Origin of the sequence: Legionella tucsonensis (assembly GCF_001468035.1) — a bacterium.
Lineage (GTDB): Bacteria > Pseudomonadota > Gammaproteobacteria > Legionellales > Legionellaceae > Legionella > Legionella tucsonensis.
The window spans coordinates 2361602-2419272 of record NZ_LNZA01000001.1 but is presented as its reverse complement, the minus strand read 5'-3'; the positions used below and the strand labels follow the sequence as shown (position 1 = coordinate 2419272).

Here is a 57671-nt window from a genome sequence, read left to right as displayed (position 1 = left end):
CTCATGCATATCCAAAGATATATGGATAACACGAAGGATTGGTGATTTAATATTGCCAAAGTTGTCCTGTCCAATAAGTAAGGCAGGAATATTTAAAAGGAAGTTGGGCATGAATAAGTTCTATGTAGATCCCGATATAGCAAAAGCCTCCACTTTACCTGCACATTTTTATACGTCTTCGGAGTGTTTTGAACAAGCAAAAGAAAAAATATTTGCCAGGACTTGGCAGTTTTGTTGCAGTACAGAATGCTTGCGGTTGAATGGGCAATTAGTACCTTTTACGTTATTGCCAGGATTGTTGGATGAACCTTTATTATTTGTGTGTGATGAGCAAAACCACTTTCGTTGTCTCAGTAATGTATGCACCCATAGGGGTAATATTTTGATTGAGGTACCGTGTTCTTCTGAGAAAATTAAGTGCTCCTACCATGGACGTCGATTTAATCTTTGCGGCGAATTCCTGCATATGCCCGAATTTGAAAAGACCTGTAATTTCCCAACTGCAAAAGATAATTTACCGCAAATTCCATTTGATTGTCTTGAGTCATTTCTTTTCGCTTCATTAGCGCCGCAAGTGCCTTTTAAGGACGTGTTTGCTGATATTAAAGAACGCCTTTTCTGGTTGCCAATGGAAAAAATGCGTCTCGATATGAATCGCTCACGCGACTATTTAGTTAAAGCGCATTGGGCATTGTATTGCGAAAATTATCTTGAAGCATTGCATATCCCTTTTGTCCATCATTCATTAAGAAAAGTGATCGATTGCACCACCTATACTACAGAGCTTTATCGTTATTGTAATTTGCAATTGGCTTTAGCCAGTCATGGTGAAGAGAGCTTTGTTTTGCCTAAAGACTCGCCTGATTATGGAAAACAAGTGGCGGCTTATTATTATTGGATTTTTCCAAACACAATGCTTAATTTTTATCCGTGGGGTTGTTCTGTCAATGTAGTGAAACCATTAGGACCTGCATTAACAAAAGTTTCATTTTTAACTTATGTACTTGATGAAACCAAGTTAGGCAAAGGAGCAGGAGGTGACTTAGATAAAGTGGAACGTGAAGATGAAGAAGTTGTGGAGTCAGTTCAGCGGGGAGTTCGTTCTCGTTTTTATGAGGCAGGCCGTTTTTCTCCCACAAAAGAACAGGGAATCCATCATTTTCAACGACTACTTTGTGAGTTTCTTAATGATAAATAGATTAAATAATAGTGATATATTAGGGGACACCGCCATTAAGTAACAAACATCGAACCTACAGAATTAAAAAATACATACAAAGTCAATCCATTTAAATCCGTAAGAATTGATTCTTCCTCGACATAAAGATAAACAAATTTTGTGTCAAACTTTATCGAGATAAATCGTTAATAAAAACTGTGGTGCTACCAGCAAAAATCTACAATATGACTAGGAACTAATATTAGCTAAAAATCCGTAATAGCAAAGATAAAGTCCCAGCAAGAAATTAATTAAAATGGCGAAGTAGGTTATCGATTGTCTTTGTAGGAATGGCTTGGTCAAGTACTTTGCCAGGTTAGGAAAAGCAACATTCAATATACCCTTAATAAAAACAGCCCACGAAACAGTCGTTATGATTACCTGCCATGAAAAAGCCCAAATATTATGAGTTAAGATTAAAAGAAGGCCAACAATCAATAGGTTAAGTCCCATCAAGAACTGCATCGCTGGGTTTTTCATTAACTCAGAAATAACAGAAGGCATTCTATTTTTGTTAATCAAAACAGAAATACTGATAATCATAAAATATAATCCCATTGCTTTGGCAAGAAAAAGGGAAGTGTTCATTTTACATCCTTGTTTTCGTAAATGATATAAACCATATTATGGAGAACTGCTGCCCTATTCAACCAAAAATCAGATTAAATCTTTTAATAATTTATTATGTATTATCCTCTTGCATTAGATGAAATCACTATCACATGAATTTCTGGTAGATTTTGTATGAGAGCACAAAACTCCTGAGCATGAGAGGATTTACTTAAATTTAAATAAAAATTTAAGTAACCGATGATTTTCATATTTCGTTCTATTACTTTGATGAAGTATGAACCACTGTTCTACGCTTACTCAACTCTGTGAATGTTCGCAATTATGGGTGCAATTTCTCGGTATAAAAAAATGCTTTACTTGTCTGGAGTTATTATTAACAGTGTTTTTTTAGTGCATCGATACCCTCTTGCCTGACTACTGACTATATGTTTCTGATCAATTAAAAAACCACTCTTTTAACTTAGGGTTGCTTGAGTTAAAAGAGTGGTCAGAGTTTTTAATTGAGAACTCACCTACTTCTTAATAAAGAACGGATAATTGGTGATATTTTTGCTGCTGCAGATGCTTCGAATCCACCTGAGATAAAATCACCAGGAAGTGTAGGGGAGTCTCTATTAATGACATAAGTCCAGGTAGTTCCCCTATTTTTACTTACAGCTACCAAAGGATATATTGGTTCGTCAAGACTCCCATAATTACCAGCAGCAATACAATTTTGCTCATTACAACTTACGCTATTTAAAGAAGCAGCATCTATATATCCTGCGGGCAAGCCAGGTGTACTGCTAGTAATTCTGTAGGTCCAGGTAACCCCATTATCGCTACTTGCTGCTAATAAAGGATAAAAGTGATCAGGTAAAAAAGCAGCGCCAATATCGGTATAATTACCTGCTGCAATACAATTATTAGACAAGCAGGTTACCGATGAAAGTGATCCTGCTGCGAAATCAGCAGGTAAAGCTGGCGAACTACTGGAAATTCGAAAGGACCAAGTCACGCCATTGTTTGTACTTGAAGCCAATAAAGGTATAAAATTGCCTCCCGTATTGATATATCGCCCCGACGCCACACAAGTAGTTGCACTGCAGCTGGTGTCTGTAAATATACCGTTACTAGTAAAATCACTTGGTAAGGTGGGCGTACCATTAAAAACTCTATAAGTCCAGGTTAAACCTCCATTTGTACTTGAAGCAAGTAATGGGTATCCTACACCTTCTACACCATTAAAGTGTTGCCCTGCTGCAATGCACGTTGTTCCATAACAGCTCACACTATTAAAGAATGCTTCATCCGTGTTTTCAGGTAAAGTTGGGGTGCTGCTCGAAACTGTATAAGTCCAAGTCTGCCCACGGTTTATGCTTGTTGCTATTAAAGGAAATCTTATAAATACAGAGTTAGTATAACTTCCAGCTGCTATGCAAACATTATTGGTTGTACCCTCGCTGCAACTAACACTACTAAACTGACCATTACTAAAGTCACTCGGTAGGCTAGGAGTATTCTCTGAAAGCGTATATTGCCATGTTGCCCCATTATCAAGACTTGTTGCTAGAAGAGGATACTCTGCAGTACTCGAGTATCTTCCACCAGCAATACACACGCTATTGTTGCAGCTTACATCTGCAAAACTTCCTGAGAGAGTCCCTGCGGGTAAGGCAGGAGAAGAACTTGTTATCTTATAGGACCAAGTGACACCTTTATCAGTACTTAGAGCCAATAAAGGAAAACTTGTGACATCAGAAAAATAGAACCCTCCAGCAATACATGTATTGAGGTTACAACTTGCACTGGTCAATCGTGTAAATTGATTTATTGAATCTATTGGAGGCGTAGGGAATTGGCTTGTAATACGGTAAAACCAATTTAACCCATCAATACTCGCGGCTAAAAGCGGAAAAGCAGATTCCACATCAGTAAAGCGATAATACCCAGCTGCAATCAAAGGCAATACAGGAGGAGGGGGTGGTGGTGGAGGAGGTGGTGGTGGTGGTGGAGGTGGTGGCGGCGGTGTAACTACAACTACATTTAAAGGAACACAAGCAGTCGTACAGCTACTACCTTTGCAGAGGGCAAATCCACTTTGAGCTTGACCAAAGATATCTAATCTTAAAACACAACTTGCATGCGCAGCTAAATTAATTGGATTAGAGCAAAAGTTACTTCCTAAATTTTGCCGAACAGTATTGGGCAGTCCTCTTAATGTATAGCCTACTCGGGCTGAACTGGTATTATTAGTAATGGTATAATAAGCAGAAACCATAGATCCTGCAGGCACAGTAGTTGGAATCATAGTTCCGTGAGTTGGACTAATAGTGAAATTACCAGCAGCAAAAGTATAACTGCTAGTGAATAAAGATATGGCAGCACAAATGACCTTGGCTAAGGGTAAATTAAATTTATTATCCATAATAATGTCCTTTGACGACTCTTAAATTAAGTAAGAGAGTTGAGCAATGAATTGGTGCGCATATGTATCATGAGCTCTTAAGCTAAATGGTACAGAAGCAGTATAGCCATCAAAATTCACATTTCCCTCACCAAGTGATATTGTTCCAAAATCACTGAAGCGATACCCAAGACCAAATCGAAAATGCTGATTAAGATTAGCATCAACCCCTGCCCCTAAGGTGAAACTTAAGCGTTGATCAGAGTTATTTTTAAAAAGTGGAGTAAGATTTATATCGCAGGTTTCATGCGTCGACGCATCATAGTTGTATGCTCGATTAAAAGAAACACCTAGACCTGCGAACAAATAAGGGTGAAAGGAATCTTGTACCGTTGTTAATAATTTTGTAGCTGCTAATAACTGCTGCGGTTGAAATTTGTATTTATATTGGTATTGGGTTGATGTGCTTGGCTCTATACCTACGCTATGTATTCCTTGAATTCTAGTACTACCGAAGTAGGCATAATCAACGCCTAATTGCATTAAAAAGGAAGAAGTAAAAACATACTCGAGCCCCAAAAAAATACCACCAACACCCGTGTCATTATCATGACCAGAGTTTCTATATAGATAGATATTGTCATCATCACCGTAATAGGTTTCTATATTTCGGACATGCATATTGGCATATCCACCTAAAATTGAAATTACAGGATATAAATTAGTTTGGTAAATTTTTTGAATGTCTGATTCACCTGCTAATAATGTTGTAGAGCATAAGAAAGAGCTCAAGAAGCTTAGGCTTAATAATTGAAGGCGCATATTATATCCTTATTTGTAATGCACATCTTGAAAAAAGCCGTGGATTCTATCAATAAATTTGATACTTTTCAATGATTCTCTAGATATTATCAGGGCAAAATCAGCGTCAAATTGTAGAAAAAACTTATTGGATACAAGCTGATTATGTTTGGAGTGTTAAAGATAATCAAAAGGCATTACATGAAGAAATTAAAGATTACTTTATAGTAATTCTTATATTGGTGTGCCGTTTTTATAATGATCTGGGTTGGACATAAATGGATAAAAAAGACAAAGATTATACACTTTGCACGAGTGTAAGTTTGACTGTAAATAATTAGGATAGAATCTGATGATATTTCTCAAAATAATAATTTACAAATTATTTCGTTCAGCTTATATTTTGATTTATGTACACAAATCAAAAAATGACTGAAGCATGTATGCATTAATTGACTGCAATAATTTTTATGCATCTTGTGAGCGTCTTTTTCGCCCTGACTTACGAGGGAAGCCTATAATTGTGCTTTCAAGTAATGATGGTTGCGTTATTGCTCGCTCTAATGAGGCCAAAGCCTTAGGTATTGGTATGGGGGAGCCTTATTTTAAGGTTAAGGCTTTATGTACCCGGCATCAGATTCATGTATTTTCTTCTAATTTTACTTTATATGGTGATTTATCTCAGCGCGTCATGTCGACCATAGAGCAAGAATGGCCGCATGTAGAAATTTATTCCATTGATGAGGCTTTTCTTGATTTAAGCAGTATGCCTGTGCATTTGCAGGATTCATTTTGTATGGTTTTACAAAAAAAGATTCTAAAGAATATAGGTATTCCTACTTCTATAGGTATTGGTCAAACTAAAACACTAGCAAAGTTTGCGAATCATTTGTGTAAAAGAGTATTAAAAACGCCTGTTTTTAATATGAATGGCCAACAGGAATGGCTTAAAAAAATTGCTATTGGCGAAGTATGGGGTATTGGTAGAAAGTGGAGCCAGAAGCTGATTGATTATGGTATTGATACAGCGTTTGATTTGGCAACAATGAATATACATGTGCTAAAAAAGCAGTTTAATGTGGTTGTGATGCGTACGGCTTTGGAATTGCAGGGTATTCCTTGTCATGATTTGGAGGTACAGGAAGCCAAGCAAAGTATTTTATCTTCAAAAAGCTTTGGTACGATGCAAACCGAATATTCAGCAGTCGCAGAAGCTCTGAGTAGTCATTGTGCACGGGCAGTTGAAAAATTACGGACACAACACTCATTAACACGCTGCATGCATCTTTTTATCTACACCAATCGATTCCGAGAAGACTTGGCACAATATGTTCAATCCATTGAGATACGTTTTGCTCACCCCACTGATGACTTGAGAATAATTACTCATTTAGCAAAAAAAGGGTTATCTCAAATCTTCAAGCAAGGATCTTATTATAAAAAGACCGGGGTTTGTCTTGTCGATCTTACCCCTAAAGAATCACGTCAACTGGATTTATTTCATCATGTCAGTCATAAGGAGTTGCAGTCGACAGAAGATTTTATGTGCATTTTTGATAAAGTGAATCAAAAATTTGGTCGAAATACCTTATATCTTGCTGCAGAAGGATGCAACGGTAAGCCTTGGGATGCACGTTTACAAATGCGCTCACCACGCTACACTACAAGTTGGTCCGAATTACCCGTGGTACGTAACCGCACTTGAAGAGAGTCGCCTTATTTTACAGTAACTGACTCTAATTCTCATTACTATTAAAGAAATACATGTTTTTGCCTATATTCCGTCTGCGAGATTCTGTCAAAAAGTAATACAAACAACATCAAATTTCTTTATATGGTTGGTGGTGAGTTTTTTGCTTACTCTATCGAATTTATTAAGCTGTAGAGTAAAACCGAGACTCAAGCTACACTAAAGACGGGATAAAAGTCATGCCTGGGGTTATCCAGTGCTCCCCTCTCTTTGTTTCATGCGAAAAAATGATATAAAGTAAAATCGAAAAATTACCAGGCAGCAATAATGTGGGATCAGAATAAAAAAGAATATTTAAAACGTCTGTCCAAGATTAAACCTTACCTTAAGAATAATAAATTTGTTGAGACGAATGACATAATCACAGTGCTTTCACATCTCATTCACTCAGGTGATCGAGTATGTATTGAAGGAGATAATCAAAAGCAGGCCAATTTTCTGGCTGTCGCTATGACTCAATTAAATCCTGCTCAAATAAATCATTTACATATGATCCAATCAGCTATTGTTTTACCAGAACATCTTGATGTGTTTGAAAAGGGGATTGCAAGTCGAATTGATTTTTCTTATTCAGGCCCGCAATCAACCCGTCTTGCTGATATGGTGAAAAATAAAAAGATCGAGATAGGTAATATTCATACTTATAATGAACTTTTTGGACGATTGGTTGCAGATTTGACCCCCAATGTTTGTTTGTTGATGGCAGATAAGGCAGACAGGAATGGAAATTTATTTACCGGGGCAAACACAGAAGACACTCCTGCTATTATTGAAGCGACCAATTTTAAAGACGGTGTGGTCGTTGTACAAGTCAATGACGTAGTGGAGTACTTACCGCGAATTGATATTCCGGCAGGTTGGGTTGATGTCATTGTTCAAGGTCCGGAAGCATCTTATATCGAGCCGCTTTTTACCCGTGATCCCGCACACATTGATGAAGTGAAAATATTAATGGCCATGATGGTGATCAAAGGAATATACGCACCTTATCAAGTGAATATCTTAAATCATGGTGTGGGTTTTAATACATGCGCCATTGAGTTGCTGTTGCCTACCTATGCTGAATCATTAGGTCTAAAAGGAAAAATATGCCAACACTGGATTGTTAATCCTGTACCTACCTTAATTCCTGCGATTGAAGCAGGATTTGTAAAAACAATTTATCCGTTTGGGGGAGAGGTAGGAATGAATCGCTATGCAGCTTCTCGTCCCGATGTCTTTTTTACAGGTAAAGAGGGGCGTTTGCGTTCGAATCGTATGTTAGGCCAATTATCAGGGCATTATGCTTGCGATGTTTTTATTGGCGCAACATTGCAGATGGATCTTGAGGGGAATAGTTCTACCGCTGTTGAAGGGCGTATTGCGGGTTTTGGTGGTGCTCCTAATATGGGCTGCGATGCTCCTGGCCGACGTCACTCTTCTTATTCCTGGTTGAAAGCAGGTCAAGAACGCAGTGAGGCACTGGGGTTAAAAATGCCGCGAGGAAGAAAACTAGTGATTCAAATGGTAGAAACGTTCCAAAGTTCAGCACAACCCACATTTGTAGAAAAACTGGATGCCTGGGCTTTGCAAAAGTCGATGAATGCCGATTTGCCTGCAGTGATGATTTATGGAGATGATATAAGTCATGTCGTTACGGAAGAAGGTATTGCCAATCTTCTGATGTGTCGCAATCTTGATGAGCGTGAACAGGCCATTCGAGGTATCGCAGGATATACCGAAGTTGGAATAATGCGCAATAGAAAAAAGGTTGAGGAATTGCGTCACCGAGGAGTCATTAAACGCCCTGAAGATTTAGGAATCAAAGTTTCTGATGCAACCCGAGACTTATTGGCAGCTAAGTCAATTCGTGACCTTGTTAATTGTTCAACGGGCTTATATGAACCGCCTGTAAAATTTAGAAATTGGTAGGGCAAAGAATATGGAAAAGATGGAATTTCGATTTACACTTCCTGGTAAACGTTTGCAAGGAAGAAAAACTGTTTGTGGCGTTGTCGGCTCAGGTAATCTGGAAGTCATTATTGAAGAAAACACCACTTCTGAAACAATTTTTACGATTCAGACTGCAATTGATCATTATAAGCCAGTTTGGAAAATGGTTATTGAGGATTTTGTATGTAAATATCAACCTGTTGGCTTGCAATTTACCCTTAATGATAATGGAGCAATACCTGCAGTTGTTTTATTGCGTTTAAGCCAGACACTAGATGAGTTTCAAGGTAATTACAAAATAGGAAGTAATTATGAGGAGCTTGATGCACGTGAACGAATTCAGGTTATTTTTGATAAAGGTTCGTTCACTGAGTGGCTTGCTGATGAAAAGCTTTATAGCCCCCATTTAGCTGCTTTAAATTTGCCAGGTGAAGCAGATGATGGCATTGTCATTGGTTCAGCCTTGTTACAAAAAAGTAAAGTACTTGTTGCAGCCCAGCAAAAGGATTTTATGGGAGGTGCAGTGGGTGAAATTCATGGAGCAAAACTTACCGGTTTATTTAAAGCCGCGATCGAAACTCAAACTAAGGCGGTAATTCTTCTCATTGATAGTGGTGGAGTGCGGTTACATGAAGCCAATGCAGGAGAAATATCAATTTCAGAAACGATTCGTGCCGTTTTTGAAGCAAGGCGTCACGGAGTAACTACTGTAGGTGTTATTTGTGGGAAAAATGGTGCTTTTGGTGGTATGGGAATTATTTCTGCGTGTTTGGATTATCTTGTGATTAATGAAATAGGCCGTATAGGAGTATCCGGTCCTGAGGTGATCCAGGCAGTCGCTGGTGTCAAAGCATTTAATTCACAGGATAGAGCTCTAGTGTGGCGCGTATATGGAGGAAAAACTCGCTATTTACAGGATATCGCTCAAAGCTATGTAGGCTCTGATGTTGACACATTACGCGCCAAACTGATTGCTGCGCTTGATAAAGGTGTTTCTTTGGATCTTAATTCCATAAAGCAAAAGCATGCTTTGTTAAAAAAGCGTTTGCAAGAAACCCAGGGGTTTCAGGAGCAGGGGGCTTATCTTAATCAAATTGCTCCAAAGTATGCTGCGACTCTTTTTGATATGGACGAGCAGGAATTTTTAAAAGCAGCGAAACATATAAAAAATAAATCGTAAAAATTGTAGTCTGGCTACAAAGTATTCAGGATATATGATATAGACCCCAAATGTGGAGATATCATCAGATAGACCATAGATTTTATGCAGAAGGAATAAGAAAATGGTTGCATTAAAGGATCTTCTCAAACAAATCTTTTCTCAGGAAGTGGAGTTGGCAGAGAATCAATCGGTTGTTTATGGACAAGCAACGCTGAATAATCAACTGATTCATATCCTTGGGTTAAAAGAGTCAACATTCCTGGGAGTAGAACAAGCGCTGATTATGGCTCAGCACGTAATCGACATTCTTGAGAGTCGAACAAAAGAGCCTGTTCTTCTTTTAGTCGATGTTGCAGGACAAGAGTTAACAATGCGTGATGAATGGTTGGGCATGCAACAATATTTTGGTCATTTACTTGAATGTTTGGAGTGTCTGCGTCAACAGGGGACTTCCTTAATATCACTTGTTTATAACCAAGCATTAGGTGGGGCTTTTATTGCCTATGGTTTGATGGCAGATACAATTTTAGCTTTACCTGACGCAGCATTGGCGGTGATGTGGTTAGAGGGAGTTTCCAAGGTAACCAAAATAGAGTTGAGTACACTTCAGGAGCTCAGTAAGACATTCCCAGTTTTTGCCCCTGGCGTGCAAAATTTTTACGAACTTGGCGGATTGCATGAGATTGTAAATTCATCTGAACTTGCTGAAAAAATTGATTGGGCAATCCGCAAGAAAAATACCAAAGATGATCGAGCACTTTTAGGTAGCAAGCGAGGGGGTAGAAAGCTTGCTTACTCAATTATCAACAAAGTAGCCAATCATTTATGACGTTACAAAGACATCATTTAATTTATCTTCAGCCTGATGCAGATTTTGCTGTTGCTTCGATTCATGAAGATAAGAAAATGATTGAAGAACAAGTATACCTCTGGCTTGAAAAGGATTTGCCTTGTATTTATGCGAAACAATTAGCCCAAGAAACAATTACTCTGGGATTAACTCTTTTGCATGCCAAGAAAAAGCACCGGATTGGTTTACAGGTTGCCCCATCATTTGTGCAAAAACAAAAGCCGCTTCCTCAACTCCTAGAGATGCGGGATTTTTTTTCTTCTTGTTATGGGATAAAAAAGGTAGATACTCTTATTAAGCTATTGCCAATTTCTGATATTGCTGTTTATGGATCATTTTTATTTCATTATGTATCAGGATATTCTTTTGTTGATCGGGCCTCGGATCTTGATTTACTTATCTTGTACCAAGACTATTCTTTAGTCGATTTACGTGAATCAATTGCTGCTTTATCAAAAAAATTTAATCGAATTATTGATGGTGAGGTTCGTTTTCCTTATCTTGGTGATATTCCTATCAAGGAATTGCTTCATTTATCCGCAAAGAAACTGTTGTGTAAAAGTAAGGACAAGGTTACGTTATTATCAAGAGCAGAACTTTATGAACACTATCCTTTGCTGTGAAAGAACGCTTGCCAGAATAGCAGTTAGATCCCTTTATTTTGAAGTCAAAGCTTATCCTAAACCAGGCTTGGTCAGCTTTAAGGATGCGGGTGCGCATCATGATATGAACGGAACAACATTTTATCGTAGTCTTTTTTCATTGCGTCATTATTTTTATCAAATCACAAAAAAAGGATTAGTAAATGATTCTTTTGAAGAATTAAAACAAGCAGCCATTGAGGCAGAACAGCGCATGCTCGAAAAAACTCAGGGAGTCAATACCCATCGTGGTGCTATTTTTGCTTTAGGTATCGTTTGTGTTTCTGTCATGAGGCTGGCTCAGGAAAAAATGCAATTCACACCCGAGGACGTTCGCCGTCAAATATTGAAAGACTGGCCAAGGCATTTGACAAACCATCTTGGGCATCCGGAAAGCCATGGTGCTTTAGTACGTCAAAAATATAAAGTTGTTGATGCCAAGCAAATGGCAATGCATGGCTATGATCTGGTTTTTCAATTACTTCCTGCGTTTATATCACTTTTTCGCGAGACCCGATCACTTGATGCGGTCTGTTTATTTGCGTATGCAGAACTTTTACTGCATATGGATGATACCAATATTCTTTACAGGAAAGGTAAGCCAGCGCTGGATTATGCAAAAAATAGAGTAGCAGAATTATTGGCGATTTGCTGTTTACAAACTCGTCGAAAAAAGGCATTGGAATTACATCAATTTTTTTCTGAAACGGGGATTAGTCCAGGAGGAGTAGCTGATTTGCTCAGCGTCTTATTATTATTAGGCCAATTATTCTGTGAACCATTACGCGATTACCGCAGCCTTAAAAAATTTTAGAAAAAACAACTATACTTTAATTAATAAGGCATTTCATTTATAAGGTAATTCGTTTTGAATAGGGAGAAAGGATATGGAACCCAGTAATTATTTATCTCAATCTCAATTAGATTTAATACCTATACTTTCTCGTGCAACTATTTTTACAGGCATTGGTCACATTGAACAGAAAATGCTGGCTGATAAATGTGTTATTGAAAATTATAAGCCTGAAGAAATCGTTATTGAACAAGGTGAAATAGGGGACAAGCTTTATATTATTATTCGAGGTTCAGTGCAGGTCTCTATAAAAACACAGTCTATGGGCTGGAAACGCGTTAATATTTTGGGACCTGGTGATGTGTTCGGGGAAATCGCTATTTTACGCAATGTCCGCAGAACAGCACGTATTAGTACCATCACTGCTTGCCAGTTTCTGACTATTAGTGCAAGTGATTTTTTGGCAGTATATCAATATTTTCCTGCGCGAGCACGAGACAATATTCAGTTAGTTGTTGCCAAACGGTTGCAAGAAAGCGGTGCTCATGTGCGTTTGTAAAATACGGCTCTAATATTTTCGTTGCGAATTTATTTTTGTAACGCGCAATGAGTAGTTATCATTGCACAATAATTACATGAGTCATCGATAGAAGTTGAGTTGCGATTTCTGGAAATAAAATGGAAGCAAATTTTATTAATATTATATTGGGCTTTATCGAAGGGTTTGGCCTAATTGTTTCTCCTTGTATTTTACCTATTTTACCTATTTTTCTAGCAGGATCACTTATTGGATCCAAAAAACGACCGATGGGGATTATTGCGGGTTTTACTTTGTTTTTTTCTTTATTGGTGTTTTTTTCTCATCAATTAGTGCGTTACCTAAATGTAGATTTTAATTTAGTTCGAGAGATCGGTTATGCCATTTTACTCCTTTTGGGGAGTATCATGCTCTCGACTTATTTAACAGAGCAGTTTGGCAAAATAACCCAAGGACTCACTCGGATAAGTACCTTTTTTTCTTCAGTCAACAAACCAGAGGGAGGATTTTGGAATGGACTGTTTTTGGGGGGGATCATTGCAATTATTTGGACTCCTTGCGCTGGACCGATTTTGGCTGCAATTATTGTACAAACAACGTTACAGGAAACGACAATAATCAGTTTCTTTACTTTGGTGGCTTTTGCTCTGGGCGCTGCGATTCCCATGTTTATTATTTCTCTATACGGAAAAAAATTAATAAATACTTTCTCCTTTTTTAAAGCACACGCCACTCTTTTCCGTAAATTTTTAGGCGTGGTTATTATTGCAAGCGTGGTTTATATGGTTTACTTTGAAGGAAAGGTAGTTTCTTCTTCAGTGCATCCTCAAACAGGAATTAAAACGTCAAATTCACTGATTAATGGTTTATGGTTTACTTATCAAGCACCTCCGATACAAGGTGTCGATGCTTGGATTAATTCATCTCCTATACGCTTGATTGATTTACGTGGAAAAGTGGTCTTAATTGATTTTTGGACTTATTCATGTATCAATTGTTTACGTACCCTACCTTATCTTAATGATTGGTATAAGCGCTACCATAGTAAAGGACTTGTTATTATTGGCATCCATACGCCTGAGTTTGATTTTGAAAAAAATTTAGATAACGTCAAAGCAGCAGTGAAGCGATATGGAATTTTATATCCTGTAGCACTTGATAATCAATTTATTACCTGGAGGAACTATAAGAATCATTATTGGCCTGCTCATTATTTAATTAATAAAAAAGGTGATGTGGTCTATAGACGTTTTGGTGAAGGTGAATATGAGGTGATGGAGAATAATATTCGCTTTCTATTAGGAGTCAAAGACTTAAGCACTGTACGATCTTTAAAAGATACTTCGGTGAGTATCACACAAACACCAGAAACTTATTTGGGATATGCAAAGGCTGATTCCTATAACAGTCCCGAACTCATAAAAGATAAAACGGCACGCTACTATTTTTCTGATAAATTATCTACTAATGCCTGGGGCTTGGAGGGATTATGGCAAGTCAATGCGGAGTATATCGTTGCAGAAGAAGTAAATGCGGCGGTTAAAATACACTTTAATGCACGCAAAGTATATGCTGTCATGGGAAATAGTACTGCTAAACCCATTAAGGTTAAAGTGATTTTAACTGATGAACAATCAGGCAAAAAGCTGCAGGAAAGTAGCATTTTAGTTGATAAATATTCTATTTATGAGCTGATTTCGGAGCTGAAATTTATCAATGGATACCTGCAGATTATGGCGAGTGAGCCTGGAGTCAAAGTATATACTTTTACCTTTGGGGACTGACGTTGGATTTAAGACATATTAGTCGGGGTTACCTGGGATGTTAGCTCATCAAGAAGCGTCGTTTCTTTTTTTCCCTCATAAAAGAAAGAAGCGGGATTTGGGCTTGGGGCGGCACTAAGTTCTATAGGGTTTACAGACTCTTTTTGAATTGCTCCACTATTTTTGAGTGAATCAGGTTTGAATTCCGGATAGTTCTTTTTTAGTTCCAAAAACGTATCGACCTTAAATAGAAGCTTAAATAACCCAATAATCTCTTTATCTTTAAGTTGTTCTAAGAGCATTCCTAAATCAATAAAGATTTGTCCGTTGATAAAAACAGCAACCTCAGCATTAATTGCTTCCTCAATTTGTTTTTGAGTGTACCCAGAATCATTCATTCCTCCAATTGCTTTGATTGAAAAACGTTCTTTTAATGCAAATGAAAAACTATCAGCCAATGCATCGCGAAATTTTTCTGAATTTTCTATAGGGAGCTCAACAAGTAAGTTTTTACCATATGCATTCGATTTACTGGAAATTTTAATACCAAATTTTTTGTGGTGAATACTAAACTCCCTTAAAAACAAAAGAATATTATCTGCTTTGACGAGTTCTCTTTTTGGCTTTATGGGATATGGAATAGCAATGTCCATGTTACCCGGAATTTTTGTTAAGAGGCTTGCGAAGTTAAATGCACCAATATGAAAAAAATGACAATTTCCACCACCTAAAACATGCTCATATTTTATTGGATCAGTTGTGTCATTGGTGATACTGAAAAGGCTTACTTGCAGAAGTGGCCAACCTGAGTCGTAATTGCGGGAGAATAGATTATGCTGACTGAAAGTCTTGTTGAAGCAATTCAGAATAGTAGTCTGTTCTTCCTCTGAAAAAGGCTGTATTGGCATGGTATCCCTTTAAGTAAGTGTGCCTTTTAAAGCACTGCGATGTGCTGTTTTTATTTTTTGATAATAGAAAGAACCTTTTTTACTTCAGCAACGATTTTTCCCTCTTCATCAGTTATAGGGACAATAAATTCTGAGTCAATTTTTTTTGCCTCATTGACTTCAAGTCGAATTTTCTCAACGTGCACTGAGGATAGCTCAAATTGTGCGTAAAGCGTGCCTTTAGCGGGTATTTTATAACGAATGGAAGCTGATTTATCCCAAACAATATATCCTTTTCCTAATGAATGCATAAGCATTAACATATAAAATGGATCAGTCATTGAGTACATGGAACCACCAAAATGCGTTCCCACATAATTTTTATTCCAAAAACGCATCTTCATTTGGACGACAATATAAGTACCATCAGAATGAAATTTTTTTACGCTGATTCCGGCACCCCAAAAAGGTGGCCAAAACCGTATCATTCTTAATAGTGTTGAAAGTTTCATGCAAATAGTTCCAGTATAAAATAGAGGGGGTTCCAGACTCTATTTTTCATTTTATGTCAATTTCAGTCAATAAATATTATATATTCGATAAGAGAATTATTTTAAATAATACTTTGTGCTGATACAGCTCTTTCACAAAGCATGCGTAATGCAGCTGCGATTTGTTTTAATTCATCATTGTGTAAATGATATTTTTTACCTAATTGAGCGGGATCAGTGAAACTTAGCCACACTTGGCCGTTTTGGTCTTCAGTAGCCATTACCCGCAAAGGTAAATCAAGTGCGATTGCTGCATTTTCTTGCATTAATGAAGTTCCTTTTTCTGGGTTACCTATAATAAGGACTTCGGTAGGCGGAAGTGATTGATTTACCTTTTGAGCCTCATTACTATGATCAATGTGAGCAAAGATTTTTCCACCTTTTTGGGTAATTATATCAATTATTCGTTGAATTGTTTGGGAGACAGAGTAAGGACTTTGAAGGGTCTGTGAACCCGAGCCTTCTGGTGTCCCTAGCTTCATATCGAAAGCTGCTGCAATTTTACGGCCTAAGATATCTAAATCAGATAAATTCTCTTTATTTGCCAAAAGGGTGACACACAAAAGTTCATTTGGTGCTGTAAAACGGCTTAAAAAAGCTGAGAAACCAGGAGTATTTCCTTTTATTTCCATTAATCCTGGATGACCAGGGAATAACCACCCCGCATTGCCGGGTATGACTGTTTTATTTTCTAAAGTAATGCAATGATATAGAAAATCTCTGTTCTCACTTTCTTTGATTAGAATAGTTCCAGCTAGACTGATATCCCATAAGCTGATGTCTTCTGCTGATGCAATTACACCGCTGTGTGCAAAAGTAGTTGTCCAAGTGTTTCCTGAGGCTGCATTGTTATCCGCTGTATAACCAACAGCCACTTCCAAAGGGTCTATATAAGATGGATTATGTAAAAATTCGCTGTGCTTAAAAGGAAAGGTGCCATTGTGCACTTCATTGTCGATTGAGGAAATATTTCTGATAAAAAATGTACGTTTTAAACCCACACGTTCAATTTGATTTTTGGTGACAAATGATTCATAACTTACACCGCTGGTATTTTCAATAATAATCCCGAGTAGGTAATAATTTGAGGCACTGGGTTGCATTTTGGTGCCTGAAGGGAAGAGTAAATTTGGATCCTTGATTAAATTAAAAATCTCTTCAGGCTTATAATCTTTGTGATAAGAAAAACCTTCACATTCTGAATAATCCGGTATTCCTGAGCTATGGGTTAATAATTGTCGAATGGTAACACCTTGCCATTCTTGCGGAAGAGCCGATAGAGACGTAGAAATTAAGTCATCTAACTCCAGTTTTCCTTCTTCTATTAATTGCATCATAGCAACTGCAGTAAATGCATGAGTTAATTGACCTATGTGAAAGAGTGTGCGTGTCGAAACCAAAAGTTTTTTTTCTGTATCAGCGAACCCATAACCGACTACTCGTGTAATATATGGGGCTTGAACAATGGCTAGAGACATTCCCGGAATATTATTTTCTTCCATGTACTCTATTATGAGATCATCTACAGATTGTCCACGATAAAGAGTATGGAAATCGCCGCGACCATTACCAGAGATGGTGTTCATTTTGTTATTCCTTTCTATTATGGCTCAAACTATTTTTAGTATAGATGAGTATGGAGGTGCTGTAGCAGATAATGAGATGAAATGGAGTCTGGAGGCATTACAGAAAGAAATCAATGGAAAAGTGTTTTTACGGAGGGTGAAAAAGCAAAAAATATGGGACTTTATACTTTGAAGCGATATGGAAAATTCCCAACTTCAAAAAATTAGGATAATAGATCATTTATGAGATGAGTGGTAAAAAATTAATATAAGATGTATTCTGTGACCCTAAGAATGTACGAAAAAATTATAAGGTATTAATTATTAGGTTAAAAATGATAAGAATTGATCTTCTACAAAATAATCTTGATGCGATCCCTGAGCTTGCCCTCATTTGGCAAGAAGGTCTTGGAAAAATTTGGTTACCTGATGTGCCGCTAGATGTTGTAGAACAGCGTTTTCGTGATCATGCAAACCATGATCAGTTACCAATTACCTTTGTAGCATTTGATGAAGAAAAGCCAGTAGGAATGTGCAGCTTACGTGAAAATGATGGTATTCGTCCGGATTTAATGCCATGGCTGGGCTCTTTAGCCGTAAAGCCTGCATATCAACGGCAAGGACTCGGTAAACGTCTTATTGATGTAACTAAAGAGCAAGCAAAAAAAATGGGATATGAAGTGCTTTATCTTTTTGCATTTGATCAAACAATTCCGAATTACTACCAATCATTAGGATGGAAAATTATAGATACAGACCATTTTACAGGACATCCTGTTACAGTAATGAAAATTATAATGTAAACCCCAATTATCCAATTGTAGACCATTAGAAATCCTTTGAAGAACGCTGATTTGCTCGTTAAGATTTTGTAAACATCCTAAATCGCAGGGTTTGATTCTTTGCGTTTTTAAAAATTGTTGACTAGTCTTTATTGGGGCTAATAAGAAACCATTATTCAATTTTTATTAGCTAAAAAAAATTATTAGGGAGAATTAAAATGAATCAGAATATTTTTCAAGGAAAATGGATGGAAATAAAAGGTCAAATGAAACAATTTTGGGGCAAGCTCACAGACGATGACCTAAAACAAATTGAAGGAAATCAACAAGAAATTTTTGGAAGACTCAGAAAACATTACGGTTATACCGAAGAGCAAGCTAAAAAAGCGGTGCAAGATTTTCAAAAGAAAATGCATCATTAAAATTTAAGAAAGGATTTCACATTTTAAAAGGAGCTTTAACATGGAAAACAGAGGAGTTGTTAAATCGGGTGAGCTTACAGGTTCTAAAGTAATGAATCCTGCTCATGAAAATCTAGGTGAAATCGCTGAGGTTGTTATCGATAAACAATCTGGAAAAGTAAATTATCTTGTATTAGATTTCGGTGGTTTTATGGGATTTGGAAATAAATACTTTGCTGTACCCTGGAGTTTATTTTTGTATGACAACAAAGATGATTGTTTTATTCTCAATGTAGATAAACAGCATCTGAAAGATGCACCTGGATTTGATAAAGAGCATTGGCCCAATTTTTCTGCACCTGAATTTAAAACTCAAATAACCGGTTTCTATACAGGGAGGTAAGTTATGAAAACTCTATTAGGAACACTGCTGTGATTGTACACAAATCACATGTGATGTTAAGTAATCCATTCACCTGCATTTCTTTATTTAGAAATGCAGGTTGTAGGTCAACCCCCCCTCTAAAATCACTTTTTCAAATAATTAATTATTATCCTTAGTTCACCGTGATTCACAAATCAGTTATTTTTAAATTGGAAGAATTTAAAAATTCTTCCTATGCTAAAAAGAGTTTTTAGTAATTCATTTTATGCCAAGGAATGCGAATGAACATTTTAAAGACCCAAGTCTTGAAAGGACCTAATTATTGGTCGAACTACAGAAAAGAACTCATTGTTATTAAACTTGATTTAGGAAAATATGAGGAGCTTCCTACGAATCTTTTAGTTGGGTTTAAAGAGCGGCTGATAGAGTGTCTCCCAAGTTTACACAACCATCGTTGTTCCTTGGGAGTTGAGGGTGGATTTTTAAAACGGATAGAAGAGGGTACTTGGTTAGGGCATGTGATCGAACACATTGCTTTGGAGTTGCAGTGTCTCGCAGGGATGGATTGTGGTTTTGGCAGGACTTATGGAACTAAGGATTATGGTGTTTATCAAGTCATATTTGCATATCAAATTGAAGAGGCAGGCTTGTATGCAGGAGAGGTTGCGGTCAATTTCATAAACTCTATTGCAGAAGGCAAAGAATATCCTCTTGATGATGCCCTTAAACGTTTAAGGGAAATTTTTAAAGAACAGGGATTAGGACCCAGTACTCAGGCGCTTGTCGATGAAGCTAAAAAAAGAAAAATTCCTTGGAAACGCTGTGAAAACACTTCTTTAATTGCATTAGGGTATGGGCGAAATCAAAAAAAGATTTGGGCATCCATATCTTCGAAAACAAGCTCTATCGGTGTGGATATCGCCTCTAATAAAGAGCTTACCAAGAAGATTCTAAGCACAAATTTTATTCCAACTCCCAAGGGAATAGTTATTAGAGATGAAGAAGAACTCGAGAAAGCAATAAAACAATTGGGATTCCCATTAGTAATTAAGCCATGCAACGGAAATCATGGAAAGGGAGTGACTACAAATATTATGGATCGAGATAAAGCAATTTTTGGTTATGAACTTGCAAAAAAAAACTCCAATGAATTAATAGTTGAGCGCTTCGTCACTGGAAAAGATTATCGATTCTTAGTCGTAAATTATAAGGTGGTGGCTGTAGCTGAAAGAACCCCTGCACAGATTAGAGGAAATGGGGAGCTTACAATTAATCAATTAATTCAGCAGGCAAATGAAGAACCAAATCGAGGCGATTCTCATGAAAATATGCTGACAAAAATCAAGATTGATGAATCCACGTTCTCTATTTTAAAACAAAATAACCTGACTCTTGAGAGTATTTTACCCAAGGACTATATTTTACTCTTAAAAGAAACTGCAAATTTAAGCTCTGGTGGAACAGCTAAAGATGTAACTGATACGGTTCACCCATTTAACATTTTTCTTGCGGAACGTGTAGCGCGACTTGTAAATTTGGATATTTGTGGAATTGATGTGATTTCAAATGATATCGCTTGTCCTTTGAATGAAAATCATGGTTCCATTATCGAAGTAAATGCTGGGCCAGGATTAAGAATGCATTTATCACCTAATGAAGGTACGCCGCGTAATGTAGCAGAACCCATTTTGAATATGCTTTATCCACCTAATTTAGCGTCAAGGATTCCAATAGTCGCAGTTACTGGTACTAATGGAAAAACATCAGTTGTTCGATTGATTGCTCATCTCGCACGTTTTGCAAATCATCACACCGGTTACACTACTACAGATGGTATTTATATCAATAATAAATTGATTTATAACGGAGATTGCAGTGGTCCAGCCAGTGCGCAAGTAGTTTTATATGATCCTGAAGTGGATTATGCAGTATTAGAATGTGCGCGGGGTGGAATTTTGCGTTCGGGATTAGGATTTGATGAATGTGACATTAGTGTAATTACGAATATTACTGAGGATCATTTGGGATTAAATGAGATTGATACTCTTGATGAGTTGGTTGAGGTCAAAGCGGTTGTTGCGCGTAGCACTAAAGAAACGGGATATGCCATTTTAAATGCTGATGATAATTTAACCTATGATTTAAGAAATGATTTAACGTGTAACATTGCTTTATTTAGTATGTGTGAAAGTACTCGTATCAGAAAACACTGCGGTTTAGGTGGGCTAGCGGCTTATCTTGATGAAGGGCATATTATCGTGCAACGGGGTTCCGAACGAACTGTTTTGACTGATATAAAATCAATCCCGCTTAGTTTTCAAGGCACTGCAAGCAGTATGATTCTGAATATATTAGCTGCAACATTAGCGGGAGTTATCAGTCATTTCTCTTTAGAGAGTATTAAAGAAGCACTGCAAATTTTTTATCCCAATGTCGAAAATATTCCAGGCAGAATGAATCTTTTTAAATTTCCTCACTGCCAAGTCATGATCGATTATGCTCATAACGAAGGTGCATTTTGCGAGTTAAAAAATTATCTTGCTTCAATTCATTGCACTAAAAAAGTTGGGATTATAGGGGCGGTTGGTGATCGTCGTGATGAAGATATAGAAAAGCTGGGCTACCATGCTGCTTCCATGTTTGATGAAATCGTCATTCGCCATGATAAAGACGGAAGAGGGCGAACTCATCATGAAATAAATCGTCTTATTGTTGCAGGAATACTTCGCTCTAATTTTAAACCGTCTATAAATATTATTTCAAATGAACTTGAAGCCATTGATTATGTGATGGGAGTGGCAGAACTGAATACATTTATCTTTTGTGCAGTTGAAGATGTATTTGCAACAACTGGTTTTCTCAAGAAAATGGAAAAACAATTGATGATGGCGAATGAGGTTTATAATGATACCCAAAGCTAAATTATTAATTATCGGTGGTGCAGAAGATAAGGGCTATAATGAACCATTGGATATTACGGAACAAAATAAAGAATTTACCCGTTATGAAATTCTAAATGAATTATTGCCCCCATCGAATAAGAAAATAGAAATTATTACAACCGGCTCGGAAATTCAGGATGAAGTAAAACAAATTTATCAAAATGTTTTTCATAACATGGGTTATACCAACATAGGATTTATTCCTATAAAAAATAGAAGTGAAGCACGTCATGAAGAGTATTTAAAAAGAGCAAAGGATGCGGGGGCTATTTTCTTTACAGGAGGAGATCAGTTTCGTCTATCCACAATATTAGGTGGTACTCCTATAGTCGATATTATTAAAAAACGATATATGAAAGATAGTGATTTTATTATTGCTGGAACCAGTGCTGGAGCGATGGTTATGGGTACAGTTATGATTACAGGCGGTGGTTTATCAGAAGCTTTAAGATACCTCAATTTATTAACTTCTTCAGGATTAGGGATTTTACAATCTTGTGTTATTGATACTCATTTTATAAAAAGAGGACGATTTAGTCGCCTAGCACATGCCATTATCATGAATCCGGAGCAATTAGGTATTGGTTTAGGTGAAGATACTGCTTTGGTTATTCAAAATGGAACGGATGCGGAGTGTTATGGGTCGGGCATGGTTGTTATTATTGACGGCAGAAATATTAATCAAACAAATATCACCGATGTTGAAGAAGGAGAGCCTGTATTTGTTGAAAATTTAATCGTTCATCTTTTAGTGAAGGGATGTCAATTTTCAATTGCAGATCGCATTCTGGCGAATCCTGCGATCCCTATAAATAAATAATTTAAGTAATGGATTACGGTAATGAATAAAATTGCAATCGCGATACATGGTGGTGCTAGTGAAAGTTATTCTTTTTTGCACGATCATCAAAAGGAATTTGAACACGGTATGGCTCAGGCAGTTGAAATAGGTTATTCAGTTCTTGATAAAGGTGCTTCCGCTTTGGATGCAGTAGAGCAGGCAGTAGCGGCTCTTGAAGATAATCCTTTATTTAATGCGGGAAAAGGTTCGGCGCTAAATTGCCGCGGTGAAGTTGAGATGGATGCTTCCATTATGAGTGGCGCGGATCTGCAAGCTGGTGCCGTATCTATGGTCCGTACAGTAAAAAATCCAATTTGTCTTGCCCGGTTAGTGATGGAAAAAACACGTCATGTTTTTCTTTCAGGGTATGGTGCCTTAGAACTGGCAAAAAAATATGGTATGCAAATTGAACCTGAGTCTTCCTTTATAACGCCGCATCAATATGAGATGTATCAAAAGCTGAATAAAATAGAGAGCATGGAAGAAATTCAGAACAAGAAAATGAAAGGAACTGTAGGTGCTGTGGCTTTAGATTTACAAGGAAATCTTGCAGCAGCAACATCAACAGGTGGAATTAGCAATTGTCTTCCAGGAAGAATTGGAGACAGTTGTGTTATTGGTGCTGGATGTTATGCCAATAACACTACATGTGCGGTTTCTGGAACTGGAGAAGGTGAGTATTTAATTAGAGGGGTAACGGGACATACTATCTCCATGATGATGGAATTCAATATGTCATTGCAGGAAGCATGCGATTATGTAATTCATAAGCGTAATCAAAGATTAAACGGGGAGGTGGGTGTTATTGCCCTTAATAGAAATGGCGATTTTGGCATTTCTTTTAATACTGAAATTATGAAAAGAGCATGGAAGAGTTCATCTCAAGAAGTTCAAATTAAACTGTTCAATTAGTTTGGAATTGTAGAATTCGTAGCCTGGGGCGCGAAGCAGAACCGAAAGTTGGTTCTGCTTCCTTGTTACACTATGATTAAATTACTTATTTTATACTGGGGGAGGTGGCGGACGTCGACCCAGTAACCCCATTATCAGAAATACGACAAAGATAACAAGAAATATAAAGAATAAAATTTTCGCAATTCCTGCGGCAGCAGATGCAATGCCACCAAATCCAAATGCGGCTGCAATAATTGCAATAATGAAAAACATTAAGGCCCATCCTAGCATAATTACCTCCTTGTATTTATCTTAAATAAAAATATTTTGTTACGTTTAATTATAGACTATGTGTGTGCTTACTGGAGAATGCTGAAAACTTGAAATATTCTGGAAAGTCTCAGATTTTTCAGAGGTCAAACTGACTATAGGCGTCAATAAAGTTAAGTAGAAGGGGACGGAGCAGGCTTAAACTTGAGGGTATTAATGCATAATGGCGATAATAAGTAAACCTGTGGCTATAAAACCAATCAAAGCAAGACTGGAATTACCTCCAGGAACCAAGTGACTTTCTGTGGTGACCAAATGAGCTTTACGTCCTTTCCATGCCATGATTGAGGGTAGTAGCAACAATAAAATAACACAGCAAATGCCGGCATAGCTTAAAGCATGCAGATAAATTCCAGGATTTAATAAGACTACTGCTAGTGGGGGAAGAAAAGTTAAAGCTAAGGTATATTTTCCCTGGTTACCGTTTTTTTCTAGTTTTAATCCATCAGCCAGAAAGTCAAACAGTCCCAAGGAAACTCCTAAAAACGCTGTAAGCATGCAAATCGAAGTAAAAAAGCCAAAAAATCCACTGATCCATTGATTTTGTACTGATTGGCTTAAAGCATCAGTTAACCCGCTCGTAGCGTGTTCGGAATTCATGAGAGCGAGTAATCCATTCTCTCCCTCACGAGAGACAACCCCCATAATGACAGCATCCCAAACAATATAGCAGACAAGAGGGATAAGAGAACCTAATAAGATGACGCGTTTTAGAGTACGTACATCATCTCCAAAATAGTCTCGGAGACTCGGGATTATCGATGCATAGCCAAATGAAGTAATTAAGATCATTAAAGTACCAGTAAAAGCACGCGCTGAACCGCCAGTTAAACCTAACGTAGAGGTATGCGGGCTAATAATAGCAACTAACAAAATATAAATGCCCAATTTACCAAACATTAAACCGCGATTGACATAATCTACAGAACGAATGCCTTTATAAACGATCAAACCGAATAAAAAAGTAAACAAAATTGCAGTAGTACTGTTGGGTATATCAATATTCAGTTTATGTAATAAGCTATTGAATACATCGCTGCCCCCAGAAATATAAGCTGATAGTAGGGTATAGAGCAAAAAAAGGTACGTGATCCATGCAATAATTTGACCAGGAAGGCCTAATGTGGATTTAGCCATGGAAATCATGTTACTTCCTGCTGGAAGGCGTAGGTTGACCTCCAGGATTAATAAAGCACCTGCAGTCATGACCAGCCAACAAAAAAACAGGAAGAATATTGAATTGCTAAAGCCTACTTCTGCCGTGGAGACGGGAAGAGCAAGCATGCCACCACCTATAGATGTTCCTACTATAAGTAATATTCCACCTATTAGCTTTGAATTGATCATGAGATATAATCCAAAATAGTATAAAAATAATTCAATATGATACTTTGTTATCCATTCTAAGTCAATTTTATCATCGTCAATAATGATTATGGTCCAAGCGATCCTTTAAGATACCTCTGAGTTCTTTATTAAACAAGATCTCTTACCTCGGAGGTATATATAAAACTATAAATTACTTTTTGTGTCTATCTCTCAAAATGACGCGCTTCACACAGATTGTTTTATCAAATTCCAAAACTCATGGACCAGTAATCCGATAGAAACAGCAACTACAGCACCTTGAGTCCATTTACCGCCTGGAACGATAAAGACAGAATGATGGCTTCTTCTGCCAAAATAACACATTAACGCGGGTAAAAGTAGTAGTAGAATGATACAAAAGATACCCGCATAACCTAATGCATGGATGTAGGCACCAGGATAATAAATGACGATAAGAAGTGGAGGGGCAAATGTAAGTAAAAATAATCCAATACCATGGCTTCCTCGTTCACGCAATTTCAAGCCATCTGCAAGGAAGCTGTACAAGCATAAGGACACACCAAGAAATGCAGTAAGCATACAAATGGAAGTGAAGAAATGAAACAAAGCACTGATTAGTGTATTTTGTACTTTATTTGAGAGTAAGCTTGCTAAAGCACTAGTGGTATGTGGATTATGCATTAAACTTTCAAGGTTTTGACTTCCTTCTGATGGGAGAGCACCCATAATGACAGCATCCCATGCCAAATAACAAAATAAAGGAATTAACGAACCAATAAAAATCACTTTTTTCAGTTGCTTAATGTCATCATCAAAATAATCTCTTAGATTAGGAACAATAATGGCGAATCCAAAGGAAGTAATTAAAATCATAATGGCGCCGCCGATATAACGCATATCGCCATGATGCAGATGTTGTATTTCAATGTGAGGAGCAATAAGCACTACTAATAAAAAATAAACAGCTAATTTGCCAAACATCAATCCTCGATTGACATAATCTACATATCGAATTCCACCATAAACAACCATGCCAAAAATAAGCGTAAATAATAAACTTGCTTGCCAATCCGTCAGATGCAATCCAATTTTATAAAGAAGACTGTTCAATACGTCTGCCCCGCCAGAAATATAAGCAGACAGCAGAGTATAGAGTAAAAAAAGATAGCTTATCCAAGCAGCAAGTAGACCATAATTACCTAAAGTGGCTTGCGCCATTGAAACCATATGTTTTCCTCTGGGTAAATAAAGATTCGCTTCAAGGATAAAAAACGCTCCTAAGGTCATGAGTATCCAGCAAAGAAATAGAAAAATTGAAGATTGCCAGAAACCTGTAGCAGCATTGGCAACAGGCAAGGCGAGCATTCCCCCGCCTATAGAAGTTCCAACAATTAAGAGAATTCCCCCGATAAATCTCGAACGCATTGCCTGCCTTATTTTGATGCATAAACTACGGGTGATGGTACTGGAGCTGGACATGTTGCACAAGTCTTAATACCATAATTATTGAACCATTGGATCTCAATGCGTCGATTAAATGCACTGCCATGTATCAATTTATTGTCACCTACATCATTCTTATCACCATAACCCTCTGCTTTAAGAAGTTGTGCAGGAATATTATTAGCCCATAAGAAAGTAAGCATCGTTTCTGCTTGAGCTTGGGAGAGTAATCTTTTATGGCGACGTGTACCTACATTATCGGTGAATCCCGCAACATAAACGGGACTGTTTGGATAAAACTTCAACAACCTTATAATATTTTCCAGCCCAGGGTAACAAATTTCATTGAGACGGGGGCTACCAAACATAAAATATTTATCAACAGGTACAATTAAGGTCATGGTATCGCCGTATTGTACGTACTCAATATTTTCTTTATTCAATTCTTTAATAATGCTGCGCCTACTTGCTTTGTAAAAACCTACAATGGCGCCCGCAGTACCTCCTGCAACGGTACCTGCTAACGCACCCGCCACGCTTCCTGTTGTTGCAGCACCCACTGCAGTTCCTACCACAGCTCCAGTAACGACTCGTCTTGGCATTGGATGTACTGGTTTAAAATTATTATAAGGTGGATGAAAACAACTACTCAGTAAACATGAACTCAGTAAACATGCGATTAAACCACAACATAGGATTCGTACTCTAGCTAATTTGAGTGACATATTCACTCCCTTGTCTCATGATTTTATCATTATTAAACATCTGGTTAAATTTCGCAATTGTAACGTCTTCATAAATTTGGCTTAGACACTGGGGGGCAGAATCCAGCACTCTGATTGTAAAAAAAAGCCGCAGATAGCGAAGCGAAGCCCAGGTTTTGATATTGCTTCCCAAGCTTCTCTCATGCTATATAACCGCAAGGCTTTAAGGTGGATATTATTCATTAGCAACAATAACGATACTGTAACTCATCTTCCTCTTCACTTCGTTGAAGTTCTTCTTTTATGGGTTGCAGCATGGGTTTGAAGAATGAAACTAAACTTAACTCATTAGTATATTCTGTATCGTGACGACTGAATGACTTAAATTCTGTGAAACATGATAAGGCTTTATATGCTGCTGCAATCATTGCTCCGACAATCGTTATTCCTACGGCAACACCTAAAACAGGTTGAACAATAAGTACGGGCAGTGCAATACCAAAAATACCAGCATATAAAGAAAATGCTGTCGCTGCGTAGAACATCAGTTCGCATGCTTTGGCGAGATTATGAAATAAAACATTAATTTTTCTGGATTCACAGGAATTGCTAATTTTTTCCGATGCTTCCTTAGTATTCAGCTGTTTCTTTTTTACTTTGGTTAATTGGTCTATAAACAATTCATAACTGACAACAATTTGTTCCGCTTTTTTGGCTGAATTCGTTTTGGTATATGAAAGGTTGTAATAATTTTGTACACCTATTATTTGTTGTCTTATTTTTTCGCCGACTTCCTGATCAGCAAATAGAGCTCGTAGTGCTTCGTCACAGGTATTTAAACGTAATTCTAATTTTCTCTGATTCAAAGGCATGATTCATCTCTTTTTTATTATTAGTAGTAGGGAAACCATGGTATTAAAACCACTTCAAATTGATGAGTGGTCTAAATGTCTTATATCATAATTAACGTGAGTTCGACATAAAAAGTATAAAAATGGTTTTATACTTTACTCTTCTCCTTGAAAACGACATAAATTATGAAAATCACATTGTTGGCAAATAGTTAAATGAGTGGGTTGTGGGGCACAGTGTCCCTCTTGGAACTCTTTAGCCAAATCGGTGAGTTGTTTTTGCCAAAGGTTCCTGCACTCCATCCATGTTTCCTCTTTTTTTAAAGAACTTATCCCACTGATGCTGTACTTTTCCTCACTAAGTCCTGCACAGCTGATTTTTCCGGTTTTTAATTGTAAGAGCAAAAGAGTGTTAATTTGTTCATCTAACAATGCATAAAGCAAGAGTTGTGATTCTTTAGGTCGTTCCTCATTCCAGGGTTTGCTAGCTGGAAGAGTGCTTTTATAGTCAATAACCCATTTTTTATCTTCAACCTGATCCAAACGATCAACGCGCACTTGAAAATCAAGACCCGCTAAATTAATAGCATAGGATTGTTCTATCGCTGCTATGGTAAAAGGAGGCCGTTGTTTCTCCCATTCAAGACAGGTATGCACCACTCGTTTTAAGCGTGTGTATTCCACTTCCCGTATTGAATCAGGAAAAGAGGCACATTGTTGTTTTTTTAGTGAGGCAAAAGCTGTATGAATGGCGTCATCAATGTGTTGTTCCAGAATATCATCAGCCAATTGAAGCAGATTATGTTGATTTTCTAATTTTTTCCATAGCAGCTCCATTACCTTATGAATGATTTGTCCTCGTTCTTTATTATGTAAACCATCTGTTGTTTGTAATGAAGTTTTGGCTCGAAGTCTGTGTTCGGCAAATGCTTTAAAAGGGCACTTGGCTTGATTCGATAGAATTGCTGTACCTCCATAAATATGTTCCTCTGGCAATACAGGAATATGAAAGCACTCCTCTATAGTGATTAGCTCAGATGATTTTGTTGCTTCATAATCGGTTGGTAATGGTGTAAAGTTGGGAAACCCAGTGATTAGGGAGCAAGGTAAGTTAGGTGTGTCTGCTTGTAATTGGGCATAACTGAATACTATAGAATCAGCACTTCTTTGTAGTCGTTGCAAGATCTGGCGGGCAAACTGCAGTTCACGAGCAGGTAAGCTGTGTGGCATGCATAATTCACGTTGCAATTGAGGTGGAATAAAAGCTGATAATTGTACTTTTTGGGGCAAACATTGATCAGTTAAACCCATGATCCATAAACTCTCGAACTCACATCCTGATGCTTCCAGTAGACCAGAAATTTGAATCGGTGCATTGTTTTTTTGCGCTTGGAAAATGGTGTTATCAGCAAGATGTCGTACTGTCTCAAGAGCCTCTGATTTTGTGAAGCGAGAACTCAGTAAAGAAAATTGTCTCAGTTCATCAAAGAGAGCAATAAAACGATTAAGACACTGATAATTCTCTGAGCTAAGGGTATAGTCTCCGGGAAACTCCAAAGTATTTAAACGTTTTTGAAACAAGTGTATCCATTCTTCTACAGCAGCTTCTTGAGGGTAAGTAGTAAGATTATTTAATAGAGTAGTGAGTTTTGGGGCATAAGCATGTAGTTCTTCTTGAAAATGATTTAGCTGAATCGAATGATTTTCTAATAAGATTCCTTCTTGCAAGTACTCTGAGCGTGCTATGAATTCTTCTTTAGAACCGCCTAAATAGGGCGATTGCAGAAGCAATCCTGCTTGATGCGGGTTTAAGTAGGTATCATCTAAATTAAGCCAACATAAGGCATGGGCAACCAAAGGGAAATTACTCAGAGATTGGCCAAGGGATATATTAAATGAGGATGGCTCAAAATGATGTGCCAAGATTCTTTGTAATGAATTAGATTCTTGCTCTAAATTGGGTACAACGACACCAATACGCTGACTCCCTTCCTGTATTTTTAAATGCAACCATGCCATGAGTTGTTGATATTCTTCTTTGTTGTCTTGGGCTGCGAATACTTCGGTTTTCGATGATTTTTCCTTTAAATCATATAGATATTGAATGAAACCCTTTCTCGACAAGTGTTCCTGCAAGAGCATTTGCTGAGGAGTAAAGTCATCAAAACATACCCAAACAACGTCTTGAGAAAATAAAGAACTATTGGTATTGAGTAAATAGGGGATTAATTGATGCTCAGTGATTAAATGGTGTTGTTTTAATTGTTTATCAAATAATTGCCACCATTGTTGAAATTGTCGTGTTTGTGCTGTGTAGCAAAAAGCAGGATCTTCCATATTAATTTGCCAGAGTTGGGAACGCTCCCAAGCACTGATTATCGATTGGAGCAGGCCTTCACTATAAGTTATGTTCGCTTCACCTTGAATCATTTTGCGCCATAAATACTGATATTGAGACCTGTTTAATAAAGTAGGATGAGTAATATGAGGGTTAATAAAATTGAGTTGTTCGTAGGCTTTAATTAGAGCAGCGCCAAAGGGCATACATTTAGGCTTATCTATGGTTTGTTTTTTACATTTTATAAAATAGTTTTGAAGTATTGCTTCACTGAGCCGGTTATTCGGGGTGAGAACAGTGGTTTTTTGAGTTAATAGATGAAAAAGCTGCTCTTTATCAGTAATCGTGTGTATCGCCATAAAAATTCACAATTTTAATTGTAGTTTGGGTGTAGCGCAGCAGAACCCGGGAATGCTTTATACCTGGAAAAAACCAAAATCATGCTGTGCTGTAGATAGAAGATTTTACTCAAGTTTTTTTGCGCTGCAAAGTGCGGGGTTTTTTTGCTGGTTTAGGTTTTTCTCTATCTGCAGCACCAACATACCGGGGTAAGCGATGATCTCGTCGTCTATCTGTACGCAAGATTTGGTAAATAAATTTCCCACGTAAATAAATAGAGGCTAAACCTGATGCAATGGCAAGTAAGAAGCCAAAAAGAATATAACTGTAGCCCAGGACAATGAAGTATGCAGAAACAAAATCATTAAAATTGATTACTTTCAATGCTTGATTTTCTGATGTGTCCATAAATAGCAGCAGACCCAGATCAAAAAATGGTAGGGAAAGCAGAACCATAATAAAGCCCAACCCAAAAGTCTTGAGCTTATAAGGTCTAGGGCATCGAACGATGCTTTTTCCAAATAGCGCACCAGTTATAGAGGCTACAACCATCCCTAGAACAATTGCATAAAAGAGAGGAACAATCTCTTCAAAACCAATTGTTGTGAGAAATCCATTGATAAGTATCGTTCCGACAACAGAGAGTAATCCGTAATAAACAGCTGCCAGTAAACGTGGATTGGGAAAGTTAAGTGCAGGATCTTGTTTATTCATTTGGCACTCCATAGCTCCACCTATATATGTATCATTTTAGTATAAATATTTTACTGTGCTGTGTTTTTATTAATTTTTTTATTTGAACTTATCTAGATAAATTAACCTTCGAACAGTAAAGTAATATACCATTGTGGGTTGATTTGGCACTGAATTTCTGCGCAAATTATCACTCATTCTGAGCGAAGCAAAGTACCTTCGGCTGATAATATCTGATATTTGAGCGAGGAGGCCCTTCACTTTGATCGGGATGATGCCGTGTTGTTTATATTGTAGGCAAGGTATGATTTTGTCCTGTGCCTTTGAAGAGATAGAGCTGTATCGGCATCATAATTTGTATATAATAAAAGAAATAATTATTGATTTCGATTATGAAGAAACTTGGTTACTTTATTTTAAAACTGTTTGGATGGAAAGTTGTTGGTGAATTGCCGCAAGATAAAAAATATTTAGTTGTTGTAGCTCCCCATACCAGCAATTGGGATTTTGCTGTTGGCTTATTTGCTCGCTTTTCAATTGGAGTTAAAATTAACTTTTTAGCGAAAAATCAATTGTTCTTTTTTCCTCTAGGCTTGTTGTTAAAGGCTTTAGGCGGCGCTCCGGTTGATCGTTCTAAAAAAAATAAGACAGTAGAGCAAGTAGTAGAAATATTTCGTTCTCGTGATGAGTTTAAGCTTGCTATTACTCCTGAGGGAACTCGCAGTCCAGTGACTCGATGGAAAGAGGGCTTTTACCATATTGCTTGTCAAGCAGGACTGCCTATCGTTATGGTAGGTCCTGATTATTCAACGAAGGAAGTTCGAATTCATGAGAAATTCCAACCATCAGGAGATATTGATAAGGACTTTCCAAAAATTCTTGATTTCTTTAGAACTATAAAAGGCCGTTATCCTAAAGAAATTCCTGAATATCATTCCAATAAAAATAATTGATTTATGAATTGTAGGCTGGGGCAGCGTAGCACAGCGGAACCTGTGGGCAGGGAGAGATTTCCCGTGTTTCGTTTGCTGCCCCCGACTTCATGTTACCGGGCGTTATAAATGTTTTATCATTTTTAACATTTTAAATTTTTTCCCGTCGGGGAGAGCAAAGTATTCTGATTCAATGATTTGATAGCCACAAACCTGATACAGTTTTACGCCAGGTAAGGTTGCCATCATTTCTATTTTTGTAAATCCATGGAACAAAGCTTGTTGCTCACAATATTCCAGAAGCATTTTTCCAAGACCTTGCCGTGCATGGTTTGGATGGACAAAAAAAGCTCTGATCTTGGCATAATCTGTTTGTGGATTTAAAAAACCTTTCTTACGTGCTCTGCATTGCGCTCCACCAAACAGGGTTTTTCGTTTACTCCATCCACCACAAGCAATGACATCGCCTTCTTTTTCTATAACATAGTAGGTTTGATCCTTAATAAGTTCTTTATCCACACCAAAAATAAAATGAATTGCACCCTCAATTTCTTGATTTGTATAGTCTTCTTGGCTCAATTTACGTGCTGAATATTCAATGAGTTGGTTTAAAGTTTTAATTTCATTAATATGCGCGTTTCTTATCATAATTGTTTCCTTTTGGATCTGACTGATGGAGTATTGAATTTATCATGAAATAAAAATAAATAATTTTTTAATTTAATGATGTTTTATTTCATTTTATAATGATTAATTTTGAGTTTTGGGTAATGTATGAAAAAATATGGTGATAAAAGAATCTTGGAAAATAGGACTGATCCGGTAAATTTAGATAAAATTGACCGAAAAATTTTAAATTTATTACAGAAAGACAATCAAATTACCAATCTGGCTCTTGCTGAAAAAGTCGGAATTTCTGCTCCTCCTTGTTTTCGTCGTGTAAAACGGTTACGTGATGAAGGCATCATTGTGAAAGATGTTTCCTTGGTCGATCCTTTTAAGGCAGGTCGCGGACTCATTGTTTTTGCAAATATTACTTTGGAAAAGCAAAGAGAAGATTTATTAGCTCATTTTGAGCGCAAAATGGCGGAGGAAGAAGAGGTTAAACAATGTTATTTTGTTTCGGGAGAAACCGATTATTTATTAATAATACATGTAGCAGATATGAATCATTACAATGAATTTGCACGTAGGGTATTTGCTAATGAGCCAAATATTAAAGTATTTCGAAGCAGTTTTTGCCTCAATCGTACTAAATACAATACCAACATTCATTTTTCAGAGGATTAAAAAAGATAGGAATCTGCAGCTAAAACACTCGACCCCGCGGGTGAGCCGCGGAGCGTAGGCAGGAGTGTGAGCAAGAGATAGCTGCAGCAGCCAAGCTACTAATTAAAATTTATCTTTTTAATATGGATTTACCTGCATAAGGCAATGCCGCAATTTCATTAATACGCAACAATTGATTATACTTTGCAACACGATCAGTACGGCATAATGATCCTGTTTTAATTTGACCACAACCTGTTGCAACAGCAAGATCTGCAATAAACGTATCTTCTGTTTCACCTGAACGATGTGACATCACACAACGATACCCATTTTGATGGGCTAATTGAATTGTTTGTCGCGTTTCACTCAAAGTTCCAATTTGATTAACTTTAATTAAGATGGCATTAGCTACTTTTTGAGTAATACCTTCTTGCAGAATTTTGGGATTGGTAACAAATACATCATCACCTACTAATTGAATTTTTTCTCCTAATTGAGCAGTCAAATCTTGCCAGCCACTCCAATCTTTTTCATCCAAACCATCCTCAATACTTACTATAGGATAGTTTGCAACAAGATTAGTATAATAATCAATAAGTTGTGTGGAGGTAAGTTTTTGATTTTCAGAAGTTATATGATATATTCCTTGTTCATACAGCTCGGAAGCAGCAACATCTAAAGCAAGGACTATTTCATGACCTAACTTAAAACCTGCTTTTTCAATCGCTTCACAAAGTAGGTCTAGAGCTTGTCGGTTCGATTTAATATTGGGCGCAAAACCTCCTTCATCTCCTACCGCAGTATTTAAGCCTTGTTTTTTTAAAACGGATTTTAGTCCATGAAAAATCTCAGTGCCCATTTGTAATGCCGTGGGAAAATCAGCAGCTCCAACGGGCATAATCATGAACTCTTGAATATCCACATTATTATCTGCATGTGCACCTCCGTTTAAAATATTCATCATGGGCACGGGCATGCACATTTTTTCACCTTGGTTTAATGCTGCATACAGCGGCAACTTATGCTCATTTGCACGAGCTCTTGCGGCTGCAAGAGAAACGGCAAGCACGGCATTGGCTCCAAGACGCGATTTATTTTCTGTGCCGTCTAATTGACATAATTTATTATCTAAAGCGTCCTGATCCTCAACGGAAAAAAGGTGTAACGCTTGATTTATTTCATGATTCACATGAGAAACTGCCTGTTGTACACCCTTACCATTATAGCGTTTTGCATCATCATCGCGGAGTTCACAGGCCTCCCGACTTCCTGTTGATGCCCCAGAAGGAACACTAGCTCTTCCTTGAGTTCCAGTTTTTAAAATAACGTCTGCTTCAACAGTAGGGTTACCACGAGAGTCCAGAATTTCACGAGCTTGAATTTTTGTAATTTGCATGTTGAGTCCCAATTACGATTGAAATTTTTAAATCTGAAAAGCAATATGTTGCTAATGCTTTTTCAAATTAGATTTCTTCGGAAATTCGCTACGGGAGAGAAGAGTGAGGAGACACGAGTGCGGAACGGTATGTACACGAAGTCACATCAGAATCCGAGCACTGTATCAACGAAGCAATTCTCCCTCTATAGTAGAGTTTCCGAAGAAGTCTAGTGAAATATTGTTTTGATATGTGCTTGCTTTGTCAAGAGATAGATTGTTTTCCTATTGAGACTTGCTCAAGATATTCATATTCTTTTATGGTCTCTTCGGATTGAGCGTAACCAAAAAGATAACTTATTAATCGTTTAAACTGTTGAAGTAACGATTTATCATTTCTGTCTGCATATTTGATCTGAAGTGTATTTTGCATTTTGATTAATATATCACTCGCAGGAATTTTATCAAGTTGATCCAAATGTCCTTTTAATTCGTAAATACCATGCGGTACAGACACTTTTTTATTGCCTCTATCTAGTTGATGGCGTGATCCAAAATAACCCAAAGCCCAGGGATTATTATTTTCTTTCACAGCTTTCTCTATTTTTTTATCAAGATAATTATTAATTTTGAGTAACAAATCACGGATGGCCGCATTTTCTTTTTCTACAAGAAAGCCTTTGTCTGACTCAGTTTGCACTTGTTGTTTGAGTGCAGCAAAAATATTGTGTGTTGTAAATGTGTATTCACGTGTCGCTACAATAGAGGCTAGAGACTTAATGATCTCCGCGTCTTGATGAGTCATAAGTATCATTTGATCGTTGGAAATTTTGGCGATCAGCGTGGGATTTTTGATAATAAGTAATGCCGAGGATTTATTTTTTAGTGCTTCCTGAAATAATTCAAATAGGCTTAAAGAGAATAAAAATTTTAAAGATTTGATTTGAAGTAATTGTAATTGTAACTTTTCCAGGTATCTGTTTTGACTGGCAATTTCGTTAGTAATACGTTCCTGTAACGACTCTCGATTTTCTTCATAGCACTCAGCTTCTTTTAATTTTTCTTGATAAACAGCGATCTTCCCTCTAACTGTTACCATCATTTGTTCATATAGCTCAATAAGAGCATTATGATCATTGTTTAATTCTAACTCAGCAATTCTTTTTTCAGAGTTTAATTTAAAAATTGCACATACTTTCATATGGTCTGTGAATTTAGTTTTAAATTCAAACAAACTTAATGTAGGTGGTTTAACAAGATTTTCAATTTTGCCTTCCATTTTTCTCAATGCCCCAGCAAGTGATAAAGAATCATAGCAAAATGATCTTAATAAATACAATGATTCATTATGTTGATGATTTTTCCTATTTTTTGGGAAAGCACGTCGTGGAAACTGGGAAATAAAATATCCTTCATCCTGGGGCTACGTTGCTTTGCTTTCACTTGGCCTACAGCAATCAGAAACAGACTGCACCAAGTTTCATTAAGGCACTGGATAAAGGAAGTAAAGGTAAACCCAAAATGGTATCTTCATTGCCCTTAACCTCTTTAAATAACCATTTACCTAGGCTTTCATATTGATACCCACCACAACTGTGATAAGGTTTTTCACTTTGTAAGTAAGCTTCAATGGTTTTTTCGCTTAATTGGTGCAAGGTTAAGTAGGCTGTTTCATGATGTTGCCAGAGCAATTCATTATTTTTTGCAATACAAAGGCAGGCAATTTGTTGATGTTCTTTACCATTTAATAAATGCAGATGCTCCATAGTTGTTTGATGGTTCAAAGGCTTATTCAGTAGGGTTTGTCCAAACAGACAAAGTTGATCTGCTGCGATAATAAAATGTTCAGGATGGTGCTGGCTAACCTCCAAGGCTTTACTTGCTGCAAGCGCATAGCCTAATTCCAATGCGTTGTTTGACTTGAAGGATGTTTTAATTGAGTCTTCATCACACTGTGAAGGAATCACAGAAAATTCAATACCAAGAGACTGTAATAATTTTAATCTTATTGATGAGCCTGAAGCGAGAATAATAGGTTTTTGTTGGAGAAAATCAGACATACACTGCCACCAAAGCCATAAGTGTGAAACCTATAATCACGAAGCTGAAATCTTTAAGATTACAGCAGCGTTCTACCATAACACAGCGATCTAAACCATGCAGTGTTCCCAGATAGAGGAATGTCCCGGATGACGCGGCGATTAAAATGGGATCAAATAGAGAATTAGTTTCTACTCCATGACCAAAATACCAGCCCAAATAGATACCCAAAGGTGTCATCAAACTGAATAAAATAAAAAAGACCAAGCTGGTGTTCATGCTCATAGAACTTTTATTTAATTGAACTGCTACTGCAAAGCTCTCCGCCCATTTATGGGTGATAATTGCAAGAAAAATCATGATAATCATAGAGTTATATTGAGCCAATCCTAAAGCGGCACCCAGCATTATGGAATGAACTGAGAGCATTCCCCATGCCAAAAGGGCAAAAGCAGGATGTTTCGTATTATGATGATAGAGCTCTTTGCCTAAATGTTCAAACCAAAGAAAAATCAGGAATACTGCTCCAGTAATGATAAAGGCGAAAGGATAATTGTATCCCATTTTTTTAAATAAAGAATTTGCATCTGGAAGCATATGCAATAAACCTGCTCCCAAAAATACTCCAGTAGCCAGGGTTTCTCCCACAGGAAAATCAATATGCCGATCATCTTTAATACGTTTTTTAAAGGGATACCAGCCCGCGAGTAAGATGACTACAAAAATGGAGAATGCAAAAAAAATCTTTAAACTGGTAGCTGATACCATTGTTTATCCTGTTATTTATTCTGGAATTTTATCGCTAAAATTGTTGTTTTGATTAGTGTACCTAGGCTACACATAATCAATGTCTACAAATCAGACTTAATTAAAGTCACGTAGTTTAGTTGTGATACATGGCTTCATGCAAGCTAAATAAACGAATTTCTACAACATCAGACTGCAATTTTAATGCAAAAATTACTCGAGTGTACAATTCTTGCCACTGAGAAAATGCTTCATCACAGACTATATCTATCCCTATTTTGCCGTCCAGATAATGTAAATTCCAAAATAAAATTTGTGGGAAATCAATATGAACTTTGTTTAATAATTCGTCTAATACTTTTCTGCTGGGTAAATGCAATGAGGGACAAAAGCGCTCGTCATCTTCAGGATCAACATGGACTATTACATCTTTGACACTTTCTATTTTATCTGTGAGCTCATGGTGAACATGTTGTGCTATATAATGCCCTTCAGATACCGATATTTTAGGTGATACGAGAATATGTACATCAATTAATACATCTTCTCCCATAGAACGACTGCGTAATTGATGAATTTTTTCAACTCCATCTACGTTTTGGATCACCTCTTCAATTCGTGTTAATAGTTCCGGACTGACTGCGGTATCTACCAGTTCTTTGACACTGTTCCAAGCATATTCCCAACCCATTTTAACAATCATGAGGCCGACTATAATGGCAGCTATGGCATCAAGATAGCTGAACCCGGCGAGACTGCCAATTAAACCTATTAAAACAACCAGAGAGGAGGCTGCATCTGAACGATGATGCCATGCATTTGCTGTAATTAATTTGGAGTTAATACGCCTTCCAATATATAGAGTATAGTGAAACAAAGTTTCATTGCTCATGATGGAAATACAAATTATAGGAAGGGTTAACCAATTCGGTGCGAGATAGTTGAAATGAAGCAAGTCATATATCGAATCCCAGGCGATACCAATACCTGCGAAAATAAGTAAAAAAGAGAGCAATAAAGTCGCTGCAGTTTCGATACGTTGATGTCCATAAGGATGACTTGCATCTGCATCGAGACTGCCATATTTAGAAGCAAATAAAACCATCGCATCCGTTATGAGATCGGATAAGGAATGTACTCCATCTGCAACAAGTGCATGGGAATGGAAAAAATATCCACCAATGAGTTTAATGATGCCAAGTAGCGCATTTGAAATAGCTCCCAAAAGGGTTACTTTTTTTGCTTGCCAATATCTGTCGTGCTGGGCCATATTGTATTTTTAAATAATGTAACCTAAGTCAAAAGGAGTTCTTGATTTTCTCACAAATCCTAGGTTCAGTTTCATCTATAATTTTATTGGTCTATTTAAACATGGTTAAGAATTTTTTTATATTAAAAACTTACAGTAAATGAAATTGCCCTGGAATATTCTCTGCTGTGCTCTAAGAGGGAAGAAATTAAGCTGATTTTATAAGGTGTTTTACATCATGTTCACAGGATTATCCACAGATTTTGTGGATAAATAATTTAGATGTGATAAGAACTAAATAGGCGGTGATTCTTATAAGATAAGGATATTTTTGAAAATATTCGTATGTTTGGGCTTTTATTAAACGATATGGTAAGAGAAGTTATCCACAAGGTATGTTTTTGAAGGGAAGTAAACCTTCCTGGCCATCTTAACAAAGAAAAAAATAAAAAACAGTCTTGACTTTGGTATTTTTTAAAAAAATCTGTTGTAGATCCATGCATTTTTTTGTGTGCAAAATTTATCTATCTGTCGACTCATGAAAAACAAAATGGGCAAACTCCCAAATAATTTTAAGGGCGCTTTGTAAAGTTATAAAGCAATCACAAATGAGTCTGATTTTATAAGGTGTTCTACATCCTGTGCACAGAATTATCCACAGATTTTGTGGATAAACGATTTTTTGATATCACAAATTTGAACTGTAAAAAATCCTTGTAGAATAAGATTCTTTTAGTATATATGTGAAGAGTGTACTTGGAAATGTGAACTGAATTAGATAGAGTTATCCACAATGCATGGTTTTGAGAATTGAAAAACTACGTAATTATATTAACAAAGAAAAAAATAAAAAACAGTCTTGACTTGGTTATTTTAAAAAATATTTTTTATCCCTGTAAAAATTGTTCAAAATTTCCCAACCATCGCTGGGTAATATCGCGAGCAGTTTGCGGTGAGCTCTGTAAAAGTTCTTTTGCTGTAGAGGGCAAAAGATGGATTAGGCTACGATCACGCTGGATATCTGCGATTTTAAATTGCCGATATCCTGTTTGTCGAGTTCCGAGCACTTCTCCTGCACCCCTTAACTCCAGATCTTTCTCAGCAATAATGAATCCATCATTGGTTGCACGCATTATTTTTAATCGTTCAGAACCTTGTTGCGATAGTGGGGATTGATAAAGCAAAATACAATGTGATTGTGTGGTGCCTCTTCCTACTCGGCCGCGTAATTGATGAAGTTGAGATAAACCAAGACGTTCTGCATTTTCAATAATCATAAGACTGGCATTAGGGACATCCACCCCAACTTCAATCACTGTTGTGGCAACCAATAAATTTATTTCGCCGTTTTTAAATGCTGCCATAGTTACTTCTTTTTCTAAAGGTTTCATCCGTCCATGCACCAAACCTACACGAGCCCCGGGAAGTTGTTCTTGTAATGCATGTGCTGTTTCAGTTGCGGCCATACATTGTAGTTTTTCTGACTCTTCAATTAGCGTACAAACCCAGTAAATTTGACGACCACTGGCAATGGCAACTTGTAATCGATTAATAACGATTTCCCGTTTATTCTGGCTTAAAACAGCCGTAGTAATGGGCATACGCCCAGGAGGCAATTCATCGATAATTGAGATATCCAAATGGGCGAAGTGAGTCATGGATAGTGTTCTTGGGATAGGTGTGGCGGTCATTAATAATTGATGAGGAATAAGTTGATCTTGCTGTCCTTTTTGTTGCAAAAGCAATCTTTGCTCTACTCCAAATCGATGTTGCTCATCGATAATGACTAGGCCTAAGCGAGCAAAGCTCACTGACTCTTGAAATAAGGCGTGCGTGCCAATAATCAACTGACAGCTTTGATCAGCAAGTGCGGCAAATGCCATCCGCCGCTCGCTAAGTTTCATTTTTCCGCTGAGTCGTACTATTTTAATTCCCAAAGGTTCAAGCCACTGGATCAGATTATTGGCATGTTGCTCGCTCAATAAATCAGTGGGTGCCATAAAAGCAACTTGTTGTCCATTAGCAATCGCTTGTAATGCTGCTAGAGCAGCAATGATGGTTTTTCCTGCTCCTACATCGCCTTGTACTAAGCGCAACATGGGTTTTGTTTGCATTAAATCTTGGCTGATTTCCTGGGCTACTCTATGCTGTGCTTTTGTGAGAGCAAATGGAAGCGACTCTAAAAAGCGTTGACTCAAGTTGTGATCTGCTGGCAATGCAACAGCGTATAACGCATTACGTGATTCTCTAGCAAATTGCATACAGAGGCGCTGTGCTAACAATTCATCAAAAACCAACCGTTTTAGGGCAGGATGTTGACCTTCTTCGAGCGATTGCACCGAGATATCTGGAGGAGGCTTATGCAATAATTGAATTGCCTCTCCCAGGGGGAAAAAGTTATTTGTTCGCAATTGTTCTTCACTCATCCATTCCAATTGCTGAAGTTCCTGTTTACAACTTTTTAAGGCAACATTTACCAACTGTCTTAAACGTGTTTGACTTAAGCCTTGTGTACTTGGGTAAATTGGAGTGAGTGTTTCATTAACCTGACATTCATTTTCATCATCGAGCAATTGATATTCAGGGTGAGTCATAATCAGGGTATTGTTGAATTCACGTACTTCTCCAAATGCATGAATCATTGTGCTGTTATTTAGATTATTAATTTGATTTTTATTAAAATGAAAAAACTGCAGTTTGATGATGCCTGTTTTATCTTCAATGTAACAATGCAACATGGCACGTTTACCTGTTTTAATTTCTGTTTTACATATTCTCCCGGCAATTACACACCAATCATTTGGACGTAAATCTTGAATGGGTGTTATTCGGGTTCTGTCTTGATAACGGTAAGGCAAGTGAAAAAGTAAATCACGCACTGAATGAATTCCACATTTGGCAAGTTTTGCTGCGAGTGTTGGCCCGATACCGCTTAGAGATTCACAAGAGTTAGATAACACAGTATTAATGATTTTGAATGATGGTATTTAAGTGTAACTCATAGTGAGGATGGTAACAATTTGCTGTTTTCATCATACAGCAAATTGTGCTGTCTGAGGATATAAAACCTTTTCATATGGCACAAAAAAGCGCATAATAGCATCATTTTTTGATGGAAACCGCATAGCATGAAACAAACTGTAGAGCAGCTTTTGAAACACGCTTTAATGTCATTACAAAAGTCCGGTGATGTACCTGCTGATTTGGATATTGAGATAAAGGTAGATCGTGCAAAAGATTCTGCTCATGGTGATTATGCCAGTAATTTGGCCTTAATTTTAGCAAAACCCTGCCGTCAAGCACCGCGCAAAATAGCAGAACTTTTAGTTCAGGCGCTTCCTGTTGATCCGGCTGTGGAAAAAGTAGAAATTGCTGGGGCGGGGTTTATTAATTTCTTTATACGCAGCAGTTCTCGCTCACAAATTATTGGCGAAATACTGGATAAGGAGGAAAGATTTGGATACAGCACGATTGGCCAAAATCAAAAAGTATTAATTGAATTTGTTTCTGCTAACCCAACAGGTCCTTTGCATGTGGGCCATGGGAGAGGAGCTGCTTTTGGTGCTACTTTGGGAAATGTCTTAAAGGCTGCAGGTTATGATGTAACATTAGAATATTATGTCAACGACGCGGGAAGACAAATGAACATTCTTGCCGCCAGTGTGTGGTTACGTTATCTGGAGCTTGCAGGTGAGCCAGTTGTTATTCCTGCCAATGCGTATAAAGGTGATTATGTTTCCCAAATAGCCCAGGAATTTTGGGCAGAGCATGGTAAGGAATATATACATCCATGGACTACTGTAATAGAAGGTTTACCTCTTGATGAACCTCATGGCGGTGATAAAGAAGTTTATATTGATGCTTTGGTATCTCGCGCAAAACAACTTTTAGGTATGGATGTTTTTGCTCTGTTTCATCGACATGCGTTAAATACTGTTCTTGATGATATTAAAGATGATCTTGCTGAGTTTGGTGTGAAATACGAGAATTGGTTCTCTGAACAATCATTATTTGAAGACGGTTCAATTCAAAAAGGCATTCAGGCGCTTAAAGAAAGTGGTCATACTTTTGAAAAAGAAGGAGCGCTTTGGTTTAAAGCAACCGATTTTGGCGATGAAAAAGATCGAGTGCTGGTGCGTGCTAATGGCCAAACTACTTATTTTGCTTCGGATGTTGCCTATCATTGGAATAAATATGACAGAGGATATGATCGGGTAATTGATATTTTTGGTGCAGATCATCATGGTTATATTACTCGGTTGCGTGCCGTAGTTAAGGCTTTGGGACATGATGAAAGCGCACTTGATGTATTATTAGTTCAATTTGCTATTTTATATCGTGGTTCTGAGCGGGTCCAAATGTCGACACGCAGTGGTTCTTTTGTCACTTTAAGAGAGCTGCGCCATGAGGTAGGCAATGATGCTGCGCGTTACTTTTATGTGGCACGTAAGTCAGAACAACATATGGATTTCGATTTGGACTTAGCAAAATCGGAGTCAAGTGATAATCCGGTCTATTATATTCAGTATGCGCATGCCAGAATATGCTCTGTGTTAAGACAATTAAAGGAACGAAGTTTGCTTTGGGATAAAGCAATTGGACTAAAAAACATTGATTTGTTAGATCAACCACATGAAACGCATTTGATTTCTTTAATTAGCCGATACCCGGAAATTGTAGAATTAGCAGCTGCTCATTGTGAGCCTCATCAAGTGGCGTACTATTTACGCGAAGTAGCCAATGGCTTACATAGTTATTATAATGCTGTTCAGCTTTTGTGTGAACAAGAGCAATTACGATGTGCACGTCTTTGTTTGCTGGAGGCGGTTCGTCAGGTATTAAAAAATGGTTTAAACCTATTGGGCGTATCAGCTCCTGAGAGTATGTGATGACAAAAGAATATGGAAATAGGCGTTCTTCGCGGTCGCGAAGCAGTGCACCGCATCAACTACTAGTGAGTACGTTTACTTTTTTATTGGGTTATTTAGCTGCTTCTTTTTGCGATATCGAAACTGTCAGTCACTGGGTAAATTCCCAGGTTTTGGCTCATCAAGAAATGAAAAAAGAACCGGCTAAATCAGAGGCACAACGTGCAGCGATACCGCCTAAACCAAAATTTGAGTTTTACACTCTTCTGACTAATGAAAAAACTTCTGGTTCACAAACCCATGCGAACGCTGCAGGATCAGTTCAACCTGCCGCTGCTTCAGCTTCTACAACATCTGTCAATGCTTCTAGCACAGCAACTACAGCGACAGCCTCATCCTCAGCAAGAACAAATACTTCTATTGCCCAACAACACTCTGGTGCGATTGACAAAACACTTACAGCAAAACTTGCTTCTTCAACAGATAGAGGAAAGTTTTTGGTGCAAGTAGCTTCTTTTAAAGCACGCAAAGATGCAGAACAAATGAAAGGTACATTGATACTCAAAGGCTTTAGTGTATACATCGTTCCCGTAAATCATGCTACAAAAGGTAATTGGTTCAGGGTAGTGGTAGGACCTTATTCTAATCGAGCACTTGCCCAACAGGCTCAAATGATTTTGGCCAAAAATGAACATCTGAATGGTATGGTTACCAGTGGTGGGTAAGTTTTAGGAGCTGTTTCCATATCGCTAGCTTGAGCCAAACCGCACTTAAATATGAACTTTACCCAAGTATCTTAATTTATGACTAAGAGACAGGTGCAACGGATTTGTTTAACGACGAACAATTACCTGAATGTTCTCTGCGTTTTTGATTGCATGAGGTTTACTAATTCCCACTGTAATTTGGGGAACTTTAAATTGTTTTTTGATTAAATCTGCGACTTCATTGGCTACTGTTTCAATGAGTTGGAATGATTTTGATTCAACATAAAGAGCTACACTGTTACAAAGTGCTTCGTAATCTATGGTTTTAGTCAAATCCTCCTGACATGTACTGAAATCAGTATCAATACTAATATCAATTAACAATTGTTGATTAATACGTTGCTCCCATTCGTAAACGCCAATTTTAGTACTTACATTAAGGGCTTTTATAATTAAAGTATCCAATGTTATTCCTTCCTGCCAAAAAACGATTTATTGATTTTATCGAAATAGTTACTCCTATGTAACCCCAACTCCATGAGTCGAGGTTACATATAGAATTATAGAGTGCGGATACTGTTCCTCTATTCCCTTCAGAGTCAATTTTTGCATTATTTCGAGTGGATATTACAGTAAGTATGTTAGGATTAGGCATTTGATGATGTTGGGATAACATGATGTATGATCTGGATCAATCTCTATTTCTGCGTGCTTTAAGACGACAACCTGTGGAGCGAACTCCTGTATGGATGATGCGCCAAGCAGGACGATATTTACCTGAGTATCGAAAGACTAGAGAGCAAGCGGGGGATTTTTTAAGTCTTTGCAAAAATCCTGAACTTGCTTGCGAGGTTACTTTACAGCCTTTGCGTCGTTATGCTCTGGACGCAGCTATTTTATTTTCCGATATCCTGACAATTCCTGATGCGATGGGATTAGGTTTATATTTTTCTGAAGGGGAGGGGCCTTGTTTTCATCGTCCCATACATGATACGCAGAAAATTACTAACTTACACCCCCCTGAAACAGAGTCTTTAGCTTATGTAATGAATGCAGTGCGGCTCATTCGTCGGGAAATGCCAAAAGAGCTTCCTCTAATTGGTTTTGCAGGCAGTCCATGGACTTTGGCGTGTTATATGGTTGAAGGTAAAAGCACTAGAGACTTTAAACGTATTTTGCATTTGCTCTATACTGAACGTGAAGCTACTCATATGTTATTGCATAAATTGGCAATATCAGTAGCAAATTACCTTATTGAGCAAATTAAGGCAGGCGTTAATTCAGTCATGCTTTTTGATACCTGGGGCGGAATTTTAACACCGGAAAATTATCAAAAATTTTCCTTAGAGTATATGCAGAAGATTGTGCATCAAATTAAAGTACATTATCCCAATGTACCTGTTATTTTGTTTACCAAAGGTGGCGGTCAATGGTTAGAAAAAATGTTGATTACGGGTTGTGATGCTTTGGGAATTGATTGGACATGTGATTTGGGTGAAGCGCGGCGAAGAGTGGGTAATCAAGTCGCGTTACAGGGAAACCTTGACCCATCTGTGCTGTTGACTTCGAAACAATGTATTCGAGAACAAGTAAAAGAAGTATTGGCATCCTTTGGCTCAGGCTCAGGACATGTCTTCAACCTCGGCCATGGCGTAACTCCTGATGTTCCCCCAGAGCATGTTGCTGCCATGATTGAGGCCGTTCATGAGTTTAGCCCTTATTATCATCAAAATGATCCCAATTCCAATGGTTGTTTAAAATAACTGTAAAAGGTAAGAAGCTATCTAGATTAGACAGGATATGCGGCAAAAAACCAAATTCTACTCCAGATTTTTTGCCCTATCTCTATATTAAATGGAATGGTTTATGCCATAATGATTTCCAAGCCATGACTTTAAATATTTGGGGCAGCCCTGCAAAGTCAAGTTGTCCATAAATGAATTTTTGCAGTTATAGATGAAAAGATGGATTCTTCTCTATGTATAATCAAAGAAATGGATGTCGTCCATTATGACACTTTCTCAAAAAATTGCTGATGAAATTTTTATTGATTTGGCGCTGCAAGGTGGCGGAGCTCATGGTGCTTTTACATGGGGCGTATTAGATCGTTTATTAGAAGAAAAGAAGCTGAAACTCGATGGTATTTCTGGTACGTCTGCTGGTGCTATGAATGCTGTAGTACTTGTTGATGGTTACACTAAAGGCGGTCCTCAGGGAGCACGCGACTCACTTGAATTGTTCTGGAAGAGTGTCTCTGAAGCAGCACGTTTTAGTATCTTGAAACGCAGTCCTCTTGATATTTTTCTGGGCCAATGGTCGCTTGATCATTCTCCTTTTTTTATTGCCATGGACATCTTGTCTCGAGTGTTTTCTCCATACGATCTTAACCCATTAGGGGTAAATCCACTCCGCGATATTTTAGCAAAAACTATTGATTTCAAACGATTGTCACGAAGTTCAATCAAATTATTTATTACTGCGACAAATGTTAGCACCGGCAGAGGAAGAGTATTTCGCAATAACGAAATCACTCCTGAGGTACTTCTTGCATCGGCTTGTTTACCTACTATGTTCAAGGCTGTCGAGATTAATGGAGAGCACTATTGGGATGGAGGCTACTCAGGAAATCCCACAATTACACCGCTTGTACGCGAATGTAAATCGCAAGATACGATTTTAGTGCAAATTAATCCTGTGACACGACCAGGGTTTCCTCAATCTGCAAAAGATATCCTCAACCGATTGAATGAAGTTTCATTCAACGCAGTATTACTCAAGGAACTTCGTATGATTGCTTTATTACGCCAATTGGCATATCCAGATAACTCCGAAGGGGCAAAATGGGCAGGCATGAGAATACACCGAGTAAGCAGCGACATCATGCTTGAGCTCGGCTCTTCCTCTAAGCTCAATGCAGAATGGGACTTTTTACTCATGCTTCGAGATGAAGGGCGTCGAGCTGCTGAGGCTTTTCTCAAGGAGCATGTTAATGACCTTGGCCGACGTTCATCACTTGACCTTGATGTATTACTTGAGGGAGTTTAGCCGTTCCTAAACTGCTTACTCAATTGAATAGCCATTTCTATTGATTGTTCATAGTTGAGTCGAGGATCAACCAGACTATGATAGGCTTTTTTCAGATCATCGGCAGCTAACCCACGGGCACCGCCAATGCATTCAGTAACATTATCACCAGTAAGTTCAAAATGAACACCACCTAAATAACTACCCATATTACGATGAATTTCCAAAGCTTGTTTTAGTTCTAAAAGAATATTATCAAAGTGACGTGTTTTAATGCCATCCGTTGTAGTTTCTGTATTGCCATGCATGGGATCACAGGACCAGGTGACTGGAATTTTTGTTTTTTTCACTGTTTCAATAAGAGGGGGGAGTAGTTTATCTATGTGTCGTGCTCCGAGGCGAGTAAACAACAAAAGCCGTCCTTCTTCACGCTGGGGATTGGCTCTGTTCAATACTTCTTCCAGCCATTCTGGAGAGGCTCCAGGTCCGATTTTGATGCCAATAGGATTTTCTACGCCACGTAAAAACTCCAAATGCGCACTGTCAATTTGTGCGGTGCGCATGCCAATCCAGGGAAGGTGGGTAGAAAGGTTATACCATAAACCATCTTCCATTTGTCGCGTCAATGCTTGTTCGTAATGCAAATGCAGGGCTTCATGAGAAGTATAAAAATCGACTTTAGATAAATTACTGGATTGTATTCCACCAATAGTATCTAAAAAGTCCAATGCATCGGCAATTGATTTAACCAGAGTTTGGTATTCTTCTTTTTGCTTTGAATGTTCAACAAAACCTAAGTCCCATTGCTGGGGGTGATTAAGGCTAGCAAAACCACTGTCGAGCAAACTACGAATAAAATTTAAGGTAATCGCCGAGCAGTTATATGCTTGCAATAATAATTTAGGATTGGGTTCTCGTGCTTCCTGGGTAAATTCTGGAGAGTTGACCAGATCGCCACGATAACTGGGTAAAGTAACACCCTCGATTGTTTCATAATCTGAAGAACGGGGTTTTGCATATTGTCCAGCGATGCGTCCCACACGAATAATGGGTTTTCGTAAGCCATGTAATAAAATCAAACTCATCTGTAAAATAATTTTTAATTTATTACTGATAATTTCTGAACGACAATCATTAAATGATTCAGCGCAGTCACCACCTTGAAGAATAAAGACTTCTCCACGTCCCGCACGTGCAATTTCCTTTTTTAAACTGTTTACTTCACTGCTGGTAACGAGTGGAGGTAAAAGGCTCAGTTGCTCTACAATTTTATTTAACTGTTCATTATCAGCATAAGTTGCAGCTTGTAAATACGAGTACTGGAGCCAAGACGTAGGCGACCATTTTTGCATAAAAAAACCCATATAACTTTTTTGAGTCTAAGTATGGAATAAATGAATACATACTGCAAGCGAACTGGACCTTCTTGTGATGATTTACTCTTCATATGATGTAGTGTAGCGATGAACGCTTTTATTGTTAAAAAGATAATCAACAAATATTTTTTAAACAAAACCTATGGTTTAACGGGTTTCGTTGCGTTGCATCCAGGTACATAAATAAAAAAAATTTAAAGGCTTGAAATCTCCTCAGGTGCCCCCATCTCTGATTTTCACATTGCTAAGCTGTTGGATTAGGAGTAATTGCATGAGTAAAAAACAAGATAAAAATTGGCACCAATTTAAAGAAGAGCATGAATCTAAAGAGTCCAAAGAAGTTGAGCATCCTGAAGATGCTATGGATTTGCCTGAAGAGATAGAACACATGGAGCCTTCTCTAGATCATCCAAGTTACGTAGAATTGAGTGAAAAACTCACTCTTGCTGAACAGCAAGCTCATGAAAATTGGGAAAAAGCAGTCCGAGCTCAAGCCGAGTTGGATAATGTACGGCGTCGTGCTGAGCGTGAGGTAGCTAATGCTCATCGATATGGTGTTGAGAAGTTAATTACTGATTTATTACCTGTAATCGACAGTCTGGAGCAAGCCTTACAGCTGGCTGTTAAAGCAGAGGATGCATCAATGCATGAAGGTTTAGAATTAACTTTGAAGCTTTTTATGGATGTATTGAAGAAATTTGAGGTTCAGCAAATTGATCCCACTGGTGAGCCCTTTGATCCTCAGCTTCATGAAGCGATGTCTATGCAAGTTGCACCCGATGCAGAAGCCAACACAGTATTAGCAGTATTCCAAAAGGGATACAAACTGAGCGATCGCGTGATTAGACCGGCGCGTGTTGTCGTATCAAAAAAATAAAAATGTGTGCTTTGTGGGTTGAAATTGGCATGTTATACCCCATATAAGAATCATCGCATTAGAAATTACTACTTTGGAGCAAGAATAGAATGGCTAAAATTATAGGAATCGACTTAGGTACCACCAACTCATGTGTTGCTGTAATGGAGGGTGATAAACCTAAGGTTATTGAAAACAGTGAAGGCCACCGTACTACGCCTTCCATCGTTGCTTTTACTGATGACGGTGAAGTACTGGTTGGACAATCTTCAAAGCGCCAAGCAGTAACCAACCCGGATAATACTTTATTTGCAATTAAGCGATTGATTGGTCGTCGTTTTGATGATGCAATTGTGCAAAAAGATATTAAGATGGTACCTTACAAAATTGTTAAAGCGGATAATGGTGATGCTTGGGTTCGTGTGAAAGATCAAGACAAAGCACCGCCACAAATTTCTGCTGAAGTTTTACGAAAAATGAAAAAAACCGCAGAAGACTACCTCGGTGAAGAGGTGAAAGAAGCGGTGATTACTGTACCTGCTTATTTCAACGACTCCCAACGCCAGGCAACCAAAGATGCTGGCCGTATTGCAGGTCTTGAAGTAAAACGTATCATCAACGAGCCTACCGCTGCTGCTCTTGCCTACGGTATGGACAAAAAACGTGGTGATGCAATCATTGCCGTGTATGACCTTGGTGGTGGTACTTTTGATATCTCAATTATTGAAATTGCAGAAGTTGATGGGGAACATCAATTTGAAGTACTCGCAACAAATGGTGATACCTTCTTGGGTGGTGAGGACTTTGACTTGGCGTTGATTGAATACCTGGCTTCTGAGTTCAAAAAAGATACTGGTATTGATTTACACAACGATCCATTGGCATTACAACGACTGAAAGACGCTGCTGAAAAAGCAAAAATCGAACTTTCTTCAGCACAACAAACAGATGTTAATTTACCTTACATTACAGCTGACGCTTCTGGACCAAAACACTTAAATATCAAATTGACTCGTGCCAAACTGGAGTCTTTGGTTGAGAAACTGGTTGAGCGTACAATAGAGCCTTGCAAAATCGCATTGAAAGATGCTGGATTGACTGTATCACAAATTAATGAAGTCATTTTGGTGGGTGGTCAAACCCGTATGCCTTTAGTCCAAAAAACAGTAGAAGAGTTTTTTGGTAAAGAGCCGCGTAAAGACGTTAACCCTGATGAAGCAGTTGCTGTCGGTGCTGCCATCCAAGCTGCAGTATTATCAGGTGAAGTAAAAGATATTTTGTTGCTTGACGTAACTCCTTTATCTTTAGGTATTGAAACTATGGGTGGTGTGATGACAAAACTCATTGAGAAAAATACCACAATTCCCACTAAAGCCAATCAAGTGTTCTCCACCGCAGATGATAATCAAACGGCAGTTACTGTGCATGTGTTACAAGGTGAACGAGATCAGGCATCTGCAAATAAATCTTTAGGTCGATTTGATTTAGGTGATATTCCTCCTGCTCCCCGTGGTGTACCACAAATTGAGGTAACTTTTGATATTGATGCGAATGGTATTCTTAATGTTTCTGCTAAAGATAAAGCGACAGGTAAAGCTCAATCAATTGTCATTAAAGCATCTAGCGGTTTGAGTGATGAAGAAGTAGAGGCAATGGTCAAGGATGCTAAGTCTCATGCTGAAGAAGATAAGAAATTTAAGGAAATGGCAGAGCTACGTAACCAGGCAGACGGCTTGATTCATAGCTGTGAAAAATCTATGAAAGATTTGGCAGATGAACTTAACGAAGATGAGAAAAAAGGGATTGAAAATGCTATTGCTGAATTAAAAGAGGCAATTCAGGGTAGTGATAAAGCACAAATTGAAGACAAATTAAAAGTGCTAAGCGATGCTTCTGCAAAAATGGCTGAGCGTGTTTACGCTAAAAAAGCATCTGAAGGGCAAGCTGGACAAGCAGGACAAGAGCAGGCGCAATCCCAAGAGTCAGCTAAAGCTGATGAAGGTGTTGTGGATGCTGAGTTCGAGGAAGTTAAAGACGATAAGAAGTAATCGGTTATATCGTGACTTAGTAACTTAGGTGGCTTTGTGATCTAAATACAGCGAAGCGGAACCCGGAATTAAGAGCTTATTATGCTTAGAGTTCCGGGTTCCGCTTCGCTGTACCTAGACCCCATTGTCCATTTTTAATTTTTAATATTGTGAGTAGTTATGGAACAGCGGGATTATTATGAACTTTTAGAAATAAGTCGAACTGCAAGTGATGCTGAAATTAAAAAAGCATATCGCAGATTGGCAATGAAATATCACCCTGATCGTAATCCTGGTGATTCTGCTGCAGAAGAAAAATTTAAAGAAATTCAATACGCTTACAGCATTCTTTCTGATTCACAAAAACGTGCAGCTTATGATCAATTTGGTCACGCAGGTGTTGATCCTTCCATGCGAGGTGGAGCTGGTGGTTTTGGTGGTTTTGGTGATGTCTTTGAAGATATTTTTGAAAATATCTTTTCGGGTGGACGCGGGGCAGGACGACATTCGCGTGGTCAACGTGGCGCCGATTTACAATTTAATGTGCAATTAACACTTGAAGAAGCGGCGCAGGGTAAAGAAGTGCAAATTACAGTTCCTCGACATGGTACTTGTTCTACCTGTAGTGGAAGTGGGGCCAAAAAAGGAACCCAACCAAAAACTTGTGAAACCTGCAGCGGTATGGGACAAGTTAGAATTCAGCAAGGTTTTTTCTCTATTCAGCAAACCTGTCCTAGTTGTCATGGTGAAGGAAAAATTATTTCCGATCCTTGTTCAGACTGTCATGGTCAAGGCCGGGTACGTGAAAGTAAAAAACTGACAGTTAAAATTCCTGCAGGTGTTGATAATGGCGATCGAGTTCGCTTAAGTGGAGAGGGAGAAGCAGGCACTCATGGCGGGGGGGCTGGTGATCTTTATGTACAAGTCAATGTAAAAAAACATACTATATTTGAACGTCATGAAAATGACTTACATTGTGAAGTGCCAATAAGTTTTATCGTCGCTGTTATGGGGGGGACTATAGAAGTGCCAACCCTTGAAGGACGCGTCACTTTAAAGATCCCTGAGGAAACGCAAACCGGTAAAGTGTTTCGCTTAAGAGGTAAAGGGATGAAGTCCGTGCGTGGACATGGCCAAGGGGATTTATTATGTAAGGTGGTTATAGAAACTCCTGTGAATTTATCACGAGAGCAAAAAGAATTATTAACTAAATTTCAAGATTCACTGGAAAACGCTAAAGGAAAGCATTCCCCACGATCCAATTCTTGGTTTGCAGGTGTGAAAAAATTCTTCGAAGACATGAAATTTTGAAATAAGTAAGTTACAATTGCTCACATTTATCTAAATGTGTATTTTTTGAACTTGCTGGCTAAGGGATTTGTAATTGTCAGTCATTTGTAGTCTGGGTGAATCACCCAGACTACAGATTCGTAGAAAAGACACATTGAATAACTAACAGAGTAGATCCATGATGAACCAACCAGCAATTTTAGTATTAGCCGATGGTACCGTTTATGAGGGTATTTCGGTAGGAGCAACAGGCGACTGTGTCGGAGAGTTGGTTTTTAATACTTCTTTAACCGGTTATCAGGAAATGCTCACTGATCCTTCCTATGCACGACAAATCATTACATTGACTACAGCACATGTAGGAAATACTGGATGTACGCATGAAGATATGGAGTCAAATAAAATTTGGGCAGCGGGTTTGGTGCTTCGTAACTCTTCAATAATCCATAGTAATTATCGTGCGGAACACTCTCTTCCTGATTGGCTCAAAAAAAATGGGGTAGTTGCTATTGCTGGAATTGATACTCGGGATTTAACCTTACGTTTACGAGAGCACGGTGCTTTAGGTGCTTGCATTAGTACTGATGTAGAGAGCCCTGAACTGGTTTTGGCGAAAGCACGATCTTTCTCTGGATTGCAGGGTGTTGATTTGGCTCTGGAGGTTTCTAGAAAAACCATAGAGCGTTGGCATGAAGGGCAAGGCGAATGGGGGAATGGTTCCCAACCGCAACAATTTCATGTTGTTGCTTATGATTTTGGAGTGAAGCACAATATTCTTCGTATTTTGCATGATAAAGGGTGCCATTTAACTTTAGTTCCCGCAAAAACTTCTGCTGAGGAAGTTTTAGCGATGAATCCCAATGGGGTATTTTTATCAAATGGGCCAGGAGATCCACAGGCTTGTGATTATGCTGTTCGCGCAACTCAGGAATTTTTGGCACATGATATTCCTCTATTTGGTATTTGTCTGGGTTTTCAGATTTTAGCTTTAGCTTGTGGTGGAGTGACCAAAAAAATGAAATTTGGTCACCACGGCGCTAATCATCCTGTAATTGAAACTGAAGGGAAAAAACGCGTTTTTATAACCAGTCAAAACCATGGATTTGCAGTTGATGAAGAGAGCTTGCCCGACTGTCTTGCGATAACTCATCGTTCTTTATTTGATAATACTCTACAGGGTATTAGACATAAGGAAAAACCAGCATTGGGTTTTCAAGGACATCCAGAAGCCAGTCCCGGACCCCATGATATAGAAATAATATTTAATGAATTTATACAATTGCTGAAATAGGAAACATACCCAAAATACTTCAAAATACCAGCTTTTGCACGTGCTTTGATTTTTTTGATCAAGCAAAAAACCAAAAGATGGGGAATAGCAAGATCTATAGTGAGTTTTTTAGCTTTCTTGGTCGAAAAAAGCATCAGTGCAAAAATAGCATTTTTGAAGTATCTTGGGTATATAAATATCTAAGAGGATTAATTAATGAATGAAAGTCATGTTTTTACGTCTGAGTCGGTTTCTGAAGGACATCCTGACAAAATAGCAGATCAAATTTCTGATGCAATTCTAGATGCTATTTTAATGCAGGATCCTGTTGCTCGTGTTGCTTGTGAGGTGTTCGTTAAAACAGGTATGGTATTAGTCGGAGGAGAAATCACTACTAAAGCGTGGGTAGATGTGGAAGCGGTAACGCGACAAATAATTAAAGAAATAGGTTATAATAGTTCGCAAATGGGTTTTGATTGGGAGTCTTGCGCAGTACTTTCTGCTATAGGAAAGCAATCTCCTGATATTGCTCAAGGTGTAGATAATAACGAAACGAAAATTCTTGGTGCTGGAGATCAAGGTTTAATGTTCGGTTATGCCAGCCGTGAGACAGATGTTTATATGCCAGCTCCTATTGCTTACGCACATCGTTTGATGGAAAAACAAGCCCATTTACGTAAATCAGGAGCATTACCCTGGTTGCGTCCTGATGCCAAATGTCAAATAACCTTAAAATATGAAAAGGGTATTCCTGTTGAAGTAGATACAGTTGTTTTCTCAACGCAACATGCAGCTGAAATTGGATACAATGATTTAGTCGAGGCAGTGCGTGAAGAAATTATTAAAACAACATTACCAGGTGAATGGTTAACTCATAAAACACGTTACTTTATCAACCCAACAGGTCGGTTTGTTATTGGCGGTCCTTTAGGCGATTGCGGGCTAACTGGTCGTAAAATTATCGTAGATACTTATGGTGGCATGGCGCGACATGGAGGAGGATGTTTCTCAGGTAAGGACCCTTCCAAAGTAGATCGCTCAGCAGCATATGCAGCGCGACATGTTGCAAAAAATATAGTTGCTGCGGGACTGGCTGATAAGTGTGAGCTACAAATTTCTTACGCAATTGGTGTTGCTGAGCCCACGTCAATTTTTGTTGAAACTTTTGGTACCGGGCGTTTGCAGGATAGCGAAATTATTGAATTAATTAATACTCATTTTGACTTAACACCACAAGGTATTATTGAATATCATGATTTGCTTCGTCCAATCTACAGACAAACAGCCACTTATGGTCATTATGGACGCGAGAATTTTCCATGGGAACGTTTGGATAAAGTAACGGAACTACGTAAAGCTTTATAAGGAGACTCTAATGGAACTCGTCAATAAAGTAGGAGCAGGGAGCAAAATGATAGAAGATTATAAAGTAGCTGATATGTCGCTGGCTTCTTGGGGACGTAAGGAAATTGCAATTGCCGAAACCGAAATGCCAGGTTTAATGGCTTTGCGTGAAGAATTTGCTGCAACAAAACCGTTAAAAGGCGCCCGAATAGCAGGCTGCTTACACATGACAATCCAAACAGCAGTGCTGATTGAAACATTGATCGTTTTGGGTGCTGAAATTCGCTGGTCTTCTTGTAATATATTTTCCACCCAGGATCATGCCGCTGCAGCTATAGCAGCTAAGGGCATTCCTGTATTTGCCTGGAAAGGTGAAACTGAGGAGGAATATTGGTGGTGCGTAGAGCAAACCCTTGCTGGACCGAATCATTGGACTCCTAATTTATTGCTGGATGATGGTGGCGATTTGACACAAATCGTTCATCAAAAGTTTCCAGAATTATTACCTGGGATTAAAGGGCTTTCTGAAGAAACAACAACGGGTGTTGCCCGCTTGTATGAAATGGCCAAAAAAGGTGATTTAAAAATTCCTGCGATTAATGTGAATGATTCTGTGACTAAATCTAAATTTGATAACCTCTACGGTTGTCGAGAGTCCTTATTGGATGGATTAAAGCGGGCTACTGATGTGATGATTGCAGGAAAGGTTGCTCTAATTTTAGGTTATGGCGATGTAGGGAAAGGCTGTGCTCAAGCATTACGAGGTCAAGGTGCTGTTGTTTTAATTGCAGAAATTGATCCTATTTGCGCACTTCAAGCTGCAATGGAAGGATATCGGGTTGTGACTCTGGATGATGTTGCTGAACAAGTAGATATTGTTATTACTGCTACAGGAAACTACCATGTAGTAACTCATGATCATATGAATCGAATGCGTCATCAGGCTATTTTATGCAACATTGGCCATTTTGATTCTGAAATCGATGTACAGAGTTTAAAAAAATACCAATGGGAGAATATTAAGCCACAAGTAGATCATGTCATTTTTCCTGATGGGAAGCGCTTAATTCTTTTGGCTGAAGGGCGTTTGGTTAATTTAGGTTGTGCTACAGGTCATCCAAGCTTTGTCATGTCAGCATCTTTTTCCAATCAAATCCTTGCGCAAATTGAGTTGTTTAAAAATGCGGCTCAATATGACAGACAAGTGTATGTCCTCCCCAAATTATTGGATGAAAAAGTAGCTCGTTTGCATTTGGGACGCATCGGAGCGAAACTGACGCAACTTACCAAAGAACAAGCGGACTATTTAGGTGTAGCGGTCAGCGGTCCTTATAAATCGGAGCAATATCGTTATTAATTTGTAAATTCTATCCTACACTCTCTTGGAAAGGAGGGTGTAACCCTCGTATTTACAAATAAACGTATAGGTTGGACCACGGCCTAGCCTACTGTTTCACTCAGGCTAGTATTATTTTACCATCTATCTGATTTTGTATTTTGAGCAAAATACTCATCAAGCCTACGTTTTGTTCCTGGACTCACCATATCCGGTAATTTATTGTAATCATACCAAGCTATTTGTTCAATTTCAGGAGAAGAGGCTTTTGCTGA

50 protein-coding genes (1 of these 50 cut by a window edge) are annotated in these 57671 nt (G+C 38.0%); 27 read left to right on the top strand and 23 right to left on the bottom strand.

Going from position 1 to position 57671, the window contains the following annotated elements; all coding sequences use genetic code 11:
- Positions 1-109: 109 nt before the first annotated feature.
- Positions 110-1198 carry an aromatic ring-hydroxylating oxygenase subunit alpha gene (locus tag Ltuc_RS10645; protein WP_058521240.1) on the top strand — a complete coding sequence of 363 codons (1089 nt, stop codon included), beginning with the start codon at positions 110-112 and terminating at the stop codon, positions 1196-1198.
- A 210-nt stretch (positions 1199-1408) separates the two neighbouring features.
- On the opposite strand, the gene Ltuc_RS10640 is transcribed toward Ltuc_RS10645, so the two are convergent.
- From Ltuc_RS10640 to Ltuc_RS10630, 3 genes are all read right to left on the bottom strand, one after another.
- Positions 1409-1807, bottom strand: coding sequence for a hypothetical protein (locus Ltuc_RS10640; RefSeq protein WP_058521239.1), 399 nt, complete (start codon positions 1805-1807; stop codon positions 1409-1411).
- 493 nt (positions 1808-2300) lie between these two features.
- Positions 2301-4199 (bottom strand): sialidase family protein, encoded by a 1899-nt coding sequence (locus Ltuc_RS10635; RefSeq protein ID WP_058521238.1) that lies wholly within the window; start codon positions 4197-4199, stop codon positions 2301-2303.
- Positions 4200-4220: 21 nt separating this feature from the next.
- A complete protein-coding gene (locus tag Ltuc_RS10630; protein ID WP_058521237.1) occupies positions 4221-5000 on the bottom strand; it encodes an outer membrane protein in 780 nt (259 codons plus the stop codon).
- A gap of 418 nt (positions 5001-5418) precedes the next feature.
- Between Ltuc_RS10630 and Ltuc_RS10625 the strand changes: the two genes are divergently transcribed.
- From Ltuc_RS10625 to Ltuc_RS10590, 8 genes are all read left to right on the top strand, one after another.
- Positions 5419-6684: a Y-family DNA polymerase gene (locus Ltuc_RS10625; protein ID WP_058521236.1), complete on the top strand. Its 1266-nt coding sequence runs from the start codon at positions 5419-5421 to the stop codon at positions 6682-6684.
- A 312-nt stretch (positions 6685-6996) separates the two neighbouring features.
- On the top strand, positions 6997-8640 hold the full coding sequence (mdcA, locus tag Ltuc_RS10620) for a malonate decarboxylase subunit alpha (RefSeq protein ID WP_058521235.1): 1644 nt from the start codon (positions 6997-6999) through the stop codon (positions 8638-8640).
- 19 nt (positions 8641-8659) lie between these two features.
- Positions 8660-9841, top strand: coding sequence for a biotin-independent malonate decarboxylase subunit beta (locus tag Ltuc_RS10615; RefSeq protein ID WP_238584114.1), 1182 nt, complete (start codon positions 8660-8662; stop codon positions 9839-9841).
- A gap of 103 nt (positions 9842-9944) precedes the next feature.
- A complete protein-coding gene (locus Ltuc_RS10610; RefSeq protein WP_058521233.1) occupies positions 9945-10652 on the top strand; it encodes a biotin-independent malonate decarboxylase subunit gamma in 708 nt (235 codons plus the stop codon).
- Entirely contained in the window at positions 10649-11296 is a 648-nt protein-coding gene (locus Ltuc_RS10605) for a phosphoribosyl-dephospho-CoA transferase MdcG domain-containing protein (protein ID WP_058521232.1), read from the top strand. Before Ltuc_RS10610 ends, Ltuc_RS10605 begins: the two co-directional genes overlap by 4 nt.
- On the top strand, positions 11274-12128 hold the full coding sequence (locus Ltuc_RS10600) for a triphosphoribosyl-dephospho-CoA synthase (RefSeq protein WP_058521231.1): 855 nt from the start codon (positions 11274-11276) through the stop codon (positions 12126-12128). The genes Ltuc_RS10605 and Ltuc_RS10600 overlap by 23 nt, the downstream gene beginning before the upstream one ends.
- 73 nt (positions 12129-12201) lie before the next feature.
- Positions 12202-12666: a cyclic nucleotide-binding domain-containing protein gene (locus tag Ltuc_RS10595; RefSeq protein ID WP_058521230.1), complete on the top strand. Its 465-nt coding sequence runs from the start codon at positions 12202-12204 to the stop codon at positions 12664-12666.
- Positions 12667-12785: 119 nt separating this feature from the next.
- On the top strand, positions 12786-14429 hold the full coding sequence (locus Ltuc_RS10590; protein WP_058521229.1) for a cytochrome c biogenesis protein DipZ: 1644 nt from the start codon (positions 12786-12788) through the stop codon (positions 14427-14429).
- 8 nt (positions 14430-14437) lie between these two features.
- Here Ltuc_RS10590 and Ltuc_RS10585 read toward each other — a convergent pair whose 3' ends face one another.
- The 3 genes from Ltuc_RS10585 to Ltuc_RS10575 all read right to left on the bottom strand — a co-directional run bounded on the left by Ltuc_RS10585 (position 14438) and on the right by Ltuc_RS10575 (position 17432).
- Positions 14438-15316, bottom strand: a complete 879-nt coding sequence (locus Ltuc_RS10585) for a hypothetical protein (RefSeq protein ID WP_058521228.1) — start codon at positions 15314-15316, stop codon at positions 14438-14440.
- A gap of 50 nt (positions 15317-15366) precedes the next feature.
- The gene (locus Ltuc_RS10580) at positions 15367-15807 is read right to left on the bottom strand and encodes a DUF4442 domain-containing protein (RefSeq protein ID WP_058521227.1); all 441 of its coding nucleotides are present in this window, start codon (positions 15805-15807) and stop codon (positions 15367-15369) included.
- 101 nt (positions 15808-15908) lie between these two features.
- Complete coding sequence (locus Ltuc_RS10575; RefSeq protein ID WP_058521226.1) at positions 15909-17432, bottom strand: serine hydrolase; 1524 nt, start codon at positions 17430-17432, stop codon at positions 15909-15911.
- Between the two features lie 314 nt (positions 17433-17746).
- Here Ltuc_RS10575 and Ltuc_RS10570 point away from each other — a divergent pair, with 314 nt between their 5' ends.
- From Ltuc_RS10570 to Ltuc_RS10545, 6 genes are all read left to right on the top strand, one after another.
- A complete protein-coding gene (locus Ltuc_RS10570) occupies positions 17747-18214 on the top strand; it encodes a GNAT family N-acetyltransferase (protein WP_058521225.1) in 468 nt (155 codons plus the stop codon).
- A gap of 197 nt (positions 18215-18411) precedes the next feature.
- Complete coding sequence (locus Ltuc_RS10565; RefSeq protein WP_058521224.1) at positions 18412-18615, top strand: CsbD family protein; 204 nt, start codon at positions 18412-18414, stop codon at positions 18613-18615.
- Positions 18616-18655: 40 nt separating this feature from the next.
- Positions 18656-18997, top strand: coding sequence for a PRC-barrel domain-containing protein (locus tag Ltuc_RS10560; RefSeq protein WP_058521223.1), 342 nt, complete (start codon positions 18656-18658; stop codon positions 18995-18997).
- Positions 18998-19260: 263 nt separating this feature from the next.
- Positions 19261-21900, top strand: a complete 2640-nt coding sequence (gene cphA, locus Ltuc_RS10555; RefSeq protein WP_058521222.1) for a cyanophycin synthetase — start codon at positions 19261-19263, stop codon at positions 21898-21900.
- A complete protein-coding gene (locus Ltuc_RS10550) occupies positions 21884-22741 on the top strand; it encodes a cyanophycinase (RefSeq protein ID WP_058521221.1) in 858 nt (285 codons plus the stop codon). The genes cphA and Ltuc_RS10550 overlap by 17 nt, the downstream gene beginning before the upstream one ends.
- 21 nt (positions 22742-22762) lie before the next feature.
- Positions 22763-23674: an isoaspartyl peptidase/L-asparaginase family protein gene (locus Ltuc_RS10545; protein ID WP_058521220.1), complete on the top strand. Its 912-nt coding sequence runs from the start codon at positions 22763-22765 to the stop codon at positions 23672-23674.
- A gap of 90 nt (positions 23675-23764) precedes the next feature.
- Here Ltuc_RS10545 and Ltuc_RS10540 read toward each other — a convergent pair whose 3' ends face one another.
- The 7 genes from Ltuc_RS10540 to Ltuc_RS10505 all read right to left on the bottom strand — a co-directional run bounded on the left by Ltuc_RS10540 (position 23765) and on the right by Ltuc_RS10505 (position 31704).
- Positions 23765-23947: a DUF1328 family protein gene (locus Ltuc_RS10540; protein ID WP_058521219.1), complete on the bottom strand. Its 183-nt coding sequence runs from the start codon at positions 23945-23947 to the stop codon at positions 23765-23767.
- A 192-nt stretch (positions 23948-24139) separates the two neighbouring features.
- Positions 24140-25333 (bottom strand): amino acid permease, encoded by a 1194-nt coding sequence (locus tag Ltuc_RS10535; protein ID WP_058521218.1) that lies wholly within the window; start codon positions 25331-25333, stop codon positions 24140-24142.
- A 207-nt stretch (positions 25334-25540) separates the two neighbouring features.
- Positions 25541-26740, bottom strand: a complete 1200-nt coding sequence (locus Ltuc_RS10530; protein WP_058521217.1) for an amino acid permease — start codon at positions 26738-26740, stop codon at positions 25541-25543.
- A gap of 8 nt (positions 26741-26748) precedes the next feature.
- Positions 26749-27483, bottom strand: coding sequence for a C-OmpA-like family protein CmpA (gene cmpA, locus Ltuc_RS10525; RefSeq protein WP_058521216.1), 735 nt, complete (start codon positions 27481-27483; stop codon positions 26749-26751).
- A 221-nt stretch (positions 27484-27704) separates the two neighbouring features.
- Positions 27705-28334, bottom strand: coding sequence for a DUF5638 domain-containing protein (locus Ltuc_RS10515; protein WP_058521214.1), 630 nt, complete (start codon positions 28332-28334; stop codon positions 27705-27707).
- Between the two features lie 135 nt (positions 28335-28469).
- Positions 28470-31010 (bottom strand): PD-(D/E)XK nuclease family protein, encoded by a 2541-nt coding sequence (locus Ltuc_RS10510; RefSeq protein WP_058521213.1) that lies wholly within the window; start codon positions 31008-31010, stop codon positions 28470-28472.
- Positions 31011-31119: 109 nt separating this feature from the next.
- Positions 31120-31704, bottom strand: a complete 585-nt coding sequence (locus tag Ltuc_RS10505; RefSeq protein ID WP_058521212.1) for a hypothetical protein — start codon at positions 31702-31704, stop codon at positions 31120-31122.
- Between the two features lie 371 nt (positions 31705-32075).
- Here Ltuc_RS10505 and Ltuc_RS10500 point away from each other — a divergent pair, with 371 nt between their 5' ends.
- Positions 32076-32636 carry a 1-acyl-sn-glycerol-3-phosphate acyltransferase gene (locus Ltuc_RS10500; protein ID WP_058521211.1) on the top strand — a complete coding sequence of 187 codons (561 nt, stop codon included), beginning with the start codon at positions 32076-32078 and terminating at the stop codon, positions 32634-32636.
- Positions 32637-32738: 102 nt separating this feature from the next.
- Here the strand turns inward: Ltuc_RS10500 and Ltuc_RS10495 are convergent, their stop codons facing one another.
- Positions 32739-33263 carry a GNAT family N-acetyltransferase gene (locus Ltuc_RS10495; protein ID WP_058521210.1) on the bottom strand — a complete coding sequence of 175 codons (525 nt, stop codon included), beginning with the start codon at positions 33261-33263 and terminating at the stop codon, positions 32739-32741.
- 126 nt (positions 33264-33389) lie between these two features.
- Here Ltuc_RS10495 and Ltuc_RS10490 point away from each other — a divergent pair, with 126 nt between their 5' ends.
- The gene (locus tag Ltuc_RS10490) at positions 33390-33905 is read left to right on the top strand and encodes an Lrp/AsnC family transcriptional regulator (protein WP_058521209.1); all 516 of its coding nucleotides are present in this window, start codon (positions 33390-33392) and stop codon (positions 33903-33905) included.
- Between the two features lie 109 nt (positions 33906-34014).
- On the opposite strand, the gene eno is transcribed toward Ltuc_RS10490, so the two are convergent.
- The 6 genes from eno to recG all read right to left on the bottom strand — a co-directional run bounded on the left by eno (position 34015) and on the right by recG (position 42258).
- On the bottom strand, positions 34015-35283 hold the full coding sequence (gene eno, locus Ltuc_RS10485) for a phosphopyruvate hydratase (protein WP_058521208.1): 1269 nt from the start codon (positions 35281-35283) through the stop codon (positions 34015-34017).
- A gap of 244 nt (positions 35284-35527) precedes the next feature.
- Positions 35528-36541 carry a hypothetical protein gene (locus Ltuc_RS10480; protein WP_058521207.1) on the bottom strand — a complete coding sequence of 338 codons (1014 nt, stop codon included), beginning with the start codon at positions 36539-36541 and terminating at the stop codon, positions 35528-35530.
- 178 nt (positions 36542-36719) lie between these two features.
- Positions 36720-37322, bottom strand: coding sequence for a Maf family protein (locus Ltuc_RS10475; protein WP_058521206.1), 603 nt, complete (start codon positions 37320-37322; stop codon positions 36720-36722).
- Complete coding sequence (locus tag Ltuc_RS10470) at positions 37315-38070, bottom strand: ZIP family metal transporter (RefSeq protein ID WP_058521205.1); 756 nt, start codon at positions 38068-38070, stop codon at positions 37315-37317. The genes Ltuc_RS10475 and Ltuc_RS10470 overlap by 8 nt, the downstream gene beginning before the upstream one ends.
- Before the next feature lie 115 nt (positions 38071-38185).
- Entirely contained in the window at positions 38186-39319 is a 1134-nt protein-coding gene (locus Ltuc_RS10465) for a cation diffusion facilitator family transporter (protein WP_058521204.1), read from the bottom strand.
- An 866-nt stretch (positions 39320-40185) separates the two neighbouring features.
- Positions 40186-42258, bottom strand: coding sequence for an ATP-dependent DNA helicase RecG (gene recG / locus Ltuc_RS10460; RefSeq protein ID WP_058521203.1), 2073 nt, complete (start codon positions 42256-42258; stop codon positions 40186-40188).
- A 168-nt stretch (positions 42259-42426) separates the two neighbouring features.
- On the opposite strand from recG, the gene argS reads away from it, so the two are divergent.
- Positions 42427-44187 carry an arginine--tRNA ligase gene (gene argS, locus Ltuc_RS10455; RefSeq protein ID WP_058521202.1) on the top strand — a complete coding sequence of 587 codons (1761 nt, stop codon included), beginning with the start codon at positions 42427-42429 and terminating at the stop codon, positions 44185-44187.
- Positions 44187-44891: an SPOR domain-containing protein gene (locus tag Ltuc_RS10450; RefSeq protein WP_058521201.1), complete on the top strand. Its 705-nt coding sequence runs from the start codon at positions 44187-44189 to the stop codon at positions 44889-44891. The genes argS and Ltuc_RS10450 overlap by 1 nt, the downstream gene beginning before the upstream one ends.
- A gap of 108 nt (positions 44892-44999) precedes the next feature.
- On the opposite strand, the gene folB is transcribed toward Ltuc_RS10450, so the two are convergent.
- Positions 45000-45338, bottom strand: coding sequence for a dihydroneopterin aldolase (gene folB / locus Ltuc_RS10445; protein ID WP_058521200.1), 339 nt, complete (start codon positions 45336-45338; stop codon positions 45000-45002).
- A gap of 212 nt (positions 45339-45550) precedes the next feature.
- Between folB and hemE the strand changes: the two genes are divergently transcribed.
- Both hemE and Ltuc_RS10435 read left to right on the top strand, forming a co-directional pair.
- Complete coding sequence (gene hemE, locus Ltuc_RS10440) at positions 45551-46636, top strand: uroporphyrinogen decarboxylase (RefSeq protein WP_058521199.1); 1086 nt, start codon at positions 45551-45553, stop codon at positions 46634-46636.
- Positions 46637-46883: 247 nt separating this feature from the next.
- The gene (locus Ltuc_RS10435; RefSeq protein WP_083498078.1) at positions 46884-47918 is read left to right on the top strand and encodes a patatin-like phospholipase family protein; all 1035 of its coding nucleotides are present in this window, start codon (positions 46884-46886) and stop codon (positions 47916-47918) included.
- Here Ltuc_RS10435 and Ltuc_RS10430 read toward each other — a convergent pair.
- A complete protein-coding gene (locus tag Ltuc_RS10430) occupies positions 47915-49249 on the bottom strand; it encodes a 3-deoxy-7-phosphoheptulonate synthase class II (protein ID WP_058521197.1) in 1335 nt (444 codons plus the stop codon). The two genes, Ltuc_RS10435 and Ltuc_RS10430, sit on opposite strands and share 4 nt — an antisense overlap.
- Before the next feature lie 295 nt (positions 49250-49544).
- Between Ltuc_RS10430 and grpE the strand changes: the two genes are divergently transcribed.
- The 6 genes from grpE (at position 49545) to ahcY (ending at position 57417) form a co-directional block, all read left to right on the top strand.
- Entirely contained in the window at positions 49545-50150 is a 606-nt protein-coding gene (gene grpE, locus Ltuc_RS10425; protein ID WP_058521196.1) for a nucleotide exchange factor GrpE, read from the top strand.
- 89 nt (positions 50151-50239) lie between these two features.
- On the top strand, positions 50240-52177 hold the full coding sequence (gene dnaK / locus Ltuc_RS10420) for a molecular chaperone DnaK (RefSeq protein ID WP_058521195.1): 1938 nt from the start codon (positions 50240-50242) through the stop codon (positions 52175-52177).
- 159 nt (positions 52178-52336) lie between these two features.
- Entirely contained in the window at positions 52337-53467 is a 1131-nt protein-coding gene (gene dnaJ, locus Ltuc_RS10415) for a molecular chaperone DnaJ (RefSeq protein ID WP_058521194.1), read from the top strand.
- A 157-nt stretch (positions 53468-53624) separates the two neighbouring features.
- Positions 53625-54737: a glutamine-hydrolyzing carbamoyl-phosphate synthase small subunit gene (gene carA, locus Ltuc_RS10410; protein ID WP_058521193.1), complete on the top strand. Its 1113-nt coding sequence runs from the start codon at positions 53625-53627 to the stop codon at positions 54735-54737.
- Positions 54738-54932: 195 nt separating this feature from the next.
- Positions 54933-56081, top strand: a complete 1149-nt coding sequence (gene metK, locus Ltuc_RS10405; protein WP_058521192.1) for a methionine adenosyltransferase — start codon at positions 54933-54935, stop codon at positions 56079-56081.
- A gap of 10 nt (positions 56082-56091) precedes the next feature.
- On the top strand, positions 56092-57417 hold the full coding sequence (gene ahcY, locus Ltuc_RS10400) for an adenosylhomocysteinase (protein WP_058521191.1): 1326 nt from the start codon (positions 56092-56094) through the stop codon (positions 57415-57417).
- A gap of 116 nt (positions 57418-57533) precedes the next feature.
- On the opposite strand, the gene Ltuc_RS10395 is transcribed toward ahcY, so the two are convergent.
- Positions 57534-57671 carry the end of an NUDIX domain-containing protein gene (locus tag Ltuc_RS10395; RefSeq protein WP_058521190.1) on the bottom strand. Its footprint extends 333 nt past the window's final position, so 138 of the gene's 471 nt are visible here — the last part of the coding sequence; its start codon lies beyond the right edge, outside the window — the gene reads right to left on this strand; it ends in the stop codon at positions 57534-57536.

Bases quoted from the DNA above. Each gene is read 5' to 3' on its own strand.
- Ltuc_RS10450 (WP_058521201.1), top strand. From the start codon at position 44,187: ATGACAAAAGAATATGGAAATAGGCGTTCTTCGCGGTCGCGAAGCAGT.
- Ltuc_RS10495 (WP_058521210.1), bottom strand. From the start codon at position 33,263: ATGATAAGAAACGCGCATATTAATGAAATTAAAACTTTAAACCAACTC.
- metK (WP_058521192.1), top strand. From the start codon at position 54,933: ATGAATGAAAGTCATGTTTTTACGTCTGAGTCGGTTTCTGAAGGACAT.
- Ltuc_RS10645 (WP_058521240.1), top strand. From the start codon at position 110: ATGAATAAGTTCTATGTAGATCCCGATATAGCAAAAGCCTCCACTTTA.
- Ltuc_RS10550 (WP_058521221.1), top strand. From the start codon at position 21,884: ATGATACCCAAAGCTAAATTATTAATTATCGGTGGTGCAGAAGATAAG.
- Ltuc_RS10600 (WP_058521231.1), top strand. From the start codon at position 11,274: ATGAACACTATCCTTTGCTGTGAAAGAACGCTTGCCAGAATAGCAGTT.
- dnaJ (WP_058521194.1), top strand. From the start codon at position 52,337: ATGGAACAGCGGGATTATTATGAACTTTTAGAAATAAGTCGAACTGCA.
- Ltuc_RS10630 (WP_058521237.1), bottom strand. From the start codon at position 5,000: ATGCGCCTTCAATTATTAAGCCTAAGCTTCTTGAGCTCTTTCTTATGC.
- Ltuc_RS10470 (WP_058521205.1), bottom strand. From the start codon at position 38,070: ATGGTATCAGCTACCAGTTTAAAGATTTTTTTTGCATTCTCCATTTTT.
- Ltuc_RS10580 (WP_058521227.1), bottom strand. From the start codon at position 15,807: ATGAAACTTTCAACACTATTAAGAATGATACGGTTTTGGCCACCTTTT.
- Ltuc_RS10615 (WP_238584114.1), top strand. From the start codon at position 8,660: ATGGAATTTCGATTTACACTTCCTGGTAAACGTTTGCAAGGAAGAAAA.
- Ltuc_RS10570 (WP_058521225.1), top strand. From the start codon at position 17,747: ATGATAAGAATTGATCTTCTACAAAATAATCTTGATGCGATCCCTGAG.
- Ltuc_RS10510 (WP_058521213.1), bottom strand. From the start codon at position 31,010: ATGGCGATACACACGATTACTGATAAAGAGCAGCTTTTTCATCTATTA.
- Ltuc_RS10595 (WP_058521230.1), top strand. From the start codon at position 12,202: ATGGAACCCAGTAATTATTTATCTCAATCTCAATTAGATTTAATACCT.
- Ltuc_RS10480 (WP_058521207.1), bottom strand. From the start codon at position 36,541: ATGGAAGGCAAAATTGAAAATCTTGTTAAACCACCTACATTAAGTTTG.
- hemE (WP_058521199.1), top strand. From the start codon at position 45,551: ATGTATGATCTGGATCAATCTCTATTTCTGCGTGCTTTAAGACGACAA.
- Ltuc_RS10490 (WP_058521209.1), top strand. From the start codon at position 33,390: ATGAAAAAATATGGTGATAAAAGAATCTTGGAAAATAGGACTGATCCG.
- cphA (WP_058521222.1), top strand. From the start codon at position 19,261: ATGAACATTTTAAAGACCCAAGTCTTGAAAGGACCTAATTATTGGTCG.
- Ltuc_RS10475 (WP_058521206.1), bottom strand. From the start codon at position 37,322: ATGTCTGATTTTCTCCAACAAAAACCTATTATTCTCGCTTCAGGCTCA.
- Ltuc_RS10640 (WP_058521239.1), bottom strand. From the start codon at position 1,807: ATGAACACTTCCCTTTTTCTTGCCAAAGCAATGGGATTATATTTTATG.
- Ltuc_RS10545 (WP_058521220.1), top strand. From the start codon at position 22,763: ATGAATAAAATTGCAATCGCGATACATGGTGGTGCTAGTGAAAGTTAT.
- Ltuc_RS10605 (WP_058521232.1), top strand. From the start codon at position 10,649: ATGACGTTACAAAGACATCATTTAATTTATCTTCAGCCTGATGCAGAT.
- Ltuc_RS10610 (WP_058521233.1), top strand. From the start codon at position 9,945: ATGGTTGCATTAAAGGATCTTCTCAAACAAATCTTTTCTCAGGAAGTG.
- Ltuc_RS10505 (WP_058521212.1), bottom strand. From the start codon at position 31,704: ATGAATAAACAAGATCCTGCACTTAACTTTCCCAATCCACGTTTACTG.
- Ltuc_RS10565 (WP_058521224.1), top strand. From the start codon at position 18,412: ATGAATCAGAATATTTTTCAAGGAAAATGGATGGAAATAAAAGGTCAA.
- Ltuc_RS10560 (WP_058521223.1), top strand. From the start codon at position 18,656: ATGGAAAACAGAGGAGTTGTTAAATCGGGTGAGCTTACAGGTTCTAAA.
- Ltuc_RS10430 (WP_058521197.1), bottom strand. From the start codon at position 49,249: ATGCAAAAATGGTCGCCTACGTCTTGGCTCCAGTACTCGTATTTACAA.
- dnaK (WP_058521195.1), top strand. From the start codon at position 50,240: ATGGCTAAAATTATAGGAATCGACTTAGGTACCACCAACTCATGTGTT.
- Ltuc_RS10500 (WP_058521211.1), top strand. From the start codon at position 32,076: ATGAAGAAACTTGGTTACTTTATTTTAAAACTGTTTGGATGGAAAGTT.
- mdcA (WP_058521235.1), top strand. From the start codon at position 6,997: ATGTGGGATCAGAATAAAAAAGAATATTTAAAACGTCTGTCCAAGATT.
- Ltuc_RS10590 (WP_058521229.1), top strand. From the start codon at position 12,786: ATGGAAGCAAATTTTATTAATATTATATTGGGCTTTATCGAAGGGTTT.
- Ltuc_RS10585 (WP_058521228.1), bottom strand. From the start codon at position 15,316: ATGCCAATACAGCCTTTTTCAGAGGAAGAACAGACTACTATTCTGAAT.
- Ltuc_RS10575 (WP_058521226.1), bottom strand. From the start codon at position 17,432: ATGAACACCATCTCTGGTAATGGTCGCGGCGATTTCCATACTCTTTAT.
- Ltuc_RS10540 (WP_058521219.1), bottom strand. From the start codon at position 23,947: ATGCTAGGATGGGCCTTAATGTTTTTCATTATTGCAATTATTGCAGCC.
- Ltuc_RS10635 (WP_058521238.1), bottom strand. From the start codon at position 4,199: ATGGATAATAAATTTAATTTACCCTTAGCCAAGGTCATTTGTGCTGCC.
- Ltuc_RS10530 (WP_058521217.1), bottom strand. From the start codon at position 26,740: ATGCGTTCGAGATTTATCGGGGGAATTCTCTTAATTGTTGGAACTTCT.
- argS (WP_058521202.1), top strand. From the start codon at position 42,427: ATGAAACAAACTGTAGAGCAGCTTTTGAAACACGCTTTAATGTCATTA.
- carA (WP_058521193.1), top strand. From the start codon at position 53,625: ATGATGAACCAACCAGCAATTTTAGTATTAGCCGATGGTACCGTTTAT.
- Ltuc_RS10625 (WP_058521236.1), top strand. From the start codon at position 5,419: ATGTATGCATTAATTGACTGCAATAATTTTTATGCATCTTGTGAGCGT.
- eno (WP_058521208.1), bottom strand. From the start codon at position 35,283: ATGCAAATTACAAAAATTCAAGCTCGTGAAATTCTGGACTCTCGTGGT.
- cmpA (WP_058521216.1), bottom strand. From the start codon at position 27,483: ATGTCACTCAAATTAGCTAGAGTACGAATCCTATGTTGTGGTTTAATC.
- ahcY (WP_058521191.1), top strand. From the start codon at position 56,092: ATGGAACTCGTCAATAAAGTAGGAGCAGGGAGCAAAATGATAGAAGAT.
- grpE (WP_058521196.1), top strand. From the start codon at position 49,545: ATGAGTAAAAAACAAGATAAAAATTGGCACCAATTTAAAGAAGAGCAT.
- Ltuc_RS10435 (WP_083498078.1), top strand. From the start codon at position 46,884: ATGACACTTTCTCAAAAAATTGCTGATGAAATTTTTATTGATTTGGCG.
- Ltuc_RS10535 (WP_058521218.1), bottom strand. From the start codon at position 25,333: ATGATCAATTCAAAGCTAATAGGTGGAATATTACTTATAGTAGGAACA.
- Ltuc_RS10465 (WP_058521204.1), bottom strand. From the start codon at position 39,319: ATGGCCCAGCACGACAGATATTGGCAAGCAAAAAAAGTAACCCTTTTG.
- Ltuc_RS10515 (WP_058521214.1), bottom strand. From the start codon at position 28,334: ATGCCTTTGAATCAGAGAAAATTAGAATTACGTTTAAATACCTGTGAC.